We start from the raw sequence: 57,500 nt of genomic DNA, 5'->3' as shown, positions 1-57,500 counted from the left end.
TATGCTTGTAGACAAGCATATCAAATTTATCTTTTGGAATAAAATTGATGATTTGTTTGAAAATCGGCTGACCGACTAATTTCTTTTCTGTATCTTTATTGCTCATATTTTTGATTTGTCGTAAAACCAAAATATGAAAAAAGGAGCTAACCACAATGGGAAGCTCCTTAATTTTGAAAAGTTAGTCGGTTAGTAGTGAATTGATTTATAGTTTAACGATTCAAATGTAATGAATATTTTATATTATGTAAAAAATATTTTACATTTTGATTTAAAAAAAAGCCAGGACGTTCTATCCTGACTTTTCTAAAAACATTAAATTAATTGAGTGAACTTAAAATTTCCTGAAATTTATCTACGGGTAAATCAACACGGGTTTGTATTAAATTGATTTCGTCTTCATCTTTTATTTTCAATACTATGTGTGTAATTCTGTCCTTTTTTTCAGCAGCAAGAATGGTGATCAAATCACCCTCGCTGTTGATGCTGACAAACTCTTCGTAGCGGTCATTTTCCAACGCTTTGTCTAAATCACGGAGCATTTTATTGCTGATATTCTCAATGGAAACAACACGTGTGGCTTTTAAATATTTGGTCAGCGGTTTCAATTCCTTGTGAGAGCCTGTAAACTGATAGAGCATTTTGGGAATACGCAACGAAGTAATTTCCTGATTGTATTCTTTGTAAAAAGCATCCAAACCTTTGTTTCTAAATGATGCACACGATAGCATCACACAACTCATTACTAACAGAAAGCTGTATTTTAATAACTTCATTTTTTCTTGTTTTTAAGTTTTTTTACCTGATCCATTCCGCCGATGTTTACATTGTCGGAAATCGAAGTGAGTTCGTCCAGAAGAAAGTTTCCGCTGATGATCATCAAAACAGTGTCTTCTCCTGTAATGCTCATAACCAATTCGCGGATGCGGTTGTTTTTTTCAAGGGTTTTAAACGAAATAATATTCCCATCTTCGTTGATATTCATCAATTCCTCATAGCCGTTTTTGGTCAACGAATGTGCCAGCGATGCCAAATCGTTTTTCAACGTATTGGTTTTAGCGTCTTCCTGTATCAGAATTTTAATCCCTTCCAGATTGGATAGAAATTTCTGAAAATCTTTGTATTCAGAATCAGTAGTTTTGATCCGTGACAGCATTTTAAACATTGATTTGGAAATACTTACTGTGGTATAGCCTTTTTTGCCTTCGTAATCCGAGGCTACTTTTTGTGCCAGACTCTGTGCCATTGCGGTAAGTGGTAAACACAACAACAGCAGATATACAATTTTTTTTAGTCTCATATTTATTCTTTTACTTGATTCAACTTGTTTAAATGATCTATATTCTGAATACCGGTATTCAATTTTTCGCTGACAAAAGCCAATGCCTTTTGTGCTTGTTCCAATGCCACTTCAGGATCTTCGATAGTGCCTTCTACTGTATTGGAAACCAAAATTTCTTTGCCTATTTTCGTTTCAAAAACATTGTTTGTTGACGAGTAACCCAAAGGATTCCATACAAACAAGACTACACACGCAGCGGCAACTAAACTGCATATTGTAACGAATCTTATCCGTTGATTGTTTTGTTGTTTAGGAATCGTAGCATTTTGAAATGTTTGTTTTTTCAAAGCTTCAAGATCCTTAAAAATATACTGTTCTACCGTTTCACTTTCGTGCAACACGTATTTTTTCAGCCATTGTTCTTCGGCTAAAGTGGTTTCGCCATTGTAATATTTTTCTAACAGCCGTTCTTTATTCACTTCCTCTTTCATTGTTCAAATAGGCGTTATATAATTCTCTTATTTTTTTTCGTGCACGTGATAAACACGTTCTGACATCGTCGTAACTAATTACTAAAACTTCAGCAATTTCTTCCAGCTCATAACCTTCGATTTCCCGCAGATGATAAACGGTACGTTGCTTCTCATTTAAAAGGTTTAACAATTGATCCAATTTGTTCTCACTCTCTTTCAATTCCAGAATTTTATCAGGACTTTCGCCGGAAAAATGGTGATTTAAAACTTCATCGGATTGAAAAACGTAGTGTTTCTTTCTCAGAAAATCCAGACTTGTATTCCGAACCATTGTCATTAAAAATGCTTCACTGTTTTGAAGGTTATAATGATCTTTCTTCAAAATAAATTTCTCGTAACAATCCTGTACAATATCTTCGGCATCGGTACTGTTTCCGATAATCCGACATGCCAGCCGAAGCATTTTGTGATGAGATGTACTGAAATTTTCCAAATGAAACTTGTGTTGTTTATTAGTAAGACGAATAAACGGATATTTTGTGACAAAGAAATCGGATAAAAATAAAAAAAACAGCATTTTTTTTAAATGCTGTTTTAGAGATATAAGGTTGAAAATCTTACAAATTCTGAAAGAAATCGTTTCCTTTATCATCGGTAATGATGAAGGCAGGGAAATCTTTAACGGTTATTTTACGAACGGCTTCCATTCCCAATTCCTGAAAATCAACCACTTCTACACTTAAAATATTGTCTTGTGCCAGAATTGCTGCCGGTCCGCCAATTGAGCCTAAATAGAATCCTCCGTGTTTTTTACACGCATCGGTAACTTGTTGTGAACGGTTTCCTTTTGCCAGCATAATCATAGAACCGCCGGCTGCTTGAAATTGATCTACATAACTGTCCATACGTCCGGCAGTTGTAGGTCCGAAAGATCCTGAAGCCATTCCTTCAGGCGTTTTTGCGGGACCCGCATAATAAACCGGATGATTTTTGAAATATTCCGGCATCGGTTGTCCGTTGTCCAGCATTTCCTTGATTTTTGCGTGGGCAATATCGCGGGCAACAATCACGGTTCCATTCAACATCAAACGTGTTTTAATCGGGTGTTTGGTTAATTCCGCTAAAATAGTTGACATTGGCTGGTCCAAATCAATCGTAACCGGTGCTTCTAAGTGTGGAGCGGTTTCCGGTAACAAACGTGCAGGATTGGTTTCTAATTGTTCCACGAAAATTCCTTCTGCGGTAATTTTTCCTTTGATATTTCTGTCGGCAGAGCACGAAACACCTAAGCCAACCGGACAAGAAGCTGCGTGGCGTGGCAAACGGATTACACGAACATCGTGTACCAGATATTTTCCACCAAACTGTGCACCCACTCCCGATTCCTGACAAATTTGTTTCACACGTTCTTCCCATTCTAAATCCCGAAATGCCTGACCTGCCATATTTCCTGATGTTGGCAAATGATCGTAATATCCCGCAGAAGCTTTTTTAACGGTTGCCAAATTAGCTTCAGCTGAAGTTCCTCCAATAACTAATGCCAAATGATATGGCGGACAAGCTGCCGTACCCAAATCCATTATTTTATTTTTAATAAACGCTTCCAACGATTTTTCGTTCAAAAGAGATTTTGTCTGTTGGTATAGAAAGGTTTTGTTGGCAGACCCCCCCCCTTTTGCCAAAAATAAAAATTCGTACAAATTTCCTTTTTTTGCATAGATGTCTATTTGTGCAGGAAGGTTTGATCCCGAGTTTTTCTCTTCGAACATTGAAATTGGAACGATTTGAGAATAACGCAGGTTTTTGTTGGTATAAGTATTGAAAATGCCTTTTGATAACGCTTCTGCATCATCGATTCCGGTATAAACATTTTCGCCTTTTTTTGCCATTACAATTGCCGTTCCCGTATCTTGACAAGATGGTAATTCGCCACCGACAGCCACAGCTGCATTTTGCAATAAGTTGTACGCTACAAAACGGTCGTTATCGGTAGCTTCGGGATCATCGATAATGGCACGTAATTTTTCTAAATGCGACGTACGCAGCATAAACGAAACATCGGTCATTGCGGTTTCTGCCAATAGTTCTAACCCTTTCGGGTCAACCGTTAAAATTTCGCGGTTTCCTAATTGTTCTACCTTTACGTAATCTGAAGTAATTTTGCGATACTGCGTATCATCTTTTTGTACAGGAAAAGAATCCTGATATATAAAATCTATCATTTTGTTGTTAGTTTTAGCAGAACAAAATTACAAAAATAGTATCTGAAACTGCTTAAACTGGTTCTAAATTAAGAAGAAAAGCCTCTTCTAAACGAAGAGGCTTTTGTATTATTTATTTGCTTTTGCAATGTATTGGTCTAATGCCATGGTCATAGACGGAGCTTCGGGGGTTGGTGCCATAATATCGACACGCAAACCGCAATCTTCGGCTTCTTTTTTAGTTGTACCGCCAAAAACACCTATCCTTGTATCTCCTTGGACAAAGTCGGGGAAGTTCTTAAATAACGAATTGATTCCTGTTGGACTGAAAAAACACAACACATCGTACTTTACATCTGCCAAATCAGTCAAATCGCTCATGGCTGTGCGGAAAAAGATCCCTTGTGTCCAGTTAACTCCTAAATCGTTTAATGTTTGCGGTACATCGTCGTTTAATTTGTCTGATGCAGGTAATAAAAATTTATCGTCTTTGAACTTTTTAATAAGCGGCGATAAATCGGAAAAGTCTTTTTGCCCAACATAGATTTTACGTTTACGATATACAACATACTTTTGTAAGTAATAGGCAACTGCTTCTGACTGGCAGAAATATTTCATTGTTTCAGGAACTTTAAAACGCATTTCTTCTGCTACTCTGAAATAATGGTCAACTGAGTTTTTACTGGTAAGAATAATTGAGGTGTAATTATTCAAATCAATTTTTTGTTGACGGATTTCTTTGGCGTTTACACCTTCAACGTGAATGAAAGGTCTAAAGTCAATTTTAATTTTGTATTTCTGCTGTAGGTCAAAATACGGAGAATTTTCTACTTTAGGTTCTGGCTGTGACACCAAAATTGATTTCACTTTCATAAATTTTTCTGCTTTATGTTTTAGAAACAACAAACCAATGATACATGATAATGTACGGTGCTATTTCAAAGGTGCAAAGATACAAAATAAAATAAAACAAAAATCGACTAAAAGTTTTTTGATAATTTTTTAAGAGTAGTACAAACAGTATGGCATTAAACATCAAAAACAGCCCCAATACGATCCAAATAAAAAAATCAAAAGTAAACCGGTTGTAAAATAAAATGGCTATTAGCGGAAAAAACAACAATCCTAAATAAGAACGGTAGCTTACTTTTACCAAATTGTATTGTTCTGCAAAATCTTCCATGTTAAAACAAACGGCAATTATTTTTTCTATAAAATATTTTACCAGAACAAAAAACATCAGTATGCTTAGAATCCTTAAATAAACCGTGAAATCAGATAGCTGCGAATAACCTGTTAAGCTAACGATATAGTGCACAAACAAACTCAAAGAGATCATTTGCACAAAAAACATGCTTATGGTAAAACCGCTTTTCATGTTATTGCTATCACGGTACGTTGAAAGGTATTTATTTGAAACCGCGAGTCTTACAAAATCATCGAAACGGTTTGGAAAAGTAATACGTGTAACAACAATGGTTGCAAAGGTTAAAACAAATAAAACCGTAGCCCAATCAATTGAAAAAATGTTTCTGTGTAAAAAATCTATTTCCATAACAGCTGTAAAAATAATAATTTTATATCGAATTAAAACCTTCTAATTTTATTAAGAAAAGTACATAATAAAAAAAGTACATTTGCCAATAACTTTTTTTATGAAGCGAAATATAGTTGTCATACCCACTTTTAACGAGATCGAAAATATCGCTGATATTTTGCATGCCGTTATGAAGCTTGATATGCCAGTGGATGTTTTGGTAGTTGACGATAATTCGCCCGATGGAACTGCGGATAAGGTTTTACAGGTTGCCAGTGAATTTCCCGACCGGATTTTCCTAAAAAAAAGACTGAAAAAAAATGGATTAGGCACCGCTTACGTAGCAGGATTTAATTGGGCATTAAAACACAACTACGAATATATTTTTGAAATGGATGCCGATTTTTCGCACAATCCAAATGATTTACCTAAATTGTTAGAGGTTTGTAAAAACCATGCCGACGTGGCTATTGGTTCGCGGTACGTAAAAGGAGTTAACGTGGTCAACTGGCCTTTAAGCAGGGTGCTGTTATCTTATTTTGCTTCGGTTTATGTGCGTTTCATCACCGGAATGAACATTATGGATACCACTGCCGGATTTATTTGTTACCATCGGTCGGTTTTAGAGAACATCAATCTGGAAAAGATTAAATTTGTAGGATACGCCTTTCAAATCGAAATGAAATACAGAGCCTTTTCAAAAGATTTCAAATTGGTTGAAGTACCTATTATTTTTACCGACCGCACCAAAGGAAAATCAAAAATGTCGGGTGGTATTATCAAAGAAGCCGTGTTTGGTGTGTTACAATTACGTTTGAAAAAATTATTAAAAAAATTATAAATGAGTACTCTTTTAATTAAAAACGGAACCATAGTTAACGAAGGAACAATTTTTAAAGCTGATATATTCATTGAAAATGAAATCATATCAAAAATAGCTTCAGAAATAAATATCGTTGCCGATAAAATGATTGATGCTTCGGGCTTACACATTTTTCCCGGAGTGATTGATGATCAGGTACATTTCCGCGAACCAGGATTAACACACAAAGGTTGCATTGCCAGTGAATCTAAAGCAGCTATTGCCGGTGGAGTAACTTCGTTTATAGAACAGCCCAACACGGTTCCCAATGCCGTAACTCAGGAAATTTTAGAGGAAAAATACCAAATTGCTGCCAAAACATCGTACGCAAACTATTCGTTTATGATGGGCGGTACCAACGATAATTTAGAAGAAGTTTTAAAAACCAATCCGCGAAATGTAGCCGGAATTAAATTATTCTTAGGCTCATCGACAGGAAATATGCTGGTTGATAATGAAGAAACGTTAGAGAAAATATTTTCATCTACCAAAATGCTGATAGCCGTTCATTGTGAAGACGAACAAACCATTCGCGAAAATCTGGAAAAAGCAAAAGAGCAATATGGAGATGATATTCCGGTAACGCAACACCCTGTCATCCGTAGTGCGGCAGCCTGTTATAAATCCTCTTCAAAAGCCATTGAACTGGCAAAAAAAACCGGGGCACGTTTACATGTTTTTCACATCAGCACAGGCTTAGAAACCGAATTGTTCCAAAACGATATTCCGTTAGAAGAAAAACTGATTACTGCCGAAGTTTGTGTACACCATCTATATTTTTCTGATGCAGATTATACCACAAAAGGCAATTTCATTAAATGGAATCCGGCGGTAAAAGCAGCAACCGATCGCGAAAAAATATGGGAAGCACTGTTAGATGACCGTATCGATGTTATTGCAACAGACCACGCACCACATACATTAGAAGAAAAATCTCAAAAATATTTACAGGCACCATCAGGCGGACCTTTGGTACAACATTCACTCATCACGATGTTAGAATTTGCCAAAAACGGAAAAATATCGTTAGAAAAAGTTGCTCAAAAAATGATGCATAACCCGGCAATTTTATTCAAAATAGAAAAACGCGGATTTATAAAAGAAGGTTTTTTTGCCGATTTAGCTTTGGTAGATTTAAACAGCGATGCATGGACGGTCACTAAAGAAAACGTACTGTACCAATGTGGTTGGTCGCCTTTTGAAGGCAAAGAATTTACCACTAAAGTACAAACTACCGTTTTAAACGGAAAAGTGGTAATGGAAAACGGTGTACTAAACGAAGAGCGTTTTGGTCAACGATTATTGTTTAACAGATAATTAGTTGTCATTCTAACGAAGTGAAGACCCGAGCTTGCGAATTGGCGTAGCAATCTTTTCTAATAAAAATTCTTAAAAAATAATATGAAAAATTTAGTTTCTACATTTTTTTTAATCTTTCTGGCAAGTTGCTCACAAGCAGAAAAAGCCACTATTCCACAAGAAAAAATGGTCGATATTCTGTATGATTTAACGGTTTCTTCAAGCGCACGTAATACAGCCCGAATGAAAGATACCGTTCAATATACCGTATCTTATCAGGAGTTGCTAAAAAAACACGGAGTTGACAGTGCAACATTTGTTAAATCACAAGAAATTTATCGTAAAGATCCCGATACGTATGCAGTAATCTACGATTCGGTACAAAAACGAATCCAAAAAAAATTAGACGAAGTACGGGCTACGGAACCAGAGAAAGAGAAAGAAAAACTAAAACCGGTAATTAATGTGAAAGATCTTAAAGCATTAAGCCGAAATAAACAATAATTTAGCAAGGTCACATTTTTTGTAACTTTCTTTCTTTTTGAAAATACTATATTTGCACAAAATACATTTTAAATGAAAAATTTTATTGAAGAAGTGACTTGGAGAGGTATGCTCCACGACGTAATGCCAGGCACAGAAGAACATTTGATGGAGCAAATGCGTGTTGCGTATGTGGGGATTGACCCAACTGCGGATTCATTGCATATTGGACATTTAGTAGGTGTAATGTTGTTAAAGCATTTTCAGTCTGCAGGGCACAAACCATTAGCATTGGTTGGTGGTGCAACAGGCATGATTGGTGATCCGTCTGGGAAATCGAACGAGCGTAATTTATTGACCGAAGAAGATTTACAGCACAATCAGAATGCTATTAAAGCACAATTGGCAAAGTTTTTAGATTTTGATTCGTCTGAACCAAATGCTGCCGAAATGGTGAATAATTACGATTGGATGAAAGAATTTTCGTTCCTTGGATTTATTCGCGATATTGGTAAACACATTACCGTAAATTATATGATGGCAAAAGATTCTGTGAAAAAACGTTTAAACGGCGAAGCTGCCGATGGAATGTCGTTTACAGAATTTACCTATCAACTGGTGCAGGGTTACGATTTTTTACATTTGTACAGCAACAAAAATTGTACATTGCAAATGGGCGGAAGTGATCAATGGGGGAACATTACCACTGGAACCGAATTGATCCGCAGAAAAGAACAAGGAAAAGCCTACGCTTTAACTTGTCCGCTGATTACAAAAGCCGACGGAACAAAATTTGGGAAGTCTGAAGGAGGAAATATTTGGTTAGATGCCGGGCGTACATCGCCTTACAAATTTTACCAATATTGGTTAAACACATCCGATGCAGATGCAGAAAAATACATTAAAATATTTACATTTTTATCAAAAGAAGAAATCGAAAAATTAATAGCAGAACATAACGAAGCGCCGCATTTACGTCCGTTACAAAAACGCCTGGCAGAAGAAGTTACCATAATGGTTCATTCACGCGAAGAGTTAGAAAATGCCGTAAAAGCTTCAGGAATTTTATTTGGAAATTCAACAGCAGACGATTTGAAAGCCTTAGACGCTAAAACATTTTTAGATGTTTTTGACGGTGTTCCCCAAGCAGATATATCATTGGAAGAACTACAAACAGGTATTGATATTGTTGATGTTTTAAACACTAAATCGGGCTTTTTAAAATCAAACGGAGAGGCCAGACGTGCTTTGGGAGAAAACTCTATTGCTGTAAACAGAGAAAAAGTTCAAGAAGGTTTTACATTGACTACCAACGATTTAATCAACAACCGTTTTGTATTGTTACAACGTGGCAAGAAAAATTATTTTGTATTAAACGTTCTGTAATTCTATTTATTTCAGAACCTGAAATATTTTCGGTCAAAAACATTTAAATGTTAAAATTTAAAAATAATTTCTTTTTATCAAATTGTTTTTAGAATTTTGTTCGGAATTTAATTCAGCAATAAAAAAACAAATGCAACAATATATTAAACATACACGCAACTTTAAGATGTGGAAATTTTCCCGCAGAGGTGCTGTATGTAATAAATTGTAATTGTATTTACAATATATGTAACGAATCCTCTGCAAACAGCAGGGGATTTTTTTTTGTCCGTAAGTGAATAGTAATCCATAAAAACCAGTCATTATGAGTGTAGAACAAATTTCATTGTTAAGCTTTACAAACCAAGACCAATTAAACATTAAAAGCAGCGAACTACAATTTTCAATCAATCAAAAAGATATGAAACGAAACTCGTATGCCCATTTAGAATATTTGCTGGCAGGTTTTGCTGCCTGCATCAATATGGTTGGTCATCAGGTTGCCGATGATCTGGATATGGATTTAAAGTCGGTACAAATAGAGATTAAAGGCATCATCAATACCGATAAAACTCAAGGTTTAAAAGTAAAGGACCGCAGTGGATTTGAACGGATTGAACTGGTAGTAAAACCTGTTACCAATGCCGATTTAAGCACTTTAAAATTTTGGATGGAAGAAATTAAAGAACGTTGCCCCATTTACGACAATCTTTTAAACAACACGCCTATTAATTTAGTGGTTACCAAAGATTACACTGCTAAAGTAGCATAAATCATAAAGTTAAAAGTCGTAAGGTTAAAAGTCATAAAGCTGAAAACTGATTGCTGAAAACTAAAAAGCAAAGACTTTAAAATAATTGTTTAGTTTGTTTTTACTACCTTTAATTTTTAATTGTTAGAGGTAGTATTTTTTTATGGAACACCCAATTTTAAGCGTTGATACGTTAAGCATCTCTTTTTTGCAGGAAAAAAAATGGAATGAAGTAATACATTCTATTTCTTTTCAGGTTTTTCCGAATGAAATCCTGGGAATTGTAGGTGAATCGGGTTCCGGAAAATCAGTTTCCAGTCTGGCAGTTATGGGATTACTTCCCAAAAACAATGCACACTTCAACACAGGTTCCATTCAGTACAATAATCAGGATATTACCAATTATTCGGAAAAAGAATTCCAAAAAATCCGGGGAAAAAAAATATCAATGATTTTTCAGGAACCTATGAGTTCATTAAACCCGTCGATTACTTGTGGAAAACAAGTTGCCGAAATTTTAGAAACGCATACCCATCTTTCCAATAAAGAAATCAAAGCCGAAGTGTTACGGTTATTCAATCAGGTAAAACTACCCGATCCGAGCACGATTTATAATAAGTATCCGCATCAAATTTCGGGCGGACAAAAACAACGGGTAATGATTGCGATGGCAATTGCCTGTAAACCTGAAATTTTGATTGCCGACGAACCCACAACCGCTTTAGATGTCACGGTTCAGAAAGAAATTATTACTCTTTTGAAAAACCTGCAGCAAGAAACCGGAATGAGCATTGTGTTTATTTCGCACGATTTGGCGTTGATTTCTGAAATTTGCGACCGCGTTTTGGTGATGTACAAAGGCGAAATTGTAGAGCAAGGTAAAGTGGAACAAATCTTTCATCAGCCCGAACACCTTTATACCAAAGCATTGATTGCTTCCCGTCCGTCATTAAATGTTCGCTTGAAACGCTTACCAACCATTCAGGATTATCTGGAACAAAATGCACATGCCGCGGTTGTTTCACATGAAGAACGAAAAGAGCATTTACAAAAATTATACCGTCAAAAACCGCTTTTACGTGTGATGAACGTGGAAAAAGAATACCTGGTTAAAACACAGCTTTTTCAACCCAACAAAACCTTTAAAGCTGTTAACGATGTGAGTTTTGAGATGTACGAAGGTGAAACATTGGGATTGGTTGGCGAAAGCGGTTGTGGAAAATCGACCTTAGGCAATGCCATTTTACAATTAGATCCCGCTACCAAAGGACAGATTTTTTATAAAGACCGTGACATTACCCTGCTTTCTAAAAACGAGCTGAAAGATTTGCGAAAGGAAATACAGATTATTTTTCAGGATCCGTTTGCTTCTCTAAACCCTAAAATAACAGTGGGTGAAGCTATTTTAGAACCGATGAAAGTGCATAAATTATACAAAAACGACAAAGAACGAAAGGAACAGGTATTTGATTTATTGGAAAAGGTAGGATTATTGCCGGAACATTACGATCGTTATCCTCATGAATTTTCCGGCGGACAACGTCAACGCATCGGTATTGCACGCACTGTTGCCGTAAACCCAAAACTGATTATTTGTGACGAATCGGTTTCTGCATTAGATATTTCTGTTCAGGCACAAGTCTTGAATTTACTGAACGATTTAAAAGATAATTTCGGCTTTACTTATTTGTTTATTTCGCACGATTTGGCTGTTGTTAAATACATATCCGATCAAATCATCGTGATGAACAAAGGAAAAATAGAAGAACAAAACGAAGCCGATGCCTTGATTGCTAATCCGCAAATGCCTTACACCCAAAAGTTGATTGATGCGATACCGAAAGGGATTTAAAAAACAAGCCCGACATTTCGGCGGGCTTTATCCTTACATTCCGCCAGTATAAGGCACTTCTCTCTCATTAAAAACAATACCAAAAGTTTCCAGTTCTTTTAAAACCGGTTCATAAACCTCTTTGGTAATTGGCATTTGTACGCCAGGTGTTTTAATTTCTCCGTTTAGTATTTTTAGAGCAATAATTCCAACTGGTAATCCCACGGTTTTTGCCATACCTGTGTGCAGAGAATCTTCGCCTAAACAAACCATTGTAGCATCTATTTGTAATGTTTCATCTACATTGGGCATGATGTACCCAAATTTATGATACATTACAATCATGTCTTTATCTTCGGGTTGTAATGCCCATTTTTCAGATAAGATCTTTTCCATGATCTGAGCCGGAGTTGCATTTTTTAAACCTATTTTCTTGGTATCGCTAAAGAAATCTAATTCTAAAAATTTATCCCACACCGTATCATCTTGTTCGATATTCAATGTCAATCTAAATTTTACTTCAACAGAATCTGTCGGGTGATAATACAAAAAGGAATTAATAAATTCACGGTAGGTCATATTTTCCGAATCCTCAATGGTATAAGTATCATCCGTAACACCTAATTGTACCAACATATTCCACGCACGCGAGTACCCTACCCTACGCATGGTTCCCCGATAAATGGTATGTGCCTTTTGCAAACCATATACTTCGCGGTAGCTTAATGAATCACGGTTGGCGTAAGCTTCAAACCTTCCAAAACCATCGACCTCAAGAAACTCGGTTCGTTTAAAAACACGTTGGTACGGAATGTATTTATAAGTTCCCTGCTGTAAAAATTTTGCTGCACCGCCCTGTCCTGCAACAACTACATTCCGCGGATTCCATGAAAATTTATAGTTCCATACGTTATTATCAGATTCCGGAGCTACCAAACCACCACAAAAACTTTCAAAATGTACCGGATTTCCTCCTTTTGAACGAATTTCATCCAATACTTTCATGGCACTCATGTGGTCGATACCCGGATCCAATCCGCATTCGTTCATAAAAATCAAGCCTTTTGCTTTTACTTCGGCATCTATCGCTTTCAATTCTTTTGAAATATACGAAGCAGTAACCAAATGTTTATTCAGTTCTAAACAATCAGCCGCGATGATTGGGTGTAAAAATGCGGGCAGCATAGAAATAACCACATCGGCATTTTTGATTAATTCTTTGCGGTGATGATCGTTATGAATGTCTAAGGCAGTCGCAAAAGCATTGGGATTATGTTCGATTTTTTGCTGTATAGATTCGATAGACTGGTCGGCAATATGAAGTTTAAAGTGATTTTTCTCCGTCCGGTCTAACAAATATTTGATTAAAGAAGAGGTGGATCTTCCTGAACCAAATAACAATATATTTTTCATTAATTTAGGTTTTTGATTGGCTAAAATTACTAAAAATAGTTGTGGGTTTCAATGAAAACAACTAAAAAAAGCGTAAGATTTCCCCCTTACGCTTTTTGGTTGTCACTAATAGTTTACTTCATTATTTTCTTATAAATTTTTCTAAAAAAAATAAATTATAAAAATCCATAATACAACATGTAATATTTGCCATACTGTAACTAAGAACACTTATATCCATAATTATATTTTATTCATAGTTTGAACTAAAATTAGCAAACACATCATACTTCGCCAAAATTTCACCACTAAAATTTGTTAAATTTAACAAAATATTTAAAAAGTGTTATTTAAAATCGTTTTCAATAAAGTTTTGTACCTTTGAAAAAAAATTCTTTATGACTAAAAAGTTAGTAACGTTGGCAGCTTTTTTTGGATTGGTTGCTATTATTTTAGGTGCTTTTGGTGCACACGGACTAAAAAGCGTTTTAACTCCCGAACAATTAACAAGCTTTGAAACGGGGGTTAAATATCAAATGTATCATGCGTTATTTTTGCTGCTAATTTCGCAACTTAACATACTAACAGAAAAAAACAAACGCACCATTGGTATCTTAACCACCATTGGCGTTTTCTTATTTTCCGGCTCAATTTATCTACTGGCTACTCAGGAATTATCAGGAATCAACTTTAAATTTTTAGGACCAATTACCCCAGTAGGCGGTGTGTTTCTCATTATAAGCTGGTTTTTTACTGCTTTTTATTCAATGAAACAAAAAAGGAATTAATAAAAAAAATAATAAATTTATTAGTAAGTTTGTAGGCAAATTATTAATACAACACACAATTTAAGATATGGAAGTTTCAAAGGCAATCTCTTTGGATAAATATGGGATACACAATGTAAGTGAGATCATTTACAATCCTTCGTATGATGAATTATTTAAAGAAGAAACAAATCCTAATTTACAAGGGTTTGAACGTGGGCAAGTATCAGAACTTGGAGCAGTAAACGTAATGACCGGTGTTTTTACCGGGCGTTCTCCTAAAGACAAATACATCGTTAAAGATGCAGTTACTGAAAATACCATTTGGTGGACATCAGACAAAGCTGTAAACGACAACAAACCCATTTCTCAAACCACTTGGGAAGCCTTAAAACAAAATGCTGTTGAAGAATTATCTGGCAAAAAACTATATGTAATCGATGCTTTTTGTGGCGCTAACGAAGACACTCGCTTAAAAGTACGCTTTATAATGGAAGTAGCTTGGCAGGCACATTTTGTAAAAAACATGTTTATCCGTCCTACTGAAGAAGAATTAGAAAACTTTGGAGAGCCTGATTTCGTGGTAATCAACGCTTCAAAAACATCTTTTAAAGATTACAAAGCACACGGATTAAATTCTGATGTATATGTTGCGTTTAACTTAACCGAAAAAATGCAATTGATTGGTGGAACCTGGTATGGTGGCGAAATGAAAAAAGGTATGTTCTCTATGATGAACTACTATTTACCGCTAAAAGGAATTGCTTCAATGCACTGCTCTGCAAACAAAGGAAAAGAGGGCGATGTAGCTGTTTTCTTTGGGTTGTCAGGAACAGGAAAAACCACTTTATCTACCGATCCAAAACGTGAATTAATCGGTGACGACGAACACGGATGGGATAACGACGGCGTTTTTAACTTTGAAGGCGGATGTTACGCTAAAACCATTGACTTAAGCCAGGAACACGAACCTGAAATTTTTGGTGCAATCAAACGCAATGCTTTATTAGAAAACGTTACAGTTGACGCCAACGGAAAAATTGATTTTAAAGATGGATCTGTAACACAAAACACACGTGTATCGTATCCAATTGACCATATCGAAAATATTGTAAAACCGGTTTCAAAAGCAGGTCACGCTAAAAAAGTAATCTTTTTAACAGCTGATGCTTTTGGGGTAATGCCTCCGGTTTCTAAATTAACTCCAGAACAAACCAAATACTTTTTCTTATCGGGCTTCACGGCTAAATTGGCAGGTACAGAACGTGGTGTAACTCAACCTGAACCTACTTTCTCTGCTTGTTTTGGTAAAGCATTCTTAAGCTTGCACCCTACCAAATACGGTGAAGAATTAGTTAAGAAAATGGAAGAGCACAATGCAACTGCTTACATGGTTAATACCGGTTGGAATGGCACAGGAAAACGTATTTCTATAAAAGATACCCGTGCTATTATTGACCACATTTTAGATGGTTCGATAGAAAAAGCAGAAACCACTATTGTTCCTATCTTTAACTTAGCGGTTCCAACAGCTTTAGAAGGGGTTCAAACTGAAATTTTAGACCCAAGAAATACCTATGCCGATGCTACTGAATGGGAAGTAAAAGCAAAGGATTTGGCTCAATTATTCATCGAGAACTTTGTTCAATACACAGATAACGAAGAAGGAAAATCTTTAGTTGCAGCAGGTCCGCAATTGTAGTTTTTCTTTGAAATATAATTTAAAAGTCGGGAGAAATCTTCCGACTTTTTATTTAGCATAAGTTTTTTTGATTACCCTCCTATTTACTGCAGATACACAAGTTAAAAGAATTAACAAATATTGCGAACCTACGGCTCGCTTTGTTCCTTCCCTTTCTTTTTACAAACATCTCGCTCCATAGGAGCGGTCTTATATGAAACAGCAAAAAAATTCCATAGGATTAAATGTTTGTAAAATCTCCGCAGATACAGAGCACAATGCTTAGTAATACTTTATAAAAAAGAAATTATCTTTTGTAACTATCAAAAAAAAGACGGTAAAAAATACCGTCTTTTTCAATTTACTCTTCTACAGAATCTTCTATCATTTCGCGTTGCTGCTGTTCCATTTGCGCTTCAGACTGTTGTTGCTGTTTGTACGCACTTAAATACCTGTTAAAGTATTTCTCAAGCGGTGCAATTCTATTATTTAATACAGCTACAATAGCTGTATCGTTATGTAGCTCACAATTGTCTATGATGCGGTAAGCAGTTTCGAAAGCCGAAATAATGTCCATCGCATATTCCTCTTGTTCGTTTAAGCCCATACCTTTATAGAAATTTAAATCTTCTTCGGATTTCGTAAACAATTTGGTAGCAAGCTCTGCCGCTTTTTTGTTTTCACCTAATATATAATATAGATCGGCAAAAGGTTCTACTGTAAAATATGATCCGTTTCTGTCATTAGGAATGTAATATTCGATTGGGAAATTTTTCATTGCCAAATCAACAATATTTTTGGCTTTGTCCATTTTTCCTTCTTTGACTAATTGTGTTGCCAGTCGCTCCATATTAATTCTGAAACTTATTGCATTTTTACGTGTTTCAGGATCATGGTAAATATTCGGGCTTCCAAAATTACCCCAATACCAATTGGTTACTGTTTTGTACATTTTATCGGTATCGATCGAACCAATATATAGCGGATGTATATCATATTTGCGTTCTGCTTTTACAGGAACCAGTTTGTACACCAAACCGTTTAACTGTAAGTAATCTTTCATCCACAAGAAATCTTCATCAGAAATAGATCCTCCTGTAAAGTAAATTGGTCGGTCCCAATTGTTGCTTGCAACAATTTCCATCATTATTAATCGCTGACGGGCTACGGCATTTGCCTTAACATCAATCGGAATTTCAGACACAATTTGATCTGCATATTTATCTGAAACTATACCATTTTTAAGCACCTTATCTTTATTAACAGGAATACTAAATTTATTGGTTGGAATACGTGTAATCAACATTCCATTCTCTGTTTCTATTTTAGCGCGCGGATCATCAGAGGCAATAAATTCTAAAATGGTATTGATATCAAAACGCTCATCGATAGACGGGGTAATTGCTGAATAATACAGATTCTCCCCAGAATATTGGCGGTGATTGAAACGGATTTTTAACGGATCTGACTCATACGAACGGACTTTCATTTGGTCGATATACCATTCTGCCTGCAACAACGTACTACAAACCACACGAACATCAGTCCGGTAACCTTCAACTTCTTGTAAATACCAAAGCGGGAAGGTATCGTTATCGCCTATCGTGAAAATAATTGCATTTGGTTCTAAAGAATCAAGATATGCACGACCCAATGCCAAGGCAGTGTATTTTCCGGAACGGTCATGATCGTCCCAGTTTTCTTTTGCCATTAGCACCGGAGAAGCTAAAAACGTTACTCCTAAAACCAATGGCAAGGCTATTTTTGCGTTTACTTTATTGGCTAAAAATTCATAGATGGCGTACACACCGTAGCCTACCCAAATAGCAAAAACCATAAACGAACCTACTACGGCATAATCACGTTCGCGTGGTTCAAAAGGCCGTTCATTAAGGAATATTTTCAACGCAAAACTGGTAAATAAAAACAATGCCAGCAACACATAAAACGTTTTGGGATCTTTACGGTAATGAAACACAAAGCCAAACAAGCCTAATATAAACGGCAACATATAATAGACATTTCGCCCTTTGTTATTCAGCATATCGCTGGTAAGATTTTCTTGTGAGCCCAAGCGAATCTCGTCTAAAAACTTGATTCCCGAAATCCAGTTTCCGTTCATTCGGTCGTTATAGCCCTGGATATCGTTTTGGCGTCCGGCAAAATTCCACATCAAATAACGGGTGTACATATAACCAAACTGATAGTTGAACATAAAACCGATATTGTCTAAAAAACTTGGTTTTTCAACCTCGATGTATTCGCCCAATTGCCTTAGGTAAGAGTCGTATTCACGCATAGACATTCTACCCGATTGTACTTGTGCTTTTAACTGCGAAGCCATTTCTATAACCTGTGGTTCCGATGCGTATTCGGACTTTAATTTAAAATCAACCGGTTTGGTATAGGTCATATAATTCGCAGCCATATCAGGCTCCCACAAACGAGGTAAGAATCCTTTAAATCGAGCGGAAAAATTTTGCTCTGCATTTTTTCCATCAGTTAATACGATGTATTTTCCGGTAGCGTAATCTCTTTCATAATTGACTTTACCATCTTTATAAGGTTCCGAAGGATCTAACGCTCCGCCGTATTTAACAGTAAAATAAGTATCATAAAACAACGAACGCGAACCATATTGTTCACGGTTATAATAAGCTAATAACTCGGCAGCATCTGACGGCTTGTTTTCATTGATAGGGATTTGCGTATTGGCACGTATCGGCAGCATTAACCAACAAGAGAATCCAATAAAAATAAACAATATGGAAAGAATCAACGTATTGGCAAAATACTTTTGTTTTTCGCGGGTGATTTTCAATCCAAAAACAAACAAAGAAACAACAATGGCAAAAGCAATAATGGTTCCTGAATTAAACGGAAGCCCAATGGAATTGACAAAGAAAATTTCTGATTTCCCGAAGAAAATCATTGTGTAAGGAAGTATGAAACCAAACACTACCAATAAAATGGCAACAACTAAAATGTTTGCAATAATGAAATTTTTAATGGTAACCTGCGGATATTTTTTAAAATAATACAAATAACCAATAGAAGGAATTGCCAAAAGTGCCATAAAATGCACACCAAAAGACATTCCCACAACTAAAGCAATCAGCAACAACCATTTGTTTCCTCGTGGTTCGTCAATTGCATCTATCCAGCGTAAACCCAGCCACAGCAACAATGCCAGCATAAAAGTTGCCATTGCATAAACCTCGGTTTCTACGGCACTAAACCAAAAAGTATCAGAAAAAGTAAAAGTTAACGCACCAATTAAACAGCTTCCCAAAACAGCAATTACGGTATTGTTTGTAATGTTTTCTGTACCAATTTTAACTACTTTCATTAAGATATTGGTAGCAGACCAAAACATAAACAACACGGCAAAAGCACTCGAAAGCGCCGAAACCATATTAACCATTGCCGCAATTTTGTCGGGCGATGTAGCAAACATCGCAGCAAACGCACCAATCATTTGAAACAACGGTGCACCGGGCGGATGCCCTACTTCTAATTTAGCCGAAGTTGCAATGTATTCACCAGAATCCCAAAAACTAACAGTAGGCTCCAGCGTTAAAGTATAAACTGTAATGGCAATTAAAAATGCAATCCATCCGGTGATGGTATTCCATTTTTTAAAATTGATTGTCAACATAATAGCTTTTTTTTTATCTTTTTATGTAAGAACTACAAAGAAAACGTTTTTTTTCTAATTACCTAAAAATAGACAATACATATTTTGTTAAGAGAAGCTTAACAAGTATGTTGAAAATGTTTTTATTAAATTTAGCGACAATAACAAAAGCTAAATGCTGCAAGGTTTTTGAAACCTTGTAGCTATGCTTTTTAACTATTTTATACCTGCAAGGTCAAAAAAAGACCTTGCAGGAAAATGTTACTTAAGTATCTATTACAAAGAACAATAACTAAACTATTACAATGAAGAAAATAATCCCCTTGATTTTTCTTGTTTCTTTTTCTTGTCTTGCACAAACAGCAAACAATGATTTACATTTAACGGTTTCAAAAGCCGTAAACCAACAAGACGAACAAATAAATCAGGTTGTTTCTACCGTACGTGCTTTTTTAAAAACAAAAAACGAATCGTACAATTCTAATAAATATTGGTTGCCAACAGATTTTGACAAACACCAATATCCATTTATCGATCTTTACGGGATAGAACACGGAAGAGAAGGCGAAAATATTTATCAGCCGACTTTAATGGAAGTGATTCCTACTGACAAACCAAATCAATGGATTGTAAAATTGGCTTTTATCGGTCACAATAGTGAAACAAAAGAAAATCAATTGCGTGGTATTTACAATATTATTGCTTCAAAAATAAATAATGAAATCGTTTTGAGTCGTTATCAGGATTTTATATTAGAATCGTGGCAGCAAACCCAAAAAGACAGTATTTCTTATTATATTTCTCCTTTAAAGAAAATAAATGAAATTGAAATAGCTCAGCAACAAAAAGACATTGAAATGTTGTGTGCTTTTTTTAATACCAAACCTATCCCGTTAACTTACATATCCTGTGCCAATCCAAAAGAACTTTTTGAAGTAAAAGGATTTGATTACAGCCCAATGATGTATGTTAGCAAAGTAGGTGGCTTGGCAGAGTATGGAAACATTATTTTATCTGGTAATAATTCAGAAATTTATACACACGAAATCATTCATATTTATACTTTAAACCTTTTTCCAAATAAGCATCCTTTTTTCGATGAAGGTTTGGCTACATACCTATCAGGTAGCGGAACTTTTGATTATTTGTGGCACAAAGAAAAATTTAAAAGATTTATTCAGAAGAATTCTGATTTTAAAATTGAAAATCATATGGATGATTTGTATGAACGTTTGTACTTTGAAGAAGAAACATCAATTCCGTATTTAATTGCAGCCGCTGTGTGTGAACGAACTATTCGTTTATATGGTAAAGAACGATTTTTTAAACTTTTAAATTCAAAAGACGATTTATGGGTTTCATTAAATAAAATTGGCTTAACTAAAGAAAATATTAATCAAGAAATAAGAAAAGAATTGAAATTGTAAATGGCAAAAATCACAACATTTAGAAAGTTTTTAATCGCAATAAATGTATTGTTTTTAATAAATACAATCAGTGCACAGGAATATACTATTAATTTTAATGTCAATATTAACGAAGACGAAATTAAAGATATTGCAAGTATTTGGCACGATTATTTGCGTTCAAATTCTAAAGAACACTGGAAAAAAGAAGAAGTGAAGGCTTTAGAAAATTTTAATGTTCAAAATATGCCAAGTATTCTAAACCCGCCTTTATTGGACTGGAAACTTAACAACAGAATTTTAAGTATTTCCAATATATCAGACAATAAATATATACTGAAATCGGCTTTCTTTAATAATGATTTAGAAATTTTTGCAGTAACAAACGTTATAGTTGAGAAAATAAATAATGAATTCAACTTGTCGAACTATATTTATGAATATACAAAAGACTGGGATATTAAAGAGCGTGCACATATAAAATATATTTACACTGCAACATTTAAAGTTAAAAGTGCTGAAAAGTTTTATAAAAATCTTTGTGAGGTTTTTAATATAGAGCCGGAATTAATAACCTACTTTATTGCAGAAGATTGTGATGATATTTATACAATGTTAGGTTATGATTTTTTTATATCTAAAGGAATGGGAACAGAATGTGGTTATTTTGAATCAAAAAATAATTTTGTTTTTGCAACAAAAAAAGGCGGAGCAAATCACTATCACGAAATAACTCATTTTATAAATACGTTTTACCCAAAAGCCAATGACTTATTATTAACCGGACTTTCTGCATATATTTCAGGAAATAAAGCACATTTTGGAAAACCTTTGAAATACCATATTGATAGAGTCGGGAATTACTTAAAAACGAATAAAGAAGTAGATTTATCTAATCCATTTGATTTTTACTTTATGGATAAAGAAACCAATCCACAGTACGTAATTGGTGCTTTACTGTGTGATATTATTATAGAGAAAAAAGGCAGGGAAGGCTTGTTGAGAGTGTTTGAAAATTATGGTACTGATGAAGAGCTATTAAATTATTTAAATAAAGAAATTTTAAATGATAATGAATCTCTAAATGATGTTTTAAGAGAAAGAATTCATACATTTTCAACAAATAAAAAATTTAAAAACAGGTTGGGTTTTTAACTTTGTAATTCAATTCATTTAAAAAAACACCTTTACTTCTTATTTTTTAATCTGCACAATGTCAATTCTTACCATTTACCCAATCGATTTCAAGGCATTTTTTTAAAAAAAATTTCATACAAATACTTGCACTTTTCTTTTTTTGTGCTACATTTGCACTCGCAATATTTAAGCAAACACGTTTAATCATTGCAGGTTTTATTGGTCTATGGTGTAATGGTAACACAGCTGATTTTGGTTCAGTCGTTCTAGGTTCGAGTCCTAGTAGACCAACTAATAAAACTTAAATACAAAACCATTGGTCTATGGTGTAATGGTAACACAGCTGATTTTGGTTCAGTCGTTCTAGGTTCGAGTCCTAGTAGACCAACAAAAAACGGAGTACTCTAAATAGTGTTCCGTTTTTTTTATTACACTTCTTGCCTTTTGACTTTTAACAACATTTTTACAGTTTGTTGAACTAATTTTTAAATGGTTTATTCTATTTTTGTAATCTGATGCTAAAAGTATTTAACATATCAACCCTTATACTATTTGTGTGCTTTCTCTTTGCACCCACAATTACTTTTGCATTAAACAAAGATGTGGATACTTCAACGTTTGTTATAAATGAAGAAGAAGAAACACATTCTAAAACAAAAACAAAAAAAGGTAACAACAATAATTTAAACGAGGAAGAAGAACAACAAGTCCACTATCATTTTTTTAACAACAATCAAAATTTGATTTATAATCCGGGCTTTTCTGACCTAAACCTTATTTCATTAATATATACTATTAAAGACGATTTAGTTTTTAAGATCCCCTTACCGCCTCCAGAGCAGCATCTATAATTATTTTTTGGTTAAGATCATTTATTAAAATCATCATTTCAGTTAGTTCCGGAGTGAGGTTTTAACAGGTATTGTTATCTGAAAATCTAAAAAGAACATATAGGTTTCTTCTATTTGGTTTTCAAAACAATCCAATAACTTTCTTATACCAAATTCAAACTAAACACAAAAATCCTTTGCATTTATCTTTATGAAACGCAGGATATTATCATGTTTATTAATTATAGAATTTTATGAAAAAAAGTATAAAAGCAGAGTTTTCTCAGAACTTTGCGTCAGGTTTGGTAGTGTTTTTAGTCGCATTACCCCTATGTTTGGGTATTGCATTAGCTTCGGGTGCACCACCTTTATCAGGAGTTATTGCCGGAATTATCGGCGGAATTGTAGTGGGTGCCTTAAGCAACTCTAACATTTCCGTATCGGGTCCGGCAGCAGGTTTAACTGCCATTGTTTTGACTGCGATTACCGATTTAGGTGCATTTGAGCTCTTTTTATGTGCCGGAATCATTGCCGGGTTGTTGCAATTGGTTTTAGGATTCATCCGTGCAGGAAGTATCTCTAACTATTTTCCTAACAATGTAATTGAAGGAATGCTTGCCGGTATTGGGATCATTATTGTTTTAAAACAAATTCCGCACGCCTTAGGTTTTGACAGTGATTACGAAGGAAACGAAACATTATTTGAAAACGGTTTTAATGTAAGTTATTTCAACGAATTATTTTCAGCAATTCATCCGGGTGCCATTCTGGTAACCATGGTATCCATCGTTATATTGTTAGCCTGGGATCATATTCCGTCATTAAAAAAACTAAAAATGCTTCCGGGTGCATTGGTTGCCGTAATTGCAGGTATTTTATTAAACCAGTTGTTTATAGCAAGCGGTAGTTCGCTGGCGATTAGTTCTCAACATTTGGTTACATTGCCGGTACCAACAACTGCCGAAGATTTTAAAAACCTGATTACAACACCAAGTTTTGCAGGGTTTGCAAACCCACAAGTATGGATTGTTGGAGCAACCATTGCTATTGTTGCGTCAATTGAAACATTACTTTGTATCGAAGCATCAGACCGATTAGATGTTAAACGCCGCATTACCGATACCAATTTAGAGTTAAAAGCACAAGGAATCGGAAATCTGGCAAGTTCATTAATTGGTGGATTGCCAATGACATCGGTAGTTGTACGCAGCTCAGCAAATGTCAATGCAGGTGCTACCTCAAAAGCATCAGCAATTATTCACGGAATTTTATTATTGGTTTGCGTGTTATCCATTCCGTTTATTTTAAACATGATTCCTTTAGCAACTTTAGCAGCCGTTTTAATTTTAGTAGGATACAAACTGGCAAAACCGGCAACCTTTAAACATTTCTGGCACAACGGAAAATACCAGTTTATACCGTTTGTAGCTACGGTGTTAGCCGTTGTTTTTACCGATTTATTAAAAGGAGTCGGTATCGGATTGGTTATTTCGGTTTTCTACATCTTACAGGGAAATATGAAAAGAGCTTATTATTTAAGCCGTGAAACATTAAATGATACCGATGAGTTTACCATTAAGTTATCAGAAGAAGTATCTTTTTTAAACAAAGCTGCCATTAAAAAAACATTGAAAAATGTAAAACCGGGATCAAAAGTTACGATCGATGCAAAATCAACATCATACATTACAACTGATGTTTTAGAGATGATTCAGGATTTTGCCAATGTACGTGCTAAAGAAGACGACATCGAAGTATCGTTAATTGGTTTTAAAACATCATACCGTGATTACGAAAACAATCAAGAATCTCACATATCAATTACCCACAGAAGGGCAATGTAAAAACAACCTCTATACAAGAAAAAATATGAAAGTACATACAGCAGAAACGTTAGCAACAATGACACCAACAAAAGCCATTCAATTTTTAAAAGAAGGCAACGAACGTTTCTTAAACAATTTAAAGTTCAACCGCAATTTATTAAACCAGGTAAACGAAACCAAAGACGGACAGTTTCCATTCGCAATTATTTTAAGTTGTATGGATAGCCGCACCTCTTCAGAATTAATTTTTGACCAAGGCATTGGTGATATTTTCAGCCTGCGTGTTGCAGGAAATATATTAACAGACGACATGATTGGGAGTATGGAATATGCCTGCAAACACGTGGGAACCAAACTAATTCTGGTTTTAGGACACAGTAAATGTGGAGCCGCTACCGGTGCCTGTAAAGGTGGAGCACCTGGAAAATTAGGTGATGTTCTAAAGAAATTTGACATATCAATAAAAGAAGTAAAAGAAGAATTACCAAACACAGATCAAACTTCTTCAGAATTTATTGAAGCAGTTACACATCACAACGTTATCCACACCATGGACGCTATTTTAGAACAAAGCGACGTTTTAAAAGAATTATTTGACAAAGGCGAAATTGGTATTGCCGGAGCATATTACAACGTAGATAACGGCACCGTAGAATTTTTAAAAGAAGAATTACACGATTAACCTTTATTCTTTTTATTGAAAAAAAATCGGCAAAACAAACCTGTCGATTTTTTTTATGAAATTAAAACCAAAAAAATTAAGAATATCGTAATTTAGCAGGATATGAAAAATATAAAGTTTATGTGCAACGATTTAAAACATAGCTTCAATAAGATTATTGAAGGCAACAAAGAATGGATGGATTTTGTTAAAAATGATACCTCTGGACGTTTTGAACAACTGGCAAAAGGTCAAAATCCTGAAATTTTATGGATTGGCTGTGCCGACAGCCGTGTACCCGCAAACGAATTAACAGGCACAAAACCCGGAGAGGTTTTTGTTCACAGGAACATTGCCAACGTTTGTGTACACTCTGATATGAATATGCTTTCTGTTTTAGATTATGCCGTAAATGTTTTAAAAATAAAACATATTATTGTTGCCGGACATTATGGTTGTGGTGGGGTCGCCGCCGCTTTAAGCAGAAACCAGTTTGGGATCATCGACAACTGGCTGTCTCACATAAAAGATGTTTACAGATTACACGCCGAAGAAATTGATACTATTTCTAACCCTGAAAAAAAAGCAGACCGTTTGGTAGAATTAAACGTTGAAGAACAGGTTTTTAACCTTTGTACTTCATCTATCGTTCAAAATGCCTGGAAAAACGGTCAGCCACTTGCTGTGCACGGTATGGTTATCAATATTGCCTCAGGCGAATTAATCGATCAAAACTGTACCTTTACCAACAATGAAAGTTTAGGTAATGTATTTTCTTTTGAATAAGGGTTATTTAAATTTTAAACAAGAGGCTGTCCCAAAAGGGCAGCCTTGTTTGTTTTAATTCACTTTTACCAGTTCTACCCTGCGGTTTTTGGCTTTATTATCTTCTGAATCATTTGCAACCAATGGTCGTTCAGCACCAAAGCCTTTGGCAGACAAGCGTGTTTTTTCAATTCCGTTTGATACCAAAGCATTCAATACTGTATTGGCACGATCGTTAGAAAGTTTTTTGTTATGTGCGGCATCACCGGTGTTGTCCGTATGTCCTTCAATAGCAATTTTAAGCGAAGGTTCCTTTTTCAATGCACCGGCAATTTGATCTATCACTTCGTTTCCATCGGCAGTTACATTTGATTTATCCACATCAAAATTAATATATAAAATAGATTTTCCTTTTTCTGCTAAATCTTTTACAATATCATCTGACGTTACTTTCTCAATCGTTTGCTCAAAAGATTTCTCCTGTACAATCTGGATAGATGTAGTATTTGTTCCTCTTTTGTCTATCGCAATATAGATATTTCCATCATTACGTCTTATAACATATGTTGCTATTGGGTTGTTCCAAACATCAATACTACCATTACTTCCTGCATAACTACACAAATCTTTGTATTGTTTTAACCGTTCACCTGTAAGTTTACCTTCAAAAACCTTAACACCACCAGCTGCTATAATAGCTTCTTCATAACTCTTAATAAGATAATGTCCACTTATTTCCTTATTACTTTTCTTGTCTTTATGTACATGCGCTCTGAAAGTTTTTCCTTCTACTTCGTAAATACTTGAAGGTGTGACAAACACAATAAAATCAAAATCAACAGGTTTAGCTTTATTGATATATTCTGCTCCTTCAGGTGCGGTAAAAAACGGAAAATCGCCAATATCAGCCACTGAAACCGGAATATTTTCAATTGAAAACGCTTCGTCTGTTTTAACCTCATCATCAATTTCCTCTTGACTTATGGTATCTTTTACCACAATTGTTGTTTCTGTTGTAGTTGTTTTTGTACACGAAGTTACCATCGCTGTCACAACAAATAAAAATGTAATCTTTTTCATAGCTATTCATTTTTAATTTCAAATATCGGAAAAAAAAATCAATCAAATGAAAACTAACCTAAATATTAAGGATACTTTAGTCGTGCTTTTCTAACAACCTTAGCATCGTTTTAACAGCTTCACTATCTGATGGCGGTGGAGTGTTATAACCAGATAAATGAATGGAATGCATCGTGTGATTTCCATCTTTAGCGATATGCGGAGTATAAAGATCTATAATCCACTCCTCGTTGTCGTTGTCATTCATTTTTACTACATATGTTCTTGGGTAAGTAGCCAATTGAGCGTCATTCACAGCAACATAATCGTTATTTTCTGCTAAAAACTGCTCTAAGGTAACATCTGTATCAACAGGTCCTCCTTGCCTGTACATACACACTTCTTGTTTGAGTTGTTTCTCCTGAAGTTTCTATTTCCATTGGAAGATTATAGTAATAAATATATGGAAAACTCGGATACGCCCCATAGTTTGTTACATTAAGCTCTTTTACGTCCCACCCATTGGTATATCCACCAAGTGCTTCAACCACATCACCCGTTGTAAGTAAGTGCTTCAAACGTACTGTGGTAGCATTATCTACTGGTGGAAACAAAGGATTCTCTTCAGAGGAATTGTTATCTGAAGAACAACCAACCGATAACAGCACTACACTTAACACAAGGTAAAAAAAAATTTTCATAACATTCATCTTTTTATCTCAAATATAGTAAAAAATAAAAATTAATCAAAATCATTTATTTTAAATGTACCTGCATTAATTTGGTTACATATTTACCAATTACATCAAATTCTAAATTTACTTTCGTACCCACTTTATATGTTTTAAACAATGTGTTTTCTAATGTAAAAGGAATAATTGCCACGCTAAACGTATTTGTTCCGGAACTTACAACAGTTAAACTGGTTCCGTCAACGGTTATCGACCCTTTCTCAATGGTTACGTGTTTTGATTTTTCACTGTACTTAAAACTAAAATAAGTACTCCCACCCACTTCTTCAATTTTGGTAATTACAGCAGTTTCATCAACATGTCCTTGAACAATATGCCCGTCTAACCGATCGTTTAATGGCATTCCGCGTTCTAAATTTACCACATCACCTACTTTCCATAAACCAATTGTGGTAACAGCTATTGTTTCTTTAATGGCAGTAACTTTATACGTATTTTCGTTAATTTCAACCACCGTTAAACACACCCCGTTATGTGCCACACTTTGATCAATTTTTAACATTGACATAAATGAACTTTCTATATATAGGTGTAGATTTGTTTGATCGTGTTCTATTTTACGGATTACTCCAAGAGTTTCAACAATACCTGTAAACATAAGTAGAAATATTTTACTAAATTTGTACAAAATTAGCAATAATTAGCACAACGAATGTTTAAAAAAGATGAAAATATAATATTAGGTATTTCTATTGGTGACATGAACGGCATTGGTCCTGAAGTTATTTTAAAAACGTTTGAAGACCAGCGAATGATGGAATTATGTACACCGGTGGTTTTTGGAAATGCCAAGTTGTTATCATTTATAAAAAAGGTAATTAACTGCACCACAACCATACACGGAATTGATTCGTTAGATCAAATCCAAAAAGGAAAATTCAATGTTTTTAACCTTTGGCGGGAAGGCGTAAATTTAGATTTTGGAACATTAGATGACACCATTGGCAAATACGCCATAAGATCGTTTACAGCGGCTACACAAGCTTTGAAAAACAACGAAATTGACGCTTTGGTAACGGCGCCGATAAACAAATACAACATACAATCTGACGATTTTAAGTTTCCCGGACATACCGATTATTTAAATAAGGAACTAAACGGAGACGCTTTAATGTTCATGGTTAGCGAAGATATTAAAGTGGGATTGGTAACCGACCACCTACCCATACAAGAAGTATCGCAAAACATTACGCCCGACTTAATCAAGAAAAAAGTACGTACCATAAACCAGTCACTGATTCAGGACTTTAATGTGATTAAACCACGAATTGCCTTGTTGGGATTAAATCCGCACAGTGGCGACAACGGCATTATTGGCAACGAAGAGCAAACGTTCATCAACAACACGGTAAAAGAATTATTTGACGAAAACATCATTGTTTACGGTCCGTATTCTGCCGATGCTTTTTTTGGTTCAGAACAATACAGAGATTTTGACGCCGTGGTGGCCTGTTACCACGATCAGGGGTTAATTCCGTTTAAAACACTAACCTTTGGCACAGGCGTAAATTACACTGCCGGTTTAGACAGAATCCGTACGTCACCAGATCACGGTACAGCGTATGATATTGCAGGAAAGGGAATTGCCGATTTTACATCGTTTAAAAATGCGGTGTACACGGCTTTAGATATTTATAAAAATAAAAACGAGTATTTGCAAAGCACAGTAAACCCATTAAAGGTTTCAACTATTTAACAACAAAAAATTAATGATAACTATTTGTAATTAAATAATTTTTATATCTTTGCACGCTCAAATAGATGGTTATGATAAGTGAAAAAGATTTTTTAATCCAGTTTTCAGGATTAAAACAAGGAGAACATCAATTTGAATATCATATTGAAAACGATTTTTTTGATCTTTTCAATTACAGTGAATTCAACAGCACCAACATAGACGTTAAGGTAAACCTGCTAAAAAAGACAACTATGTTAGAATTGGAATTTTCACATAAAGGCACAGTAAACGTACCTTGCGACGTTACCAACGAAGATTTTGATCTTCCGATAGAAGGAAATTTAAAATTATTGGTGAAATTTGGCGAAGAATTTAATAATGAAAACGAAGATTTATTAATTTTGCCGCACGGAGAATTTCAAATGAATGTTGCACAATACATTTATGAAATGATTGCTTTATCGGTTCCTTATAAAAGAGTGCATCCTGATGTAGCAGAAGATTACGAAACAGACGAAGACTTAGACGATTTAGATTTTTTAGACAGTGATGATTTAGAAATGATAAACGAAGAAGATTTTCCGGAAGACGAATTAAACGAAAATGAAACCGATGAAGATTCGGATAATAATAAAGAAACAGACCCACGCTGGGATAAATTAAAACAACTATTAACGGATAAATAATATTGTAAGATGGCACATCCTAAAAGAAAAACCTCGAAAACAAGAAGAGATAAAAGAAGAACGCATTACAAAGCAGTAGCTCCAACAATCGGAACATGCCCTGTAACTGGTGAAGCTCACTTAATGCACAGAGCTTACTGGCACGAAGGAAAATTATATTACAGAGGTCAGGTTTTAGTAGACAAAACTGAAGCTGAAGCTTAATTTTATAAAAAACAAAAAAAGAGCTCTCGCAATGCGAGAGCTTTTTAGTTTAAAAACGCTCCAAATTAATCACAAAAACGCAATTTTAAATAAAAAATGGTGTCATTTGCTATTTTTTTTGTAATTTTCACCACTTTTTAAACATTAAGTTTAGCCCCTTATGACAAAGATTACAGCAGCCATAACAGCCGTTGGTAAATATGTACCCGATTTCGTATTGTCTAATCAAGTATTAGAGACAATGGTTGATACAAATGATGAGTGGATCACCACAAGAACAGGTATCAAAGAACGTCGGATTTTAAAAGAGAAAGACAAAGGCACTTCGTTTATGGCAATTAAAGCAGCAGAAGATTTAATTGCAAAAACAGGATTAGATCCTAAAGAAATAGATTTGGTGTTAATGGCAACCACCACGCCCGATATGCCCGTAGCAGCAACCGGCGTATATGTAGCCACACAAATTGGTGCCGTAAATGCTTTTTCTTATGATTTACAAGCCGCATGTTCTAGCTTTTTATACGGATTGTCAACAGCAACTTCTTATGTAGAATCAGGCAGATATAAAAAAGTATTATTAATTGGTGCCGATAAAATGTCATCAATTATTGATTATACCGACCGTGCCACCTGCATTATTTTTGGCGATGGAGCCGGAGCCGTTTTAATCGAGCCAAATACCGAAGGTTTAGGTTTTCAGGACGAAATTTTAAGAAGTGACGGCATTGGACGTGAATTTTTAAAGATAGAAGCCGGCGGTTCTATTCTTCCTCCGTCAGAAGAAACCGTTAAAAACAAACAACACTACGTACATCAAGACGGGAAAACCGTTTTTAAATATGCCGTATCGGGCATGGCTGATGTGAGCGAACAAATTATGAAACGCAATAATTTATCGCACGACGACATTAACTGGCTGGTACCTCATCAGGCAAACAAACGCATCATCGACGCAACTGCGCACCGTATGGGATTAAACGAGGAAAAAGTTTTAATAAACATCCACAAATACGGCAACACCACTTCAGCAACACTACCTTTGCTTTTAGCTGATTTTGAAGATCAATTAAAAAAAGGCGATAATTTAATATTTGCCTCTTTTGGTGGCGGATTTACCTGGGGTGCCATCTACCTTAAATGGGCTTACACTAAAAAATAGAAATTAAAATAAAACTGAACAACAAAATTTTAGAATTATATGGATATTAAGGAAATTCAAAATTTAATCAAATTTGTAGCAAAATCTGGAGCTACTGAAGTTAAATTAGAAATGGACGATTTTAAAATCACCATTAAAACCACAACGGAACAAGCTACGATAGAAAACGGAAATTACATTCAGCACATTCCGGTTTCTATGCCTCAGGTTCAGACTGCTGCTCCGGCTGCACAAACTACAGAAACACCTGCCGCTCCTGTTGCTGCATCAAACGACGACGACTCTAAATACATCACTGTAAAATCGCCTATTATTGGGACGTTCTACCGCAAACCATCACCAGACAAAGCGGCCTTTGTAGAAGTGGGTGCTGCTGTAAAACCAGGCGATGTATTGTGTGTGATCGAAGCAATGAAGTTATTCAACGAAATTGAATCAGAAGTTTCAGGAAAAATCGTTAAAGTTCTAGTTGACGATTCTTCTCCGGTAGAATTTGATCAACCATTATTTTTAGTTGATCCATCTTAATAAACAACGGTTTAAAAATACATTGTTTCATTTAAACTAAAAACAAATGTTTAAAAAAATATTAATTGCAAACCGTGGTGAAATTGCTTTACGTGTTATAAGAACATGTAGAGAAATGGGTATTAAAACCGTTGCGGTTTATTCTACTGCCGATGCTGACAGCTTGCACGTGCGTTTTGCAGACGAAGCAGTTTGTATTGGTCCGGCACCAAGTGCACAATCGTACTTAAAAATGTCGAACATTATCGCAGCAGCTGAAATAACAAATGCCGACGCCATACACCCGGGATATGGTTTCTTGTCTGAAAATGCAAAATTTTCTGAATTATGTCAAAAGCACGGCATCAAATTCATTGGTGCATCTCCGGAAATGATTGACAGAATGGGCGATAAAGCTACTGCAAAAGAAACCATGAAAGCTGCCGGCGTACCATGTGTACCGGGTTCTGACGGTTTATTAGAATCTTTAGAACACGCCGGAAAAGTTGCCAAAGAAATCGGTTATCCGGTTATGATGAAAGCAACCGCAGGTGGTGGTGGTAAAGGAATGCGCGAAATCTGGAAAGAAGAAGAGCTAGAGAAAGCCTGGGAAAGTGCCCGTCAGGAAGCTGCCGCTGCTTTTGGAAACGATGGTATGTATATGGAAAAACTGATTGTTGATCCACGCCATATCGAAATTCAGGTTGTTGGTGATTCTTACGGAAAAGCATGCCATTTATCAGAACGCGATTGTTCTATCCAGCGTCGTCACCAGAAATTGACTGAAGAAACTCCGTCACCTTTCATGACTGACGAATTACGTTTAAAGATGGGTGAAGCCGCTGTAAAAGCTGCCGAATATATTAAATACGAAGGTGCGGGAACCATTGAATTCCTGGTAGATAAAGACCGTAATTTCTATTTTATGGAAATGAACACCCGTATTCAGGTAGAACACCCTATTACAGAACAGGTAATTGATTACGACTTAATACGAGAGCAGATTTTAGTAGCTGCAGGTGTGCCGATTTCTGGTAAAAACTACCTTCCGGAACTACACTCTATCGAATGCCGTATAAACGCCGAGGATCCGTTCAACGATTTCCGTCCGTCACCGGGCAGAATCACTACCTTACACGCACCGGGCGGTCACGGGGTTCGTTTAGATACCCACGTGTATTCTGGCTACACTATTCCGCCAAATTACGATTCCATGATTGCCAAGTTAATTACTACGGCACAAACACGTGAAGAGGCCATCAGCAAAATGAAACGCGCATTAGATGAGTTTGTTATAGAAGGTGTTAAAACTACCATTCCGTTCCACAGACAGTTAATGGACAATCCGGATTATGTTGCAGGAAATTATACTACAGCATTTATGGAAACATTTAAAATACAAAAACCTGTTGTAGAGGATTAAAAAAAAGTCGAGTTTAGCTCGACTTTTTTGTTTTATATAGACAAAATATCTGTTTAAATCAGAGATTTATCATTCTGAAAGCAACACAGGAATTGAAGAATCCTAAACATTCCTCTCCTGACAGCTACCGAAACTCAGACACGGACTTACAAACCGAATGAAATTAACGATAAAAAGAGCGTATGATTTAGATAGAGATATAAATAGGTGTAGTTAAATAATGACCTCAAAAAAATAATTTAAATAAAATGCACAAAAACTTTGAAAACAGTTTAAAAAGTCTATCTTTACACATTATTAATTATTTATTTTATATCAATGAGAACAGGTACAGTAAAGTTCTTCAATGAATCAAAAGGATTTGGTTTTATTACAGACGAAACAACAGGAGAAGACATTTTTGTTCACATCTCTGGAATTAAATCAAGAGAATTAAAAGACGGTGATCAAGTTAACTACGTTGAAGCTGACGGAAAAAAAGGAAAAATCGCAACAGACGTTGTTGTTTTATAATATATATTGAAAATCTATATTATTTGAATTCCATAAAAGCTGCTATAATTATAGCAGCTTTTTTTTATTCTTCACTTTTAAAAATTATATTATATCCTTTTGACATCATCTTTCCCTTACCTCAAATACCAGATCAGCGGTTATTTTTTCTTTTTTTACCACTGATTCCACCGATAAACACATTAAACTTGTGAGGCTTTACAAATACTTTGTAGCACACAAAAACTACATAGCTATACCTTTCGTTTTCTTTAAACTATTCTTTCTTAATCTTATTTTCTGCTTCTAAACCAGCTTTTTCCTCAGCCATTCTTAACTCTAATTCTTTAACAAAATAAGAAGGCGTTAAACCGGTTTGTTCTTTAAACTGTATATTAAAAGACCGCAGACTGGCAAAACCATATAGTTCAGAAAGCTCTTGCACACTTTTTTTCCGCAGTTCCTTATTTGCGCGTAAATCAATTGTCATTTGCTTTATACGTAGTTTTACAATATAGGTGGTAAAACCGCCTTTGTGGGTATTTAGAAAATGAGACAAGGTGGTTCGGTTAGTTGCCAGCTGTTCCACAAGATCTTCTATTTTTAAGGCTCTCAAAGAACCGTCTTCTGCCTTTATAAGTTTTAGAAAACCTTTTTCTTGCTCAAATTTCTCTAATGCCCTGAAAAGACGTTGTTCATTTACCTGTTGAGAAGATATATTATTCTTCTGTGGGGCAGCTTCTGTCTGCGTTGTTATTTCGGCAGCCGATTCTTCCGGTTGCCTTGGTACTTCAACAGTTGGTTCTTGAAGTGCCTCAGTCCCTAAAACATCATTTTTTTGCTGGTGCTTTTCTTCTGTCGCTGTATCCAACAGCTCATTGAACTTCTGTTTTAATTTTTTCTGATCGCGGTTTTTACGGTACGAATACACGGTAAGCAGCAATAGCACCACCCCTGCAACCACCAACCATAGAGTATAAGTTCTCTTATTACTGTTCAACTTTTTTTGCAGTTGGCTACGCTCTGTTTCTATTTTTTTTGTTTCCAGCTCGTTGTGCAGGCGGTCGGTAATGCTTTTTTGTTCTTTTTCAAATTGCTGGTTCAATAGGTTCAGATTTTCAACAGCCTGTAACTGCAATGCCGTTTGCCCGATTTCTTTGTAATAAGCAGCTAAATAATCATACGTTTCGCGCAGCTCGTAATTCAAAAACTTTTTTTCATTAAACAGGCTGTCTATCTTGTTAAAATAAGTTACCGCTTCGTATTTGTTGTTTTGCTCCCACAAAATTTTTCCCAAATACAGATACACCACGTGTTCATTGGTAAAATCGCCGTTTTGTTTAATTTCAGGTAACGCAGTTTCTAAAAACTGCCGGGCAGCCGGCAACTCTTTTTGCAAAAAAGCCAGCCCACCTTTCAGGTAATTTAAATAAGCAGTTTCAAATTGGCGGTCCCGGGGTTTTAACCGCGGAAGTGCTTTTTCGCTTTCTTTAATAACGCTTTGCAAGGCTGCTGTGTCATCTTGTTCTAAATACGTTTTTCCCAAACTATATAGGCAACTGATATACCACTGTATATGGTTATATCCCTTGCCACTTTGGTAATAATCTTTTGCCTGCGTAAAATAAGCAACCGCTTTGTCATAATATTTTGTGTGGTAATAAATATTACCAATATCTATACGGGCAGAATTGAGGTTGTAAAGATTGTTGATTTTCTCGTTAAAGGCTTCCGATGCTATGGCATAGTCTAATGCCTGCTTAAAATAACGGTGCTTGTAATATAATACGGTACTCCGGTTATAAAAATTCCCCATAATGCTGTCGTTCGCTAACTTCTGCACCAGCGGGTGCATTTTATGCAGAATCATTACCGCTTCATTAAACGGAACAATATAGGTCTTTTTTTTTTAATGCCTGATATTCTTCTAACAGGTTGTTTTCTTGTTGGGCTTTTTCAAGATATTGGTCTAAATAATGTAGTTTTTGTTCGTTGGGTGTGCTGTCAGCATCAATCATTTTCCACAACTTTTCATACGAAGTTGCCGCCGTTTGCCCAAAAGCAAAAAAAACGGGTAGCAAAAAAGTACAAACTATCGCAAAAAAAGTGTTTTTAAAGTAAAAAAGCATCTGCAAAACATTAAATCAATCGCAAAAATACAACTTTTTTACGGAAAGACACCTTTTTTATAATCGACTAAAAACAAACTGTTTAACAGAATAAAATGTACCATTCTGCGGGTTTTTGTACAATTCTGCGACTCGCAAAATCGTACATTTTAAAATATGTACCATATTGCGAGTGCATTATTTAAAAACCCTGCAATTTTGTAACCGAACAAAAAGCTACCCGGGCAGCTCCATTAAAAATCTCGAAACAAAATGAACAAATATTTTTTATGGGCTGTAGCAATTGCTGCTTTATGCAGCGCCTGCGAAACAGACAACGAAGCATTCGCACCAGAAACAAAAAAACAAACCATAGCCTTACAACAGGCAAAAAGTGCAGAAGCAAACGATTACCAAATGTATCAAAGCATTTTAAGCAGTTTTGTATATAACCAAGACGAAACCTACGCAGAAAACCTGTTGCGGTTTGAACAGCACGTAAACCAATACATACCGCATAGTGATGAAACAACACCATATAAACCTTTGGATTTAAAACAAATAGCATTTTTAACAACAGCCGACGCAGGGTATATTGAACATTTTAATTATTCGGCAACCGCTAAAACAATGATGTATGCGGTACTAAACCAACGGTACAATGACGAAACAGCCAAAAGCACATTAGAACCGCAAGAATACCGGTTGGTACAAACCTTGGCTGCCCTGTACAACGACAATAATGGCAACGGTTATGATGATGATATTAGAGGTAGAAGAACCATTGCTTTTGCGTACGGGGCACAATACAGCTTTACGCAAGCGGTGTTGTATGCAGGGCAATAGAACTATCAGCTAAATAGTACTAAAGTCTTAAAGTCAAACGTCTTAACGTCAAATGTCGTAATGTTTGGTTTGTCATGTTGAGCTTGTCGAAACATCTCTCTTATTTAAAAGAGATTCCTCGTCGCTCGTGCCTCGCTCTGTCGGAATGACAAAAGATAGATAGAAAAGCTATGTGGTAAAAAACAAAAGAACATCAGTTCGTGCTTGTGGTTGCTGAGCCTGCCGAAGTATAAAAAACAAAAAAACACATAGAAACATAGAATTACAATAATAAATAAAGAATACAGCTATGTGTTTCGCCATTGGTGGAAACTATGTAAAGCTTAAACATTTTTTATCCTATTGTATCTATGTGGTAAAAAAACAAAAGAACATCCGTTCGAGCCTGTTGAGAATTATAAAGTCATAATGTCCAACGACTTTAAGACATTTGACTTTGAACATTACGACTAAAAACCAATAACCAAACCGTTATAAAAATTTGTTTCGGAGGGCGGTAGTCGCGAATACCGCTTTTGCGAAACAAATTACAAAATTAAACGTCATAAAGTCGAACGTCTTAAAGTCAAATGTCGTAACGTCAGTTCGAGTAAAAATCTGAAAGATTTTGTATCGAGAACTATAAAGTCGAAAATCCGTCACTTCGAGCGAAGTCGAGAAGTTAAGACAGTATTTATTCAAGAACCAAATTAAAAGTTTAACCTTAAAACAAATAACATCAGAACAAACTTCGCCAAAGTTTTAAACTTTGGCGAAGTTAAAAAAGCAAAACAAAAAAGTAATAAAAACACCCAAGTAAACGTAGCGACAGTGACGTAAACCGTTTGCGCCGAAACAAACAAAAAATTAAACAAATTAATTAATCCGCAGTTTAAAAAACAATTAAAACAAAACTGCATAAACTTAAACAAAAGATATGAAAAATATCAAATCATCAGTATTCGCTCTTTTCGGAGCTGCAATTTTATCAGTAAGCTTATTTTCTTGTAGTAACGACGATGCTACAACAACTAACAATACCACAACAGAGCAAACAGCTATGGCAGCTAAAGCATTTAGTGATATAAGAATTATTCCAAGTACATTAGGATTTGGAAGAGCTTATGATGTAAATTTAAAATGTGTACCTGCTAATTCTGGAATTTGCATAGATTTAACATTGCCAGGACCTGGAACTCATCCGTCTGATGGAATTGGAAGAATAGATCATTTCACAATGAGATTATCTATGAGTATGGAAACCTACCAAACAAACACAGAATACTTCACCGATGGGACTTTTGAGGTAGATAATGATTTTTTATTAGCACCTGAGGTCTTGAATGAATTAGAGTTTAGCCCAGAAACACGAGTGATAAAGCAAGTAGCAAAAGTTGTTCAGGCAGACGATGAAACTTTTTATATTGATCTAAACGTACAGCAAAACTAAAACAATAGTAAATTAAATAAAGATGAAAATTATACAAAATATAAAAAAAGTTACATTAGGAATTTTGGGAATAATTATGTTGTCATCAGGACTTTGGGCGTGTAGTAACGATAATGAAATAGCTACACCTACAAAAGAAGAACAATCAAACAAGGCTGGAAAAGCAATAGAGAAATCTGAAGTTATAAGAGATGCTATCCAAAATTCTAAATTACATAGTTTGGCTTTGGATTATGCTTATACAAATTTATTAAATGGTAATCTTAATGAACAAACTCCTTTAAATGACATTGTTTCATCAGCAGCAGGAACAATTAAACAATATACTGAAAAGGATGTTAATATAGATTTGGTAAAAGAATATTTAAATGTGCACTGTAACAATATAGAAAATGTATTTAATCAAATAGAAGATGTAAATGATTCTACAAAAGACATCAATTACATTGTTAATGAAATTAGTTACCTAAATAGTTTGCAAGATAATATAATAGACTTAGATATAACAAGTTACTTGGAATCTGACAAGTTTAATGGATTTACAGAAAAAGAATTTTATAATATTGCCTATATTGTAACTATTTATGTTGATTCATACAAATATTGGTCTATTAATTCAGAAAAATGGCAGTTATTGGTAGCTCCATCTACTATTCAGGCTAAAGGTGGTCCTATTGGAAGAAGAATTGCCTTTTTAGCCAATGCAGATTCAGCTGGAGCAACCGGAGTAATGGTTGGTGCACTTTTAACAGCGGCAACCGGAGTTGGTGCACCAGTTACTGCTGGTGAACTTTTAACTGGTGCAGCAGCAAGTTCAATTGTAGCAGGATTAAGTCCAGAATATTGGAGTATAAGATAAAAATATGAAACCATTGATAATAAAGGCAACAGCAACTTTTTTAGGATCTCTATTTGTTTTTTATTTATTCTTTAATAAAGAATTAAATAGCGCCTTGCTATATTCGTTTGTTGTTACATTAGCTGTTTTATTTTATAGTTTACTTGTAAATAAAAACAAATAACAACCCTCAATAAACTCTAACAGAGTTCAGAACTCTGTTAGAGTTTAACAAATATAAAATCATCCGAAATGAAAAAATTAACAATCTTAGCATTATTGCTAACTGCAACCTTACAAGCCTTTGCAGGCGAAATAAAAATAACAGCAAACCTTACGGGGTTTTCAGATGCTGCCGTAGTCTATTTAATAAGCGGGCAAACGCCTATTGCCTACCAAACATTGGCACAAGGCAAAGTAACATTAACAGCAGATGTTGCTGAAACACCGGAAAATTATATGATGTATATTGTAGATAACAACCAACCTTATTACACAAGCTTGTTTGTTGCTAACGAAACTATAGAAGTAACAGCAAATAAAGAAGACTTTCCGTATCAGGTAAAGGTTACCGGTTCTGAATACCATAAAATCCAAGTTTTGTTTAACGAAAAGCAATTACCTGTTCATATTAAAACCCAAGCTATGCAACAGGAAATCATTGCTTTACAACAAAGTGGCGAATGGGAAAAGCCCGAAGTACAAGAAAAATATGTTGGAGATGAGGGAATTGCAACTAAATTAGCTGAGGAACTGAAACAAAATGAAATGGATTTTCTTTTAGAACATTTAGATACACCTTTTGGTTTCAGTATGTTAGAGTATAACAAAACCCTTGATAAACAAGATTTTTACAAAGCTGTGTATAATAAAATGACTGCCGAACAAAAACAAACCAAAATAGGCAAGCAATATTTATTGGCATCGCAAAGTCATCGTTTAACAAAAGGAGATGCTTTTATTGATATAAATGTGTTAGATAAAGATTTAAAAGCAGAAAAATTAAGCGATTATTTTAATAAAGATACAGAATATGTTTTGGTTGATTTATCGTCGGTAAGCTGCTCAGGCAGCAACCAGGCATTTCCTATTACTAAAAGCTTTACAGATAAATATGCAGACAAGCTACAAGCAGTAAGCGTATTAGAAAGTCCAGATGCGGCAACTTACCAACAGTTTGGAACTTTAAGCACCAATAACTGGGCAGTGGTTTATGCCGAAGATTTTATGAATACCGATGCTTATATTCAATATCAAGAAAATGCTACACCCACTTTTTTATTGTTTGACAAATCGGGCAAACTTATCGACCGTTGGACTGGTGCATTAATCCATCAACAAAAATTAGAACAATATTTAGGAAAATTATAACTAAATGAAACTTATAAAAAAATACAGAACAGCAATTCTGGGTATTACAGGTACTCTTTTGATCATTATTGGTTTATATCTGGAATACTTTGCAGACTAACTTTTAAACGGTACGTTTATCGTTTAAAAAACACGTTAGGTTTTGCTACAAACCACGTCTGCTTTTAATCAATACTACGTTAGGTTTTGCTGCAAACCACGCCTGCTTTTTATGAAAAGCAGACGTGGTTTTTATTTTTACCGCAGGTTACTTTTTTTTCGATACAAATTACACCGATAAAAACGGATTTCTCTGTAAAAAACCAATGCGTTTCTTCAGATCCTGATACCGGCGAAATCATCGACTTATTTTATTAAAAAAGAAAATCTTCCAAATTTCTGTTCTTTTTTATTTAAAACCATTATAAATTAAGCCCAAAAAGTTGAAATTGATAACAAATCAAAACAATAAGGTTTTTTATACGCAACTAAAAAATTATCTTTGAAAATTGTAAAAATTTAATGCACTAACAACATGCAATCAAGTCAACTGGATTTAATCCCAATCCTTATGCAGCTTGGGCTGGCAGCGGGTTTTGTTTTTGTTACCATTTTAGTTTCAGGATTTTTAGGTCCCAAAAAAGCATCAAAAAACAAAGATGTAAACTTTGAATGTGGTATTGAATCGTTTGGTAACGCACGCGTGCCGTTTAATGTCCGCTACTTTTTAGTTGCCATTTTGTTTGTTTTGTTCGATGTTGAAGTAATCTTTATGTATCCATGGGCGGTAAACTTTCTGGAACTAGGTTGGGAAGGCTTATACAAAATGGGCATTTTTATGTTTTTATTAATTGTGGGGTTACTTTACGAGTTCAAGAAAAAAGGATTAGAATTTGAATAAACTACAGCTATTATGAGTGATTCTTCTAACATAAAACAAGTTGCTCCGCCCGAAGGTTATGCCGGCGAAGGTTTTTTTGCAACGAAATTAAGCGAAGTGGTGGGGTTGGCACGTGCCAATTCTATGTGGCCTTTGCCTTTTGCTACTTCTTGCTGTGGTATTGAATACATGGCAACCATGGCAGCTACTTACGATATTGGCCGATTTGGATCAGAACGTATGAGTTTCTCGCCACGCCAGGCAGATATGCTACTGGTTATGGGAACCATTGCCAAAAAAATGGCTCCTATTTTACGTCAGGTGTACGAACAAATGGCAGAACCTAAATGGGTTATTGCCGTGGGTGCCTGTGCAAGTACAGGTGGTGTTTTTGATACCTACTCTGTTTTGCAGGGTATCGACAAGGTAATTCCAGTTGATGTATATGTACCGGGATGCCCGCCAAGACCTGAGCAAATTTTAGACGGAATTTTAGAGCTGCAGAACATCGTTAAAAACGAATCGGTTCGCCGTAGAAGCAGCGATGAATATAAAGATTTATTAAACTCATATAACATCAAATAAAATGAGCTTAACAAACGAAATCATTCAGCAAACATTAAGCCGTCAGTTTACGCCAAAGGTTGAAAACTTTCATATTCTTCATGATATGCTGGCTTTTGAAGTTAAGAAAGAAGCGCTTTTTGAGGTGATTCAATTCTTAAAAGAAGATCCTTCAATGAACTTTAATTTTTTAACCGATGTTTGCGGGGTTCATTACCCTGATTACGACGAAGACCGCCAGTTTTGTGTGGTATATCACTTACACAATTGGTTTGATAATGTAAGAATCCGTGTTAAGGCGTTCTTACCGGCATCGAATCCCGAAGTGGAAAGCATTGTTCCACTGTATGCCGGAGCCAATTGGCAGGAACGCGAAACGTATGATTTTTATGGAATCATTTTTAAAAACCATCCGCAGTTAAAACGCATTTTAAATATGGATGAAATGGAATCGTTTCCGCTTAGAAAAGAATTTCCTTTAGAAGATCAAGGCAGAACCGATAAAGACGACCGTTTCTTTGGTAGAACAGGTCCTAATTGTTAAAAAGAATTACTATGTCAGATTTATTATTAGTGCCCGAAAAACGATTTGAAAAACAAATCAAGGCAACAAGAGAAAAAGATGGTGTAGAATTATCTATATTAAATCTAGGTCCCACACACCCTGCAACCCACGGTATTTTCCAGAACATTTTATTAATGGACGGAGAAAAAATCATTGATGGCGAAGGTACTGTTGGATACATTCACCGTGCATTTGAGAAAATTGCCGAAAACCGTCCGTTTTATCAGATCAACGTGTTAACAGACCGTTTAAACTACTGCTCCTCTCCTATCAACAATACCGGCTGGTGGATGACGGTTGAAAAAATGTTGGGCATCGAAATCCCTAAACGCGTACAATACATGCGTGTCATTATTATGGAATTAGCCCGCATTGCTGACCACATTATTTGTAGTTCGGTTATGGGCGTTGATACAGGTGCATTAACAGGTTTCCTCTACGTGATGCAGTACCGCGAAAAGATTTATGAAATTTACGAAGAAATCTGCGGTGCACGTTTAACAACAAACATGGGGCGTATTGGTGGTTTTGAACGTGAATGGAGTGAAACTGCCTGGAGAAAAATAGATAAATTTTTAGCGGAATTCCCGGCGGTTTGGACAGAGTTTGAAAACATGCTTTCCCGTAACCGTATCTTCATGGATCGTACCATTGGTGCCGGAGCTGTTGATGCTGAAATGGCGATGAGCTATGGCTTTACAGGACCAAATTTACGTGCTGCCGGTGTTGATTACGATATTCGTGTAGCACAACCATATTGTTCGTACGAAGATTTTGAGTTCGATATTCCCGTAGGTCAAAACGGTGATTGTTACGACCGTTTTTGCGTACGTAATGCCGAAGTTTGGGAAAGTATGAAAATCATCCGTCAGGCGTTGGAAAAAATGCCGGCAGAAGGTGGTTATCACGCAGATGTTCCCGATTATTACCTGCCACCCAAAGAAGAAGTTTACAACAATATGGAAGCCTTGATTTACCACTTTAAAATTGTAATGGGCGAAGTTCCTGTTCCAAATACCGAAGTGTATCACGCTGTAGAAGGCGGTAATGGCGAATTAGGTTTCTATTTAATTACAAACGGAAGTCGTGTTCCGTATCGTTTACACTTCCGCAGACCATGTTTTATTTACTATCAGGCATTTAACGAAATTGTAAAAGGGCGCAGCTTATCTGACGCTATTATTACTCTTTCAAGTATGAACGTTATTGCAGGAGAATTAGATTGCTAACTTATGGAAACATTAAAAAAATATCATCAAGACATCAATATCACCCCTGAATTAATGCAACGCATTCAGGAATTGGTCAGTCATTATCCAGAAGGAAAACAAAAATCGGCACTATTACCTGTTTTACATGAATTGCAAGACGCACATGATAACTGGTTAAGTGTTGAATTACAAAATAAAGCAGCCGAAATACTAAACATAACGCCTATTGAAGTGTATGAAGTGGTAACTTTCTATACCATGTTCAACCAAAAACCGGTAGGCAAATACATGTTAGAATTCTGCGTAACGTCTTGTTGTGCTATTAATAAGGCCGAAGATGTTATGGATTATACCTGTGAAAAATTAGGCGTAAAACCCGGTCAGGTTACAGCAGACGGATTATTTTCGGTGGTTGGTGTACAATGTTTAGGTGCTTGCGGTTATGCCCCAATGTTACAGTTGGGCGATTTTTACCACGAACATTTAACCAAAGAAAAAGTAGATCAATTAATTAACGATTGTAAAGAAGATAAAATAACCTTACACGATAAATAATACTATGGGACAAAAAATATTATTTGAAAAAATCCATATTCCGGGTATTAAAACGTACGATGTTTATCGTGAAAATGGTGGATATGCTTCTGTAGAAAAGGCATTGAAAATGAACCCCGACGATATTACCGAAGAAGTAAAGACTTCTGGTCTGCGTGGTCGTGGCGGTGCAGGTTTCCCTGTGGGTTTAAAGTGGAGTTTTATCGATAAAAAATCAGGTAATCCGCGTCATTTGGTTTGTAATGCCGATGAATCTGAACCAGGTACATTTAAAGACCGATATTTAATGGAATACATTCCGCATTTATTGATCGAAGGAATGATTACCTCGTCGTTTGCTTTAGGTGCCAACCTTTCGTACATCTACATTCGTGGCGAATACATGTGGGTTTTTAAAACCTTAGAACGCGCCATTAAAGAAGCTTATGCAGCAGGTTGGTTAGGTAAAAACATTAAAGGTTCGGGCTACGATTTAGATTTGCACGTACACTGTGGTGGTGGTGCGTATATCTGTGGTGAAGAAACCGCTTTGATTGAATCGTTAGAAGGTAAACGTGGAAATCCGCGTATCAAACCACCTTTCCCAGCTGTTAAAGGTTTGTGGCAAAACCCTACTGTTGTAAACAACGTAGAATCAATTGCTACTGTGCCATGGATCATTTTAAATTCAGGCGAAGATTATTCTAAAATTGGTCTGGGACGATCTACCGGAACCAAATTATTCTCTGTTTCCGGTCACGTTAAAAAACCGGGTGTTTATGAAATTGAAATGGGAATGACCGTTGATGAATTCATGAATTCTGATGAATATTGCGGAGGAATGATTGATGACCGTCCGTTAAAAGGATTGATTCCCGGCGGTTCATCGGTGCCTATTTTACCTAAACACCTTATCTTTAAAACAGCCAATGGAGAAGATCGATTGATGACCTACGAATCGCTATCAGACGGAGGTTTTGCAACAGGTTCCTCTTTAGGTTCAGGTGGATTTATCGTTTATAACGATACCGCTTGTATCGTTCGTAATACATGGAATTTCTCAAGATTCTACCATCACGAAAGCTGCGGACAATGTTCGCCTTGCCGTGAAGGAACCGGATGGATGGAAAAAATTTTATGGCGTATTGAAAACGGACAAGGTACCGAAGAGGATATTGATCTGTTATGGAGTATTCAGGCAAAAATCGAAGGTAATACAATTTGTCCTTTAGGCGATGCCGCCGCCTGGCCGGTTGCCGCTGCGATTCGTCATTTCAGAGACGAGTTTGAATACCACGTTCGTTTCCCGGAAAAAATTAAAAACAGAGATCATTTTGTAAATGAACCTTTTGAAAAAGTAAAACATTTACTACAAAATACCACCGTTTAATATAGAAATTATGAAAGTTACAATAGACGGAATAGAAATAGAAGTAGAACCAGGCACCACCGTACTGCAGGCTGCACGTATGATTGGCGGCGATGTGGTACCGCCTGCCATGTGCTACTATTCTAAATTAAAAGATACAGGCGGTAACTGCCGTGCCTGTTTGGTAGAAGTATCAAAAGGCAGCGAAGCCGATCCACGCCCAATGCCTAAAATGATGCCATCATGTAAAACAGGTGTTATGGACGGAATGGAAGTGAAAGTAAAAACTTCTGAAAGAGCATTAGATGCGCGCAAAGCAGTTACCGAATTTTTATTGATCAACCACCCCTTAGATTGCCCTGTTTGTGACCAAGCCGGTGAATGTGATTTGCAAAACCTATCGTTTAAACACGGATTGGAAAAAACGCGTTTTAAAGAAGAAAAACGTACGTTTGAACCAGAAAACATTGGCGATAAAATTCAATTGCACATGAACCGTTGTATTTTGTGTTATCGTTGTGTACATACGGCAGAACAAGTTTGTGGCAGCAGAAATCACGGTGTTTTAAACCGTGGCGATCATGCACAAATTTCCACTTATGTATCGGCAGCAATAGACCACGAAATGTCCGGTAATATGATTGATGTGTGTCCCGTTGGTGCGTTGACCGATAAAACCTTCCGTTTTAAATCGCGTGTTTGGTTTAACAAACCGTTTGATGCCCACAGAAACTGTGATAAATGTTGCGGAAAAACCACTTTATGGATGTTTGGCAACGAAATTCAACGTGTTACGGCTCGTAAAGACGAGTTTCACGAAGTAGAAGAGTTCATTTGCAACGAATGCCGTTTTGATCACAAAGAAGTATCTGATTGGGTAATTGAAGGTCCTCGCAAATTTGAGAAATGGAGTGTTATCAATCAAAGCAACTACACCCGCAAAATGGATAAAGTAGTAATTGATACCGAAAAACAAATTTTAGAAGGTCGTGACCAGGATCGCAAAAAGATCAGTATGAAAGAAGTTCCATATAAAACATCAGAAAAATAGTCAGGTATGGAAGAAGCAATCATTATAGAAAAAAGTGTAATCATTGTAGCTGTTTTTGCAATTACAATGCTGTTTGCCATGTACTGTACGCTGGCAGAACGTAAAATTGCCGCCTGGATCCAAGACCGCAGAGGGCCAAACCGTGCAGGTCCGGGAGGTATGCTACAGCCTTTAGCCGATGGTTTAAAATTATTTGCTAAAGAAGAATTTATGCCAAACACACCTAATACGTTTTTATTTGTATTGGGACCATTCATTTCAATGACCATGGCGTTGATGACCTCAGCAGTTATTCCTTGGGGTGATACGTTAGAAATTGCCGGTAGAAAAGTGATCCTTCAGGCTGCTGACATTAATGTAGCCATGCTGTACGTATTTGCAGTACTTTCGGTAAGTGTGTACGGAATCATGATTGGTGGTTGGGCATCTAACAACAAATATTCGTTAATCAGTGCCATGCGTGTGGCTTCGCAAATGATTTCTTATGAAATTGCTATGGGATTGTCTATCGTTGCAGTCTTGATGATGCACAGCTCTATGAGCTTGCGCGAAATCGCTGCCGGACAGCATGAAATGCACTGGAACATTTTCTATCAACCATTAGGGTTCTTTATTTTCCTGATTTGTTCATTTGCAGAAACAAACAGAACACCATTTGATTTGGCAGAATGTGAACAAGAATTAATTGGTGGTTATCACACCGAATATTCATCTATGCGAATGGGATTCTTCTTGTTTGCTGAATACGCTGCCATGTTCATTTCTTCTACCTTGTTAGCCGTTCTTTATTTAGGAGCTTATAACTATCCGGGTATGACGTGGGCTGCTGAAAATTGGGGAGAAAATACTGCAAACATTATTGGTATTGCCGTATTGTTTATAAAGATCTGTTTCTTTATTTTCTTGTACATGTGGGTTCGTTGGACGATACCACGTTTCCGTTACGACCAATTAATGAACTTAGGTTGGAAAACATTAATTCCGTTAGCTATTTTAAACATAGTAGTTACTGCGGTGGTGTTATTATTAAATCGCTAAAAAATAGAAATTATGTCTATTCAAAATACATCCTTATCAGGTAGAAAAAAGCAGGTTTCTAATAAAGAAATGACCTTAGGCGAGCGTTTATACATTGGCGCAATTGCCGGCGGTATGGCAACTACTTTTAAACATTTATTTAAAAAGAAAGTTACCATTAATTATCCTGAAGAAACGCGTCCGTTTAGTCCGGTTTATCGCGGACAACACATGTTAATGCGCGACGAAGAAGGCAGAGAACGCTGTACTGCTTGCGGTTTGTGTGCTTTATCGTGCCCTGCTGAGGCAATTACCATGAAAGCTGCCGAACGCAAACCCGAAGAAAAGCATCTTTACAGAGAAGAAAAATATGCCGAAATCTACGAAATTAATATGCTGCGTTGCATTTACTGTGGTTTGTGCGAAGAAGCTTGTCCTAAACAGGCCATCTATTTAACAAAATCTAAAAAAATTGTAAAGGCAGATACCAATCGCGAGCATTTTATTTTTGGAAAAGAACAATTGGTAATGCCTTTAGATCAGGCTATTCAAAATACCGCTAAATCAGAATAAAAATGATAGAGATTTTATTTTATATTCTTTCGGCTGTTACTTTAGGAAGCGCGTTTTTAACCATTCTTTCTAAAAACCCCATTCATAGTGCTATTTGGTTAGTGGTATGTTTTTTTAGCATCGCTGGGCATTACGCTTTGTTAAATTCACAATTTCTGGCAATGGTTCACATCATTGTGTATTCGGGTGCGATCATGATTTTAATGTTGTTTACCATTATGTTAATGAACCTGAACATCAGCGATGAAGTATCAAAACCTGTGGTTACAAAAATTGTTGCTACAGTGTGTTTCTGTTTAATTGGTTTCTTTCTGGTAAGTGCTTTAGCACAAACCGCACCTACTTTAGAAACATACACCAATACAGGTGTTGATTTTCAATCGATCCAGGTATTAGGAAAAGTATTGTTAAACGAATTCGTACTTCCGTTTGAAATGGCAGCAGTGTTGTTGTTAATGGCAATGATTGGTGCAGTATTAATTTCTAAAAAAGATAAAAAAACAGCTTAGTATGGAACATGTTTTACAACAAATAGGCATAGACCAATACATTTACTTAAGTATTATTCTTTTTAGTATTGGAGCCTTTGGTATTTTATATCGTCGTAACGCCATTGTCATGTTTATGTCGATTGAAATCATGCTAAACGCCGCCAACTTATTATTGGTCGCTTTTTCAAATTACCATGAAGACGCAAACGGACAAGTATTTGTATTTTTTACGATGGCTGTTGCTGCTGCCGAAGTTGCTATTGGTTTGGCAATCTTGGTAGCTATTTACAGAAACATTGGATCAATTGATATTGATAAACTTAAAAATTTAAAAGGATAGCATGAGCACAACTATATTATTACTTACGCTGATTTTCCCTTTAGTTGGTACATTAATCAACGGATTTTGGGGTAAACACTTAAGCAAAAAAGTATCGGGTGCTATTGCAACGTTGGCTATTGCGGCTTCGTTTGTTATATCATGTATCTTTTTTGCATACATACAAGGTTCGCAAGAGCCGGTTAAAGTGGTTTTATTTGAATGGATGAAATTCAACTACTTTACCATTGATTTCGGATTTTATTTTGATCAGTTAGCGGCACTTTGGTTGTTGTTCATTACAGGTATCGGAACATTGATTCACTTGTATTCAACAAGCTATATGCACGATGACGAGAACTTTTCTACTTTCTTTACCTATTTAAACTTCTTTGTTTTCTTTATGCTGATTTTAGTAACAGGAAGCAACTTAGCCATGATGTTTATTGGTTGGGAAGGTGTTGGTTTATGCTCGTACCTATTGATTGGCTTCTGGTACAAAAACCAGGATTACAACAACGCAGCTAAAAAAGCGTTCATTATGAACCGTATTGGTGATTTAGGTTTCTTGATCGGAATTTTCGTAACAGGATATTTATTCCATACATTAGATTTTGTCGCCTTACAAGAACAAAGTTACCTTGCACCAACTTTAGGCATTGCAACAATGGCGTTCTTTATTGCTGCAACGGGTAAAAGTGCACAGTTGCCATTATACACCTGGTTACCGGACGCAATGGCAGGTCCAACACCTGTATCGGCGTTAATTCACGCAGCAACCATGGTTACGGCAGGTATCTTTATGATTACCCGTTTAAATTTCTTGTTTGATTTAACTCCGGATGTTCAGCACATCATTGCGGTTATAGGAGCAATAACCTCTTTAATGGCGGCAACCATTGCATTAGTACAAAACGATATTAAAAAAGTATTGGCATATTCTACCGTTTCGCAATTAGGTTTAATGTTTTTAGCGTTAGGCTTAGGTGCTTACGAAGTGGCGGTTTTCCATGTAATTACACACGCCTTCTTTAAAGCGTGTTTGTTCCTGGGATCCGGATCGGTTATTCACGCGATTGGTGGCGAACAAGATATGCGTCACATGGGCGGATTAAGAAAACACATGAAAGTTACATATTTAACCTTCTTTATTTCTACATTAGCCATCTCAGGATTTCCGCCTTTATCAGGTTTTTTCTCCAAAGATGAAATTTTATTAACGGCATTCCACCACAACATTGTTTTATGGATCATTGCCAGTTTGGCTTCAATATTAACCGCTTTCTATATGTTTAGATTGTTGTTCTTAACCTTCTTTAACAATTTTAGAGGTACTAAAGAACAAGCAGATCACTTACACGAAAGTCCAAGCGTTATGACTTTGCCTTTAATTATTTTGGCAGTGTTGGCAGCTGTTGGAGGATTGATCAGCATTCCCGGAAACAGTTGGTTAAACGAATTTTTAAAACCGGTGATTAAAAACAATGCCGCATCGCATCCACACGTATTAGGTACTACCGAGTATCTGTTAATGGGCTTGGCTGTTGTTGGTGCGTTAGTTGGTTTATTTATAGCGTATGCAAAATACATTAAAAACAAACAAGTTCCTGTTAACGATAACAATGTTTCGGGCTTGCAAAAATTGTTTGTGAACAAATATTACTTAGACGAGATTTATCAGGCAATTATTGTGCAGCCTTTAAACTTTTTTGGTTCGTTCTTTAAAAACCAAATCGATGGACTGATTAACGGTATTGTACTAAGTTTTGGAAGAGTTCCTTCAGAGTTATCTTACCAAGGTAAAAAAGCGCAAAACGGAAACATTGGCTTGTATTTATTTGCCTTTGTAATTGGCGTTTGCGGCTTGTTGTATTATTTATTTATGTGTTACTAAAATTATGGCGATGAATTGTATTCTTATTTTACTTATTTATATTTTAGGAGCTGGTGCAACGTTGGCATCGAATGCTAAAAACGCGGGAAAAATAGCTTTAGTAACCAGTTTAATTAACGCTGTTATCGCATTAATTTTAACGGCAGATTTTTTAAACGGAAGCGATATTTCGTTTGTTCAGCAATGGATCTCTAACCCTAACATTTCGTTATCGTTTGTGGTTGATGGGTTAAGCTTAACCATGTTGCTGTTAACTACGTTATTGTTGCCAATTATTATTTTGGCATCATTCAATACCTTGTATTCTAAAGCAAACCAGTTATATGCTTTGGTTTTATTTATGGCGTTTGCCATGGCAGGAACATTTTTAGCACAAGATGGTTTGGTTTACTATATTTTCTGGGAATTAGCTTTATTACCGATATTCTTTATTGGGTTGTTGTGGGGAAGCGATGAATGGAAAGTACGTAAACGCGTAATGGTAACCTTTTTCATTTACACCTTTGCAGGGTCGTTATTTATGTTGGCAGCTTTTGCTTACTTATACACCAAAACAGGAAGTTTTTCCTGGAGCGATCTTTCTAAAGTTGTTTTATCAACCAAAGAAGCAAACTATATTTTCCTTGCGTTCTTTTTGGCTTACGGAATTAAAATTCCGGTTTTCCCGTTACACACCTGGCAGGCAAATACCTACGAAAAATCGCCAACAATTGGCACCATGTTACTTTCGGGGATCATGCTAAAAATGGGACTTTATTCTATTTTGCGCTGGCAAATGCCTATTGCGGGAAATGTATCAGAAAACATCTTAAAAACAGTAATTGTTCTATGTATCATTGGAATTATTTACGCATCGTTAATTGCCCTGCGTTCTGAAAACATCAAACGCTTATTGGCTTATTCGTCAATGGCACACGTTGGTTTAATTGCTGCGGGAGCTTACATTGGTAACACCACCGGCTATCAAGGGGCTATTATTCAAATGGTAGCACACGGTTTTGTGGTGGTGGGATTATTTTATCTGGCAGACATCATTCACAACAGATACGATAGTTATTTGATTAAAGATATGGGTGGTATCCGCTCGCAGGCACCCAAATTCACAACATTCTTTTTAATCATTTTATTTGCATCGATTGGCTTACCGGGAACTTTTGGATTTATCGGAGAATTTACTTTGCTTTTCGCTTTATCTGAAAAAGAATTATTGTATGCCGTTTTCGCAGGAACATCAATTATTCTTGGAGCATATTATATGTTGAAAATGTTCCAGAATGCTGTGTTGGGTTCACCAAATACAAAAGTATTTTCTGAAGTAACTACAAAAGAATATGTGGTTTTAGGGATTATTTGTGTGGTTTTAATTGGTTTAGGAATCTATCCAAAATTACTAACCGATTTATTCATTTAATAAAGAACATAGAAAATTTAAACTATGAGTACATTAATAGCTTTAGCATCCTTAGCAGTTCTTATATTGGTCTTAGAAATTATTAACCTGAGAAAAACAATTGTTCCTTTAACTTTAATTGGGTTATTGGTTGCTTTGGGTTTTAATATTTGCAACTTTAATACAATCGATTCGTTTTACAACAATATGATTGTAATAAACAAAACCACTACCCTGTTCAGTTCTTTATTCATTGTATTAACCTTTTTCATTGTAGCATTAGGACAATCTTTTTATAAAGAGCAATATGATAAAATATCTGATTACACTTCTTTAAAAATATTTTTATTGATTGGGGCTTACTGTATGGTTGCCTTTGGCAATATGGTTATGTTTTTCTTAGGATTAGAGATTTTATCAATTACCTTATACATTTTAGCAGGAAGCGACAGAACAAATATCAAAAGTAACGAGGCCGGAATGAAATATTTCTTAATGGGCTCATTTGCCTCAGGATTCATCCTGTTTGGAATAGCTTTGATTTATGGCGCAACCGCTTCGTTTGATTTAGATCAGATTCAATTGGCAAGTTCACAGTTAGCCATGCCAAAATGGTTTATGGTTGGTTTTGTGTTGATGTTGGTGGGATTATTATTTAAAATAGCAGCCTTCCCTTTTCATTTCTGGGCACCTGATGTTTATCAAGGATCGCCGTTGTTAACCACAACAACCATGAGTACATTGGCAAAAGTAGCGGCAGTAGCAGCTTTTTATAAATTAAGTCTGGTTTTCTTCCCTGCCATGCCGGCTAATTTCAGCAATTTAATCGCCTTTTTAATCATCGTTACATTAATTGTGGGTAACGTAATGGCGTTAAAACAAAACAATATTAAACGTTTAATGGCATATTCAGGTATTTCGCACGCCGGTTTTATGTTAATGGCTATTTTGTTAGGGAAACAAGCAGAACCCCATTTGTTTTATTATATGGTAGCTTATGCCATTGCCGGAATTGCAGCATTTAGTGTGATATTATACGTATGTCAGGACAAAAAAGAAGAGCTGGTGATTCATTTCCGTGGGTTTGCAAAACACAAACCCGTGTTGGCAGTAACATTGTCTTTAGCGTTGTTATCAATGGCAGGAATTCCGATCCTTGCAGGATTCTTCGGAAAATTATTCCTGTTTACACAAGCCCTAAATCAAGGATATTATGTAATGGTAGTTATCGCGGTAATAACGTCTATCATAAGTATTTATTACTACTTTAAAGTGATTATCGTTATGTTTACCTATAAAAATGCCGATGCAAACACTACATATCAAAAAAACTTTATCTATTCAACGGTTGCAATTATTGCAATTGTAATCAATTTAATTATTGGATTTTGCCCATCGTTAATAATAGATTTATTTTAGTTAATTAATTACTTTACTAAAGGTTGATTTGAGTTTCAAATCAACCTTTTTTTATATCTTTAAAACATGAAAATTCCCGAAAGATATAGTACCGAAAACAGCACTTCTTTCTCAAGTTACTGGAAAAAAAGCAAGTTCAATTTATTGCCTTATTTTATCTCTGATGTTTCCTTAGAAGAAAGTAAAAGTTACATTCCTCTTTATTTTCAGGTGGATACTTTAGGCGATGAAGTAGCAAAACATTATTTTTCAAACAAATCTTTCGGGGAAGCTATAGGAAAACTTCATCACGATTTTTCCTTATTCCCTTCCAACCAAAAGAACTTATCACTTGAAACTGTACAGCTTTTTGAACAATTTCACAAAGTTCCAGATTGGGTAGATTTCGATAAAATCAATTCCGGAGCCGCTTATTGCAATCGTTGTGGTACGGCTGCCTTGTCTGTTCTTAGAAATTATTGCTTAATGGGCGGTTATGAATCATCGGCTATTAACAAACCGCTTATTTTTACGCAGGCATTACACAAAGGTGCCGTAAAACGTTTATCGGATACGGTTGATTTTTGGATGAATGTTACAGCTATCAATGGTTTAAAACCAAAACAAGCCGGTATTTATGCTATATTAACTACCCGATTGATTCATTCATATTCGCGCTTACAAATTGAAAAATCGACTGATTGGAAATCGGAACTTTGGGGCAGACCGATTAATTTATGGGATATGATGGCTACCAATTTAGGTTTTTCGATTGCTTTTATGGACGGTTTGGCTAAGTTGAAACTTCCTCCTTCAAACGAAGAACTTTCTGCTGTGTTACATTTATGGAAATACGCTGGTTATCTGATAGGTATTCCGTTAGATTTATTGCCCGATACACCTGAACAAGCCGCAAAACAACTGTATTTATGGAGTAAAACCCAAAAAGGCATCGATCAGGACTCTAAAGACTTAGCTTGGGCTTTGTACGACGAGCCTTTGCGTGTTTCTTTTACAAATAACAGGTTTATGAAATGGTTTGTTCAAAAAACCAATATTGGTTATAACGAGGTCTTATTGGGCAGCAAAAGTCGGTCAAATTTAGGTTTGCCTTACTCTAATGCAAAATACTGGGTTTTGTTTCTAAACAATATCAACCAGTATTTCGACAGAAAAGCGAAAAGCAATCCAAATTCATACGCAAAAGTTGCTTTAAGAGGACGGAAACAACAAGAAGACGTTTGGGATTTGTATAAAAAAGAACAATAAAAAAGCTGCCTTATCCGGGCAGCTTTAATTTTATTTAAACGTATAGGTTAACCCTACCATAAACGAACGGTTTAAATGCGATGAAGAACCGTAATAGCTTTCTCCATTCACATAAATGGGTTCAATTAATCCTTGACGCATACGTGCTTCGATACCAAGCTGATCTGTAAAGTTATACCCCAGCCCGATGTTCAGCGTTAAATCAACATCGTTGTTAATAGAATAAACATTAGTATCATATAAAACTCCACCTCCTTGAGGATACGTTGGTATTTTTTCTTCAGATACTTTAATATCCAACCCGGGTCCTATTTGTAAATTGAATTTATCAAAATTAAACTTATTGATTAAATTCAACGATAAATAATCTAAAGGAACATCTACCGTGCGGACCACCGTCGGGTAATTTGGCGCGTTATAATTGGTGGTTACCGAACTGATATTTTCAGCTCCCTGACGAATATAAAGCATCTCAAACTGCATATTGTAAACCTTACCCAGTTGCAACGTACCGTACGCACCCAAGTAAAAGTTATTGCGGTAATCGGCACCGTAACTGGTTATGGTAGATGAGACAAACCCCGCCTTAACTCCCGGTTTAAAAGAAACCTGAGCATTGCTGAATCCAAATGTAAGCAGTGTAATAGCAAGTAGTATTTTTTTCATATCGAATGTTTGTAAATGTTATTTATTTTATGTGTTTTATCGTCCGAAGATAATCATTTTTTTTAAGTTTCATCATTTTTGTTTCTTACCCGTCAAAAAACACAACTTCTTGTACTACATTAAGTGTAAAAAAGAACTAATTAACGAACTTTACTAAAAATAACAAATTATGGAATTAGGAATATCAATGTTTGGCGATTTAAAATTAAATCAGGAAACACAGCTGCGCAAAGCACCTCATCAGCGTTTTACCGAAATGCTGGAACAGGTACGGTTAGCCGATGAAGTAGGTTTAGACGTATTTGAAATGGGCGAACATCACCGTGCCGATTACAGTGTTACAAATCCACAGCTTTTTTTAAGTGCAGCAGCAGCCGTAACAAAAAACATTCAATTAGGTTCTGCAGTTACCGTATTAAGTTCGAGTGATCCGGTACGCTTGTTCGAAGATTTCAGTATGTTGGATCAGTTATCAAAAGGTCGTGTACACATCATGGCAGGAAGAGGGAGTTTTACCGAATCGTTTCCTTTATTCGGATTCGATTTAAACAATTACGATGCCTTGTTTGAAGATAAACTGATGCTTCTTTTGGATCTTATCGAAAAAAACGGCACAGACATTAACTGGAACGGACGTTTAACCCAAAACCTGCAAAACGTAAACTTGTACCCCAAACCGTATAAAAAACAACTGCCTGTGTGGATAGCAGTTGGCGGTACGCCGGCATCGGTTCTTCGCGCAGCACGTTTAGGCTTGCCTATTACCTTTGCTATTATTGGTGGAATGCCTATAAACTTTAAACCTTTGATTGATTATTATAAAGAGAACTATCTGGCAGCTGGTCACAATATAAATAACATGCAAATAGGTATCAACTCGCATACTTTTGTTGGAACTTCTGATGCCATTAAAGACGACTATTATCCGTTTTACGCCGCACAAATGGACAATATAGGGAAAGACCGTGGCTGGGCACCGTTTAACAAAGAAGTGTTTTTAAATACCACACGACCAGAAGGTGCCTATTTTATGGGTGAACCAAATGCGGTGATCGACAAAATTCTGCAACAGCATGAATGGTTTGGTCACACCCGTTTTGTAGGACAGATGGATGTGGGAGACCCGGATCACAACATGCTAATGAAATCTATTGAATTATTCGGAACCAAAGTGGCACCGGAAGTTCGTAAGGTTTTGAAATAATAAAACATTGTGAAAAAACTCCAAGACACATTTTTTCAATATTATTGGAGTTTTTTTTATATTTACCTCAAATGAATGTTTTTTGATTAGTTAGATTTTTTAATGTTTTCGATATTTGTGTTGCAACCATTGAAGCAGGAGTTATTTCATAAACTTTATTCAATTCATTCCCCGATTTGCCGTGAATATAACAACCAAGAATAGCCGCATTTAAAGATGTGTAGCCTTGTGATAAAAAAGAGGCAACACAACCCGTTAACACATCACCCATTCCTGCCTGAGCCATTGATGGATTTCCTGAAGAATTCACAAAAACTTTTCCGCTATTATCACAAATAAAAGTATCACTACTAAACGGGCAATCTTTCAAATAGGGCAAAATTAGTTG

58 protein-coding genes and 2 tRNA genes are annotated in these 57,500 nt (G+C 35.8%); 43 read left to right on the top strand and 17 right to left on the bottom strand.

Going from position 1 to position 57,500, the window contains the following annotated elements; translation table 11 throughout:
* Positions 1 to 320: 320 nt before the first annotated feature.
* The 7 genes from BLW20_RS08070 to BLW20_RS08040 all read right to left on the bottom strand — a co-directional run bounded on the left by BLW20_RS08070 (position 321) and on the right by BLW20_RS08040 (position 5,511).
* Complete coding sequence (locus BLW20_RS08070) at positions 321 to 776, bottom strand: DUF4252 domain-containing protein (protein ID WP_091098824.1); 456 nt, start codon at positions 774 to 776, stop codon at positions 321 to 323.
* Positions 773 to 1,300, bottom strand: a complete 528-nt coding sequence (locus tag BLW20_RS08065; protein WP_091098820.1) for a DUF4252 domain-containing protein — start codon at positions 1,298 to 1,300, stop codon at positions 773 to 775. Before BLW20_RS08065 ends, BLW20_RS08070 begins: the two co-directional genes overlap by 4 nt.
* A gap of 2 nt (positions 1,301 to 1,302) precedes the next feature.
* Positions 1,303 to 1,773 carry a hypothetical protein gene (locus BLW20_RS08060; RefSeq protein WP_091098817.1) on the bottom strand — a complete coding sequence of 157 codons (471 nt, stop codon included), beginning with the start codon at positions 1,771 to 1,773 and terminating at the stop codon, positions 1,303 to 1,305.
* Positions 1,754 to 2,332: an RNA polymerase sigma factor gene (locus BLW20_RS08055; protein ID WP_177165056.1), complete on the bottom strand. Its 579-nt coding sequence runs from the start codon at positions 2,330 to 2,332 to the stop codon at positions 1,754 to 1,756. The genes BLW20_RS08060 and BLW20_RS08055 overlap by 20 nt, the downstream gene beginning before the upstream one ends.
* Before the next feature lie 40 nt (positions 2,333 to 2,372).
* The gene (locus tag BLW20_RS08050) at positions 2,373 to 3,974 is read right to left on the bottom strand and encodes a fumarate hydratase (RefSeq protein ID WP_091098834.1); all 1,602 of its coding nucleotides are present in this window, start codon (positions 3,972 to 3,974) and stop codon (positions 2,373 to 2,375) included.
* A gap of 111 nt (positions 3,975 to 4,085) precedes the next feature.
* Positions 4,086 to 4,829, bottom strand: a complete 744-nt coding sequence (locus tag BLW20_RS08045; protein ID WP_091098831.1) for a uroporphyrinogen-III synthase — start codon at positions 4,827 to 4,829, stop codon at positions 4,086 to 4,088.
* A 13-nt stretch (positions 4,830 to 4,842) separates the two neighbouring features.
* Positions 4,843 to 5,511: a DUF4271 domain-containing protein gene (locus BLW20_RS08040; protein WP_091098810.1), complete on the bottom strand. Its 669-nt coding sequence runs from the start codon at positions 5,509 to 5,511 to the stop codon at positions 4,843 to 4,845.
* A 100-nt stretch (positions 5,512 to 5,611) separates the two neighbouring features.
* Here BLW20_RS08040 and BLW20_RS08035 point away from each other — a divergent pair, with 100 nt between their 5' ends.
* The 6 genes from BLW20_RS08035 to BLW20_RS08010 all read left to right on the top strand — a co-directional run bounded on the left by BLW20_RS08035 (position 5,612) and on the right by BLW20_RS08010 (position 12,105).
* A complete protein-coding gene (locus BLW20_RS08035) occupies positions 5,612 to 6,334 on the top strand; it encodes a polyprenol monophosphomannose synthase (RefSeq protein ID WP_091098807.1) in 723 nt (240 codons plus the stop codon).
* A complete protein-coding gene (locus BLW20_RS08030) occupies positions 6,335 to 7,672 on the top strand; it encodes a dihydroorotase (RefSeq protein ID WP_091098803.1) in 1,338 nt (445 codons plus the stop codon).
* A gap of 84 nt (positions 7,673 to 7,756) precedes the next feature.
* A complete protein-coding gene (locus BLW20_RS08025; RefSeq protein ID WP_091098799.1) occupies positions 7,757 to 8,158 on the top strand; it encodes a DUF4296 domain-containing protein in 402 nt (133 codons plus the stop codon).
* A gap of 72 nt (positions 8,159 to 8,230) precedes the next feature.
* Entirely contained in the window at positions 8,231 to 9,523 is a 1,293-nt protein-coding gene (tyrS, locus tag BLW20_RS08020) for a tyrosine--tRNA ligase (protein WP_091098795.1), read from the top strand.
* A gap of 304 nt (positions 9,524 to 9,827) precedes the next feature.
* Positions 9,828 to 10,274 carry an OsmC family protein gene (locus tag BLW20_RS08015; protein ID WP_091098791.1) on the top strand — a complete coding sequence of 149 codons (447 nt, stop codon included), beginning with the start codon at positions 9,828 to 9,830 and terminating at the stop codon, positions 10,272 to 10,274.
* Between the two features lie 142 nt (positions 10,275 to 10,416).
* Positions 10,417 to 12,105, top strand: coding sequence for an ABC transporter ATP-binding protein (locus BLW20_RS08010; protein ID WP_091098787.1), 1,689 nt, complete (start codon positions 10,417 to 10,419; stop codon positions 12,103 to 12,105).
* Between the two features lie 33 nt (positions 12,106 to 12,138).
* On the opposite strand, the gene BLW20_RS08005 is transcribed toward BLW20_RS08010, so the two are convergent.
* Positions 12,139 to 13,497 (bottom strand): saccharopine dehydrogenase family protein, encoded by a 1,359-nt coding sequence (locus BLW20_RS08005; protein ID WP_091098784.1) that lies wholly within the window; start codon positions 13,495 to 13,497, stop codon positions 12,139 to 12,141.
* 377 nt (positions 13,498 to 13,874) lie between these two features.
* Between BLW20_RS08005 and BLW20_RS08000 the strand changes: the two genes are divergently transcribed.
* Entirely contained in the window at positions 13,875 to 14,264 is a 390-nt protein-coding gene (locus tag BLW20_RS08000) for a DUF423 domain-containing protein (protein ID WP_091098780.1), read from the top strand.
* A 67-nt stretch (positions 14,265 to 14,331) separates the two neighbouring features.
* A complete protein-coding gene (gene pckA, locus BLW20_RS07995) occupies positions 14,332 to 15,945 on the top strand; it encodes a phosphoenolpyruvate carboxykinase (ATP) (protein WP_091098777.1) in 1,614 nt (537 codons plus the stop codon).
* 340 nt (positions 15,946 to 16,285) lie between these two features.
* On the opposite strand, the gene BLW20_RS07990 is transcribed toward pckA, so the two are convergent.
* On the bottom strand, positions 16,286 to 19,582 hold the full coding sequence (locus BLW20_RS07990) for a DUF2723 domain-containing protein (protein ID WP_091098773.1): 3,297 nt from the start codon (positions 19,580 to 19,582) through the stop codon (positions 16,286 to 16,288).
* Between the two features lie 284 nt (positions 19,583 to 19,866).
* Between BLW20_RS07990 and BLW20_RS07985 the strand changes: the two genes are divergently transcribed.
* From BLW20_RS07985 to BLW20_RS07950, 8 genes are all read left to right on the top strand, one after another.
* Entirely contained in the window at positions 19,867 to 20,988 is a 1,122-nt protein-coding gene (locus BLW20_RS07985; RefSeq protein WP_091098771.1) for a hypothetical protein, read from the top strand.
* Complete coding sequence (locus tag BLW20_RS07980) at positions 20,989 to 22,122, top strand: hypothetical protein (protein WP_091098767.1); 1,134 nt, start codon at positions 20,989 to 20,991, stop codon at positions 22,120 to 22,122. It begins immediately after the preceding gene.
* 202 nt (positions 22,123 to 22,324) lie between these two features.
* Positions 22,325 to 22,395 (top strand) — tRNA-Gln (locus BLW20_RS07975).
* Between the two features lie 26 nt (positions 22,396 to 22,421).
* Positions 22,422 to 22,492, top strand: a tRNA-Gln gene (locus BLW20_RS07970).
* A gap of 127 nt (positions 22,493 to 22,619) precedes the next feature.
* On the top strand, positions 22,620 to 22,955 hold the full coding sequence (locus BLW20_RS07965; RefSeq protein WP_091098763.1) for a hypothetical protein: 336 nt from the start codon (positions 22,620 to 22,622) through the stop codon (positions 22,953 to 22,955).
* Positions 22,956 to 23,188: 233 nt separating this feature from the next.
* Entirely contained in the window at positions 23,189 to 24,778 is a 1,590-nt protein-coding gene (locus BLW20_RS07960; RefSeq protein ID WP_091098759.1) for a SulP family inorganic anion transporter, read from the top strand.
* 25 nt (positions 24,779 to 24,803) lie between these two features.
* Positions 24,804 to 25,442: a carbonic anhydrase gene (locus tag BLW20_RS07955; RefSeq protein ID WP_091098755.1), complete on the top strand. Its 639-nt coding sequence runs from the start codon at positions 24,804 to 24,806 to the stop codon at positions 25,440 to 25,442.
* 102 nt (positions 25,443 to 25,544) lie between these two features.
* The gene (locus tag BLW20_RS07950) at positions 25,545 to 26,207 is read left to right on the top strand and encodes a carbonic anhydrase (protein ID WP_245725294.1); all 663 of its coding nucleotides are present in this window, start codon (positions 25,545 to 25,547) and stop codon (positions 26,205 to 26,207) included.
* Between the two features lie 54 nt (positions 26,208 to 26,261).
* Here BLW20_RS07950 and BLW20_RS07945 read toward each other — a convergent pair whose 3' ends face one another.
* The 4 genes from BLW20_RS07945 to BLW20_RS07930 form a co-directional block, all read right to left on the bottom strand.
* A complete protein-coding gene (locus BLW20_RS07945; RefSeq protein WP_091098747.1) occupies positions 26,262 to 27,266 on the bottom strand; it encodes an OmpA family protein in 1,005 nt (334 codons plus the stop codon).
* Positions 27,267 to 27,342: 76 nt separating this feature from the next.
* Complete coding sequence (locus BLW20_RS07940; protein WP_091098742.1) at positions 27,343 to 27,639, bottom strand: hypothetical protein; 297 nt, start codon at positions 27,637 to 27,639, stop codon at positions 27,343 to 27,345.
* Complete coding sequence (locus tag BLW20_RS07935) at positions 27,614 to 27,925, bottom strand: hypothetical protein (RefSeq protein WP_143037758.1); 312 nt, start codon at positions 27,923 to 27,925, stop codon at positions 27,614 to 27,616. Before BLW20_RS07935 ends, BLW20_RS07940 begins: the two co-directional genes overlap by 26 nt.
* Before the next feature lie 76 nt (positions 27,926 to 28,001).
* Positions 28,002 to 28,595, bottom strand: a complete 594-nt coding sequence (locus BLW20_RS07930; RefSeq protein ID WP_091098735.1) for a riboflavin synthase — start codon at positions 28,593 to 28,595, stop codon at positions 28,002 to 28,004.
* A gap of 54 nt (positions 28,596 to 28,649) precedes the next feature.
* Here BLW20_RS07930 and pdxA point away from each other — a divergent pair, with 54 nt between their 5' ends.
* The 7 genes from pdxA to BLW20_RS07895 all read left to right on the top strand — a co-directional run bounded on the left by pdxA (position 28,650) and on the right by BLW20_RS07895 (position 34,167).
* Positions 28,650 to 29,693: a 4-hydroxythreonine-4-phosphate dehydrogenase PdxA gene (gene pdxA, locus BLW20_RS07925; protein ID WP_091098733.1), complete on the top strand. Its 1,044-nt coding sequence runs from the start codon at positions 28,650 to 28,652 to the stop codon at positions 29,691 to 29,693.
* A 71-nt stretch (positions 29,694 to 29,764) separates the two neighbouring features.
* Positions 29,765 to 30,361 (top strand): YceD family protein, encoded by a 597-nt coding sequence (locus BLW20_RS07920; RefSeq protein WP_091098729.1) that lies wholly within the window; start codon positions 29,765 to 29,767, stop codon positions 30,359 to 30,361.
* A gap of 9 nt (positions 30,362 to 30,370) precedes the next feature.
* Positions 30,371 to 30,565: a 50S ribosomal protein L32 gene (gene rpmF, locus BLW20_RS07915; protein WP_091098726.1), complete on the top strand. Its 195-nt coding sequence runs from the start codon at positions 30,371 to 30,373 to the stop codon at positions 30,563 to 30,565.
* Positions 30,566 to 30,725: 160 nt separating this feature from the next.
* Positions 30,726 to 31,724 (top strand): beta-ketoacyl-ACP synthase III, encoded by a 999-nt coding sequence (locus BLW20_RS07910; protein ID WP_091098722.1) that lies wholly within the window; start codon positions 30,726 to 30,728, stop codon positions 31,722 to 31,724.
* 39 nt (positions 31,725 to 31,763) lie between these two features.
* Entirely contained in the window at positions 31,764 to 32,252 is a 489-nt protein-coding gene (accB, locus tag BLW20_RS07905; protein WP_091098719.1) for an acetyl-CoA carboxylase biotin carboxyl carrier protein, read from the top strand.
* Between the two features lie 46 nt (positions 32,253 to 32,298).
* The gene (gene accC / locus BLW20_RS07900; protein WP_091098715.1) at positions 32,299 to 33,654 is read left to right on the top strand and encodes an acetyl-CoA carboxylase biotin carboxylase subunit; all 1,356 of its coding nucleotides are present in this window, start codon (positions 32,299 to 32,301) and stop codon (positions 33,652 to 33,654) included.
* Positions 33,655 to 33,972: 318 nt separating this feature from the next.
* On the top strand, positions 33,973 to 34,167 hold the full coding sequence (locus BLW20_RS07895; RefSeq protein ID WP_091098711.1) for a cold-shock protein: 195 nt from the start codon (positions 33,973 to 33,975) through the stop codon (positions 34,165 to 34,167).
* 256 nt (positions 34,168 to 34,423) lie between these two features.
* On the opposite strand, the gene BLW20_RS07890 is transcribed toward BLW20_RS07895, so the two are convergent.
* Positions 34,424 to 36,016, bottom strand: a complete 1,593-nt coding sequence (locus BLW20_RS07890; RefSeq protein WP_091098707.1) for a helix-turn-helix domain-containing protein — start codon at positions 36,014 to 36,016, stop codon at positions 34,424 to 34,426.
* A 10-nt stretch (positions 36,017 to 36,026) separates the two neighbouring features.
* Positions 36,027 to 36,275: a hypothetical protein gene (locus tag BLW20_RS07885; RefSeq protein WP_091098704.1), complete on the bottom strand. Its 249-nt coding sequence runs from the start codon at positions 36,273 to 36,275 to the stop codon at positions 36,027 to 36,029.
* Positions 36,276 to 36,527: 252 nt separating this feature from the next.
* On the opposite strand from BLW20_RS07885, the gene BLW20_RS07880 reads away from it, so the two are divergent.
* The 19 genes from BLW20_RS07880 to BLW20_RS07785 all read left to right on the top strand — a co-directional run bounded on the left by BLW20_RS07880 (position 36,528) and on the right by BLW20_RS07785 (position 55,242).
* Positions 36,528 to 37,100 carry a hypothetical protein gene (locus BLW20_RS07880; protein WP_091098701.1) on the top strand — a complete coding sequence of 191 codons (573 nt, stop codon included), beginning with the start codon at positions 36,528 to 36,530 and terminating at the stop codon, positions 37,098 to 37,100.
* Positions 37,101 to 38,016: 916 nt separating this feature from the next.
* Positions 38,017 to 38,529: a hypothetical protein gene (locus BLW20_RS07870; protein ID WP_091098696.1), complete on the top strand. Its 513-nt coding sequence runs from the start codon at positions 38,017 to 38,019 to the stop codon at positions 38,527 to 38,529.
* A gap of 22 nt (positions 38,530 to 38,551) precedes the next feature.
* On the top strand, positions 38,552 to 39,388 hold the full coding sequence (locus tag BLW20_RS07865) for a hypothetical protein (RefSeq protein WP_091098689.1): 837 nt from the start codon (positions 38,552 to 38,554) through the stop codon (positions 39,386 to 39,388).
* Positions 39,389 to 39,619: 231 nt separating this feature from the next.
* Positions 39,620 to 40,738, top strand: a complete 1,119-nt coding sequence (locus tag BLW20_RS07860; RefSeq protein WP_091098686.1) for a DUF4369 domain-containing protein — start codon at positions 39,620 to 39,622, stop codon at positions 40,736 to 40,738.
* A gap of 514 nt (positions 40,739 to 41,252) precedes the next feature.
* Positions 41,253 to 41,618 (top strand): NADH-quinone oxidoreductase subunit A, encoded by a 366-nt coding sequence (locus tag BLW20_RS07855; RefSeq protein ID WP_091098682.1) that lies wholly within the window; start codon positions 41,253 to 41,255, stop codon positions 41,616 to 41,618.
* A gap of 12 nt (positions 41,619 to 41,630) precedes the next feature.
* Positions 41,631 to 42,182: an NADH-quinone oxidoreductase subunit B gene (locus BLW20_RS07850; protein WP_091098679.1), complete on the top strand. Its 552-nt coding sequence runs from the start codon at positions 41,631 to 41,633 to the stop codon at positions 42,180 to 42,182.
* Position 42,183: 1 nt separating this feature from the next.
* Positions 42,184 to 42,705, top strand: coding sequence for an NADH-quinone oxidoreductase subunit C (locus BLW20_RS07845; RefSeq protein WP_091098676.1), 522 nt, complete (start codon positions 42,184 to 42,186; stop codon positions 42,703 to 42,705).
* An 11-nt stretch (positions 42,706 to 42,716) separates the two neighbouring features.
* Positions 42,717 to 43,955 (top strand): NADH-quinone oxidoreductase subunit D, encoded by a 1,239-nt coding sequence (locus BLW20_RS07840; RefSeq protein ID WP_091098673.1) that lies wholly within the window; start codon positions 42,717 to 42,719, stop codon positions 43,953 to 43,955.
* A 3-nt stretch (positions 43,956 to 43,958) separates the two neighbouring features.
* A complete protein-coding gene (locus BLW20_RS07835; protein WP_091098669.1) occupies positions 43,959 to 44,492 on the top strand; it encodes an NADH-quinone oxidoreductase subunit NuoE family protein in 534 nt (177 codons plus the stop codon).
* 4 nt (positions 44,493 to 44,496) lie between these two features.
* Positions 44,497 to 45,861: an NADH-quinone oxidoreductase subunit NuoF gene (gene nuoF, locus BLW20_RS07830; protein WP_091098665.1), complete on the top strand. Its 1,365-nt coding sequence runs from the start codon at positions 44,497 to 44,499 to the stop codon at positions 45,859 to 45,861.
* Positions 45,862 to 45,871: 10 nt separating this feature from the next.
* Complete coding sequence (locus BLW20_RS07825) at positions 45,872 to 46,891, top strand: NADH-quinone oxidoreductase subunit G (RefSeq protein ID WP_091098662.1); 1,020 nt, start codon at positions 45,872 to 45,874, stop codon at positions 46,889 to 46,891.
* 6 nt (positions 46,892 to 46,897) lie between these two features.
* A complete protein-coding gene (nuoH, locus tag BLW20_RS07820) occupies positions 46,898 to 47,929 on the top strand; it encodes an NADH-quinone oxidoreductase subunit NuoH (RefSeq protein WP_091098658.1) in 1,032 nt (343 codons plus the stop codon).
* A 12-nt stretch (positions 47,930 to 47,941) separates the two neighbouring features.
* Complete coding sequence (locus BLW20_RS07815; RefSeq protein ID WP_091098654.1) at positions 47,942 to 48,481, top strand: NuoI/complex I 23 kDa subunit family protein; 540 nt, start codon at positions 47,942 to 47,944, stop codon at positions 48,479 to 48,481.
* A gap of 2 nt (positions 48,482 to 48,483) precedes the next feature.
* Positions 48,484 to 48,990: an NADH-quinone oxidoreductase subunit J family protein gene (locus BLW20_RS07810; protein ID WP_091098650.1), complete on the top strand. Its 507-nt coding sequence runs from the start codon at positions 48,484 to 48,486 to the stop codon at positions 48,988 to 48,990.
* A gap of 1 nt (position 48,991) precedes the next feature.
* Positions 48,992 to 49,312, top strand: coding sequence for an NADH-quinone oxidoreductase subunit NuoK (gene nuoK / locus BLW20_RS07805; RefSeq protein WP_091098646.1), 321 nt, complete (start codon positions 48,992 to 48,994; stop codon positions 49,310 to 49,312).
* Position 49,313: 1 nt separating this feature from the next.
* Positions 49,314 to 51,185 (top strand): NADH-quinone oxidoreductase subunit L, encoded by a 1,872-nt coding sequence (nuoL, locus tag BLW20_RS07800; RefSeq protein WP_091098642.1) that lies wholly within the window; start codon positions 49,314 to 49,316, stop codon positions 51,183 to 51,185.
* A gap of 10 nt (positions 51,186 to 51,195) precedes the next feature.
* Positions 51,196 to 52,596 (top strand): complex I subunit 4 family protein, encoded by a 1,401-nt coding sequence (locus tag BLW20_RS07795; protein WP_091098638.1) that lies wholly within the window; start codon positions 51,196 to 51,198, stop codon positions 52,594 to 52,596.
* A 24-nt stretch (positions 52,597 to 52,620) separates the two neighbouring features.
* Entirely contained in the window at positions 52,621 to 53,994 is a 1,374-nt protein-coding gene (locus tag BLW20_RS07790; RefSeq protein ID WP_091098635.1) for an NADH-quinone oxidoreductase subunit N, read from the top strand.
* A gap of 66 nt (positions 53,995 to 54,060) precedes the next feature.
* Positions 54,061 to 55,242 carry an oxygenase MpaB family protein gene (locus BLW20_RS07785; protein WP_091098632.1) on the top strand — a complete coding sequence of 394 codons (1,182 nt, stop codon included), beginning with the start codon at positions 54,061 to 54,063 and terminating at the stop codon, positions 55,240 to 55,242.
* A gap of 30 nt (positions 55,243 to 55,272) precedes the next feature.
* Here BLW20_RS07785 and BLW20_RS07780 read toward each other — a convergent pair whose 3' ends face one another.
* A complete protein-coding gene (locus BLW20_RS07780) occupies positions 55,273 to 55,908 on the bottom strand; it encodes an outer membrane beta-barrel protein (protein WP_091098628.1) in 636 nt (211 codons plus the stop codon).
* A 169-nt stretch (positions 55,909 to 56,077) separates the two neighbouring features.
* Here BLW20_RS07780 and BLW20_RS07775 point away from each other — a divergent pair, with 169 nt between their 5' ends.
* Positions 56,078 to 57,112: an LLM class flavin-dependent oxidoreductase gene (locus BLW20_RS07775; protein ID WP_091098625.1), complete on the top strand. Its 1,035-nt coding sequence runs from the start codon at positions 56,078 to 56,080 to the stop codon at positions 57,110 to 57,112.
* Positions 57,113 to 57,179: 67 nt separating this feature from the next.
* Here BLW20_RS07775 and BLW20_RS07770 read toward each other — a convergent pair.
* Positions 57,180 to 57,500: ADP-dependent NAD(P)H-hydrate dehydratase (locus BLW20_RS07770; RefSeq protein WP_317039279.1), on the bottom strand; the 321-nt coding region annotated here is incomplete at its 5' end.

Origin of the sequence: Paenimyroides marinum (assembly GCF_900108395.1) — a bacterium.
In the GTDB taxonomy this organism is placed as follows: Bacteria; Bacteroidota; Bacteroidia; order Flavobacteriales; family Flavobacteriaceae; genus Flavobacterium; species Flavobacterium marinum.
Note: the sequence above shows the minus strand (reverse complement) of the source record. Positions and strands in the feature narration are given on the sequence as shown.

Bases quoted from the DNA above. Each gene is read 5' to 3' on its own strand.
- BLW20_RS08070 (WP_091098824.1), bottom strand. From the start codon at position 776: ATGAAGTTATTAAAATACAGCTTTCTGTTAGTAATGAGTTGTGTGATG.
- BLW20_RS08065 (WP_091098820.1), bottom strand. From the start codon at position 1,300: ATGAGACTAAAAAAAATTGTATATCTGCTGTTGTTGTGTTTACCACTT.
- BLW20_RS08060 (WP_091098817.1), bottom strand. From the start codon at position 1,773: ATGAAAGAGGAAGTGAATAAAGAACGGCTGTTAGAAAAATATTACAAT.
- BLW20_RS08055 (WP_177165056.1), bottom strand. From the start codon at position 2,332: ATGCTGTTTTTTTTATTTTTATCCGATTTCTTTGTCACAAAATATCCG.
- BLW20_RS08045 (WP_091098831.1), bottom strand. From the start codon at position 4,829: ATGAAAGTGAAATCAATTTTGGTGTCACAGCCAGAACCTAAAGTAGAA.
- BLW20_RS08040 (WP_091098810.1), bottom strand. From the start codon at position 5,511: ATGGAAATAGATTTTTTACACAGAAACATTTTTTCAATTGATTGGGCT.
- BLW20_RS08035 (WP_091098807.1), top strand. From the start codon at position 5,612: ATGAAGCGAAATATAGTTGTCATACCCACTTTTAACGAGATCGAAAAT.
- BLW20_RS08030 (WP_091098803.1), top strand. From the start codon at position 6,335: ATGAGTACTCTTTTAATTAAAAACGGAACCATAGTTAACGAAGGAACA.
- BLW20_RS08025 (WP_091098799.1), top strand. From the start codon at position 7,757: ATGAAAAATTTAGTTTCTACATTTTTTTTAATCTTTCTGGCAAGTTGC.
- tyrS (WP_091098795.1), top strand. From the start codon at position 8,231: ATGAAAAATTTTATTGAAGAAGTGACTTGGAGAGGTATGCTCCACGAC.
- BLW20_RS08015 (WP_091098791.1), top strand. From the start codon at position 9,828: ATGAGTGTAGAACAAATTTCATTGTTAAGCTTTACAAACCAAGACCAA.
- BLW20_RS08010 (WP_091098787.1), top strand. From the start codon at position 10,417: ATGGAACACCCAATTTTAAGCGTTGATACGTTAAGCATCTCTTTTTTG.
- BLW20_RS08005 (WP_091098784.1), bottom strand. From the start codon at position 13,497: ATGAAAAATATATTGTTATTTGGTTCAGGAAGATCCACCTCTTCTTTA.
- BLW20_RS08000 (WP_091098780.1), top strand. From the start codon at position 13,875: ATGACTAAAAAGTTAGTAACGTTGGCAGCTTTTTTTGGATTGGTTGCT.
- pckA (WP_091098777.1), top strand. From the start codon at position 14,332: ATGGAAGTTTCAAAGGCAATCTCTTTGGATAAATATGGGATACACAAT.
- BLW20_RS07990 (WP_091098773.1), bottom strand. From the start codon at position 19,582: ATGTTGACAATCAATTTTAAAAAATGGAATACCATCACCGGATGGATT.
- BLW20_RS07985 (WP_091098771.1), top strand. From the start codon at position 19,867: ATGAAGAAAATAATCCCCTTGATTTTTCTTGTTTCTTTTTCTTGTCTT.
- BLW20_RS07980 (WP_091098767.1), top strand. From the start codon at position 20,989: ATGGCAAAAATCACAACATTTAGAAAGTTTTTAATCGCAATAAATGTA.
- BLW20_RS07965 (WP_091098763.1), top strand. From the start codon at position 22,620: ATGCTAAAAGTATTTAACATATCAACCCTTATACTATTTGTGTGCTTT.
- BLW20_RS07960 (WP_091098759.1), top strand. From the start codon at position 23,189: ATGAAAAAAAGTATAAAAGCAGAGTTTTCTCAGAACTTTGCGTCAGGT.
- BLW20_RS07955 (WP_091098755.1), top strand. From the start codon at position 24,804: ATGAAAGTACATACAGCAGAAACGTTAGCAACAATGACACCAACAAAA.
- BLW20_RS07950 (WP_245725294.1), top strand. From the start codon at position 25,545: ATGAAAAATATAAAGTTTATGTGCAACGATTTAAAACATAGCTTCAAT.
- BLW20_RS07945 (WP_091098747.1), bottom strand. From the start codon at position 27,266: ATGAAAAAGATTACATTTTTATTTGTTGTGACAGCGATGGTAACTTCG.
- BLW20_RS07940 (WP_091098742.1), bottom strand. From the start codon at position 27,639: ATGTACAGGCAAGGAGGACCTGTTGATACAGATGTTACCTTAGAGCAG.
- BLW20_RS07930 (WP_091098735.1), bottom strand. From the start codon at position 28,595: ATGTTTACAGGTATTGTTGAAACTCTTGGAGTAATCCGTAAAATAGAA.
- pdxA (WP_091098733.1), top strand. From the start codon at position 28,650: ATGTTTAAAAAAGATGAAAATATAATATTAGGTATTTCTATTGGTGAC.
- BLW20_RS07920 (WP_091098729.1), top strand. From the start codon at position 29,765: ATGATAAGTGAAAAAGATTTTTTAATCCAGTTTTCAGGATTAAAACAA.
- rpmF (WP_091098726.1), top strand. From the start codon at position 30,371: ATGGCACATCCTAAAAGAAAAACCTCGAAAACAAGAAGAGATAAAAGA.
- BLW20_RS07910 (WP_091098722.1), top strand. From the start codon at position 30,726: ATGACAAAGATTACAGCAGCCATAACAGCCGTTGGTAAATATGTACCC.
- accB (WP_091098719.1), top strand. From the start codon at position 31,764: ATGGATATTAAGGAAATTCAAAATTTAATCAAATTTGTAGCAAAATCT.
- accC (WP_091098715.1), top strand. From the start codon at position 32,299: ATGTTTAAAAAAATATTAATTGCAAACCGTGGTGAAATTGCTTTACGT.
- BLW20_RS07895 (WP_091098711.1), top strand. From the start codon at position 33,973: ATGAGAACAGGTACAGTAAAGTTCTTCAATGAATCAAAAGGATTTGGT.
- BLW20_RS07890 (WP_091098707.1), bottom strand. From the start codon at position 36,016: ATGATTCTGCATAAAATGCACCCGCTGGTGCAGAAGTTAGCGAACGAC.
- BLW20_RS07885 (WP_091098704.1), bottom strand. From the start codon at position 36,275: ATGCTTTTTTACTTTAAAAACACTTTTTTTGCGATAGTTTGTACTTTT.
- BLW20_RS07880 (WP_091098701.1), top strand. From the start codon at position 36,528: ATGAACAAATATTTTTTATGGGCTGTAGCAATTGCTGCTTTATGCAGC.
- BLW20_RS07870 (WP_091098696.1), top strand. From the start codon at position 38,017: ATGAAAAATATCAAATCATCAGTATTCGCTCTTTTCGGAGCTGCAATT.
- BLW20_RS07865 (WP_091098689.1), top strand. From the start codon at position 38,552: ATGAAAATTATACAAAATATAAAAAAAGTTACATTAGGAATTTTGGGA.
- BLW20_RS07860 (WP_091098686.1), top strand. From the start codon at position 39,620: ATGAAAAAATTAACAATCTTAGCATTATTGCTAACTGCAACCTTACAA.
- BLW20_RS07855 (WP_091098682.1), top strand. From the start codon at position 41,253: ATGCAATCAAGTCAACTGGATTTAATCCCAATCCTTATGCAGCTTGGG.
- BLW20_RS07850 (WP_091098679.1), top strand. From the start codon at position 41,631: ATGAGTGATTCTTCTAACATAAAACAAGTTGCTCCGCCCGAAGGTTAT.
- BLW20_RS07845 (WP_091098676.1), top strand. From the start codon at position 42,184: ATGAGCTTAACAAACGAAATCATTCAGCAAACATTAAGCCGTCAGTTT.
- BLW20_RS07840 (WP_091098673.1), top strand. From the start codon at position 42,717: ATGTCAGATTTATTATTAGTGCCCGAAAAACGATTTGAAAAACAAATC.
- BLW20_RS07835 (WP_091098669.1), top strand. From the start codon at position 43,959: ATGGAAACATTAAAAAAATATCATCAAGACATCAATATCACCCCTGAA.
- nuoF (WP_091098665.1), top strand. From the start codon at position 44,497: ATGGGACAAAAAATATTATTTGAAAAAATCCATATTCCGGGTATTAAA.
- BLW20_RS07825 (WP_091098662.1), top strand. From the start codon at position 45,872: ATGAAAGTTACAATAGACGGAATAGAAATAGAAGTAGAACCAGGCACC.
- nuoH (WP_091098658.1), top strand. From the start codon at position 46,898: ATGGAAGAAGCAATCATTATAGAAAAAAGTGTAATCATTGTAGCTGTT.
- BLW20_RS07815 (WP_091098654.1), top strand. From the start codon at position 47,942: ATGTCTATTCAAAATACATCCTTATCAGGTAGAAAAAAGCAGGTTTCT.
- BLW20_RS07810 (WP_091098650.1), top strand. From the start codon at position 48,484: ATGATAGAGATTTTATTTTATATTCTTTCGGCTGTTACTTTAGGAAGC.
- nuoK (WP_091098646.1), top strand. From the start codon at position 48,992: ATGGAACATGTTTTACAACAAATAGGCATAGACCAATACATTTACTTA.
- nuoL (WP_091098642.1), top strand. From the start codon at position 49,314: ATGAGCACAACTATATTATTACTTACGCTGATTTTCCCTTTAGTTGGT.
- BLW20_RS07795 (WP_091098638.1), top strand. From the start codon at position 51,196: ATGAATTGTATTCTTATTTTACTTATTTATATTTTAGGAGCTGGTGCA.
- BLW20_RS07790 (WP_091098635.1), top strand. From the start codon at position 52,621: ATGAGTACATTAATAGCTTTAGCATCCTTAGCAGTTCTTATATTGGTC.
- BLW20_RS07785 (WP_091098632.1), top strand. From the start codon at position 54,061: ATGAAAATTCCCGAAAGATATAGTACCGAAAACAGCACTTCTTTCTCA.
- BLW20_RS07780 (WP_091098628.1), bottom strand. From the start codon at position 55,908: ATGAAAAAAATACTACTTGCTATTACACTGCTTACATTTGGATTCAGC.
- BLW20_RS07775 (WP_091098625.1), top strand. From the start codon at position 56,078: ATGGAATTAGGAATATCAATGTTTGGCGATTTAAAATTAAATCAGGAA.